At 67.4% G+C, this 57,164-nt stretch carries 55 protein-coding genes and 1 riboswitch (1 of these 56 running past the window's edge); of the genes, 18 read left to right on the forward strand and 37 right to left on the reverse strand.

Features of this window, described 5'->3' with window-relative positions; translation table 11 throughout:
* On the forward strand, positions 1-395 hold a 395-nt coding region (locus tag ABLE94_RS21120), incomplete at its 5' end, for a transposase (protein WP_348809754.1).
* A 556-nt stretch (positions 396-951) separates the two neighbouring features.
* Here ABLE94_RS21120 and ABLE94_RS21125 read toward each other — a convergent pair.
* The 12 genes from ABLE94_RS21125 to ftsH all read right to left on the reverse strand — a co-directional run bounded on the left by ABLE94_RS21125 (position 952) and on the right by ftsH (position 11,755).
* On the reverse strand, positions 952-1,758 hold the full coding sequence (locus ABLE94_RS21125; protein ID WP_348807615.1) for a type III pantothenate kinase: 807 nt from the start codon (positions 1,756-1,758) through the stop codon (positions 952-954).
* A 15-nt stretch (positions 1,759-1,773) separates the two neighbouring features.
* Positions 1,774-2,208 (reverse strand): aspartate 1-decarboxylase, encoded by a 435-nt coding sequence (gene panD, locus ABLE94_RS21130; RefSeq protein WP_348807614.1) that lies wholly within the window; start codon positions 2,206-2,208, stop codon positions 1,774-1,776.
* Between the two features lie 79 nt (positions 2,209-2,287).
* Positions 2,288-3,208 (reverse strand): pantoate--beta-alanine ligase, encoded by a 921-nt coding sequence (gene panC, locus ABLE94_RS21135; RefSeq protein WP_348809755.1) that lies wholly within the window; start codon positions 3,206-3,208, stop codon positions 2,288-2,290.
* A complete protein-coding gene (locus ABLE94_RS21140; protein ID WP_348809756.1) occupies positions 3,205-4,209 on the reverse strand; it encodes a Rossmann-like and DUF2520 domain-containing protein in 1,005 nt (334 codons plus the stop codon). The genes panC and ABLE94_RS21140 overlap by 4 nt, the downstream gene beginning before the upstream one ends.
* Positions 4,210-4,402: 193 nt before the next feature.
* On the reverse strand, positions 4,403-5,617 hold the full coding sequence (locus ABLE94_RS21145; RefSeq protein WP_348809757.1) for a DUF6779 domain-containing protein: 1,215 nt from the start codon (positions 5,615-5,617) through the stop codon (positions 4,403-4,405).
* A 54-nt stretch (positions 5,618-5,671) separates the two neighbouring features.
* Positions 5,672-6,436 (reverse strand): AAA family ATPase, encoded by a 765-nt coding sequence (locus ABLE94_RS21150; protein ID WP_348809758.1) that lies wholly within the window; start codon positions 6,434-6,436, stop codon positions 5,672-5,674.
* Between the two features lie 7 nt (positions 6,437-6,443).
* Entirely contained in the window at positions 6,444-6,971 is a 528-nt protein-coding gene (locus ABLE94_RS21155) for a DUF3180 domain-containing protein (protein WP_348809759.1), read from the reverse strand.
* Complete coding sequence (folK, locus tag ABLE94_RS21160; protein WP_348809760.1) at positions 6,968-7,483, reverse strand: 2-amino-4-hydroxy-6-hydroxymethyldihydropteridine diphosphokinase; 516 nt, start codon at positions 7,481-7,483, stop codon at positions 6,968-6,970. Before folK ends, ABLE94_RS21155 begins: the two co-directional genes overlap by 4 nt.
* On the reverse strand, positions 7,480-7,851 hold the full coding sequence (gene folB / locus ABLE94_RS21165) for a dihydroneopterin aldolase (protein WP_348807608.1): 372 nt from the start codon (positions 7,849-7,851) through the stop codon (positions 7,480-7,482). Before folB ends, folK begins: the two co-directional genes overlap by 4 nt.
* Positions 7,851-8,699 (reverse strand): dihydropteroate synthase, encoded by an 849-nt coding sequence (gene folP, locus ABLE94_RS21170; protein ID WP_348809800.1) that lies wholly within the window; start codon positions 8,697-8,699, stop codon positions 7,851-7,853. Before folP ends, folB begins: the two co-directional genes overlap by 1 nt.
* 29 nt (positions 8,700-8,728) lie before the next feature.
* Positions 8,729-9,304, reverse strand: coding sequence for a GTP cyclohydrolase I FolE (folE, locus tag ABLE94_RS21175; RefSeq protein WP_348807618.1), 576 nt, complete (start codon positions 9,302-9,304; stop codon positions 8,729-8,731).
* Positions 9,305-9,394: 90 nt separating this feature from the next.
* A complete protein-coding gene (gene ftsH, locus ABLE94_RS21180; protein ID WP_348809761.1) occupies positions 9,395-11,755 on the reverse strand; it encodes an ATP-dependent zinc metalloprotease FtsH in 2,361 nt (786 codons plus the stop codon).
* Positions 11,756-12,309: 554 nt separating this feature from the next.
* On the opposite strand from ftsH, the gene ABLE94_RS21185 reads away from it, so the two are divergent.
* Positions 12,310-13,032, forward strand: a complete 723-nt coding sequence (locus ABLE94_RS21185; RefSeq protein ID WP_348809762.1) for a DMP19 family protein — start codon at positions 12,310-12,312, stop codon at positions 13,030-13,032.
* Between the two features lie 280 nt (positions 13,033-13,312).
* Here ABLE94_RS21185 and hpt read toward each other — a convergent pair whose 3' ends face one another.
* Positions 13,313-13,882: a hypoxanthine phosphoribosyltransferase gene (gene hpt / locus ABLE94_RS21190; RefSeq protein ID WP_348807605.1), complete on the reverse strand. Its 570-nt coding sequence runs from the start codon at positions 13,880-13,882 to the stop codon at positions 13,313-13,315.
* 673 nt (positions 13,883-14,555) lie between these two features.
* Here hpt and ABLE94_RS26540 point away from each other — a divergent pair.
* Complete coding sequence (locus tag ABLE94_RS26540; protein ID WP_484494648.1) at positions 14,556-14,738, forward strand: hypothetical protein; 183 nt, start codon at positions 14,556-14,558, stop codon at positions 14,736-14,738.
* 218 nt (positions 14,739-14,956) lie between these two features.
* On the opposite strand, the gene tilS is transcribed toward ABLE94_RS26540, so the two are convergent.
* Genes tilS through dacB form a run of 3 tightly spaced genes read right to left on the reverse strand, consistent with a single transcriptional unit; the run spans position 14,957 to position 18,353 of the window.
* Positions 14,957-15,922 carry a tRNA lysidine(34) synthetase TilS gene (tilS, locus tag ABLE94_RS21200; RefSeq protein ID WP_348809763.1) on the reverse strand — a complete coding sequence of 322 codons (966 nt, stop codon included), beginning with the start codon at positions 15,920-15,922 and terminating at the stop codon, positions 14,957-14,959.
* The gene (locus tag ABLE94_RS21205; RefSeq protein WP_348807602.1) at positions 15,901-16,992 is read right to left on the reverse strand and encodes a zinc-dependent metalloprotease; all 1,092 of its coding nucleotides are present in this window, start codon (positions 16,990-16,992) and stop codon (positions 15,901-15,903) included. Before ABLE94_RS21205 ends, tilS begins: the two co-directional genes overlap by 22 nt.
* Positions 16,983-18,353 carry a D-alanyl-D-alanine carboxypeptidase/D-alanyl-D-alanine endopeptidase gene (gene dacB / locus ABLE94_RS21210; protein WP_348807617.1) on the reverse strand — a complete coding sequence of 457 codons (1,371 nt, stop codon included), beginning with the start codon at positions 18,351-18,353 and terminating at the stop codon, positions 16,983-16,985. The genes ABLE94_RS21205 and dacB overlap by 10 nt, the downstream gene beginning before the upstream one ends.
* Positions 18,354-18,560: 207 nt before the next feature.
* On the opposite strand from dacB, the gene ABLE94_RS21215 reads away from it, so the two are divergent.
* Complete coding sequence (locus ABLE94_RS21215; protein ID WP_348809764.1) at positions 18,561-19,073, forward strand: inorganic diphosphatase; 513 nt, start codon at positions 18,561-18,563, stop codon at positions 19,071-19,073.
* Positions 19,074-19,299: 226 nt separating this feature from the next.
* Here the strand turns inward: ABLE94_RS21215 and ABLE94_RS21220 are convergent, their stop codons facing one another.
* Together ABLE94_RS21220 and ABLE94_RS21225 are read right to left on the reverse strand one after the other, a co-directional pair.
* Positions 19,300-21,024, reverse strand: a complete 1,725-nt coding sequence (locus tag ABLE94_RS21220) for an MDR family MFS transporter (protein WP_348807117.1) — start codon at positions 21,022-21,024, stop codon at positions 19,300-19,302.
* On the reverse strand, positions 21,011-21,535 hold the full coding sequence (locus tag ABLE94_RS21225) for a MarR family winged helix-turn-helix transcriptional regulator (protein ID WP_348807116.1): 525 nt from the start codon (positions 21,533-21,535) through the stop codon (positions 21,011-21,013). Before ABLE94_RS21225 ends, ABLE94_RS21220 begins: the two co-directional genes overlap by 14 nt.
* A 187-nt stretch (positions 21,536-21,722) precedes the next feature.
* On the opposite strand from ABLE94_RS21225, the gene alc reads away from it, so the two are divergent.
* Entirely contained in the window at positions 21,723-22,706 is a 984-nt protein-coding gene (gene alc, locus ABLE94_RS21230) for an allantoicase (protein WP_348809765.1), read from the forward strand.
* Between the two features lie 41 nt (positions 22,707-22,747).
* On the opposite strand, the gene ABLE94_RS21235 is transcribed toward alc, so the two are convergent.
* Together ABLE94_RS21235 and ABLE94_RS21240 are read right to left on the reverse strand one after the other, a co-directional pair.
* Positions 22,748-23,191, reverse strand: coding sequence for a hypothetical protein (locus ABLE94_RS21235; protein WP_348809766.1), 444 nt, complete (start codon positions 23,189-23,191; stop codon positions 22,748-22,750).
* The gene (locus ABLE94_RS21240) at positions 23,188-24,507 is read right to left on the reverse strand and encodes an aminotransferase class V-fold PLP-dependent enzyme (protein ID WP_348809767.1); all 1,320 of its coding nucleotides are present in this window, start codon (positions 24,505-24,507) and stop codon (positions 23,188-23,190) included. Before ABLE94_RS21240 ends, ABLE94_RS21235 begins: the two co-directional genes overlap by 4 nt.
* 16 nt (positions 24,508-24,523) lie before the next feature.
* Positions 24,524-24,637, reverse strand: a riboswitch (SAM riboswitch).
* Between the two features lie 91 nt (positions 24,638-24,728).
* On the opposite strand from ABLE94_RS21240, the gene ABLE94_RS21245 reads away from it, so the two are divergent.
* The gene (locus tag ABLE94_RS21245) at positions 24,729-25,814 is read left to right on the forward strand and encodes an isochorismate synthase (protein ID WP_348809768.1); all 1,086 of its coding nucleotides are present in this window, start codon (positions 24,729-24,731) and stop codon (positions 25,812-25,814) included.
* A gap of 982 nt (positions 25,815-26,796) precedes the next feature.
* On the opposite strand, the gene ABLE94_RS21250 is transcribed toward ABLE94_RS21245, so the two are convergent.
* The 3 genes from ABLE94_RS21250 to ABLE94_RS21260 are packed head-to-tail and all read right to left on the reverse strand — an operon-like array spanning position 26,797 to position 28,968.
* Positions 26,797-27,996, reverse strand: coding sequence for an O-succinylhomoserine sulfhydrylase (locus tag ABLE94_RS21250; RefSeq protein ID WP_348809769.1), 1,200 nt, complete (start codon positions 27,994-27,996; stop codon positions 26,797-26,799).
* A gap of 43 nt (positions 27,997-28,039) precedes the next feature.
* Positions 28,040-28,453 carry a rhodanese-like domain-containing protein gene (locus ABLE94_RS21255; protein ID WP_348809770.1) on the reverse strand — a complete coding sequence of 138 codons (414 nt, stop codon included), beginning with the start codon at positions 28,451-28,453 and terminating at the stop codon, positions 28,040-28,042.
* Complete coding sequence (locus tag ABLE94_RS21260) at positions 28,450-28,968, reverse strand: Rv0361 family membrane protein (RefSeq protein WP_348809771.1); 519 nt, start codon at positions 28,966-28,968, stop codon at positions 28,450-28,452. The genes ABLE94_RS21255 and ABLE94_RS21260 overlap by 4 nt, the downstream gene beginning before the upstream one ends.
* Before the next feature lie 211 nt (positions 28,969-29,179).
* Here ABLE94_RS21260 and ABLE94_RS21265 point away from each other — a divergent pair, with 211 nt between their 5' ends.
* Entirely contained in the window at positions 29,180-30,571 is a 1,392-nt protein-coding gene (locus ABLE94_RS21265; RefSeq protein WP_348809772.1) for an FAD-dependent oxidoreductase, read from the forward strand.
* A 140-nt stretch (positions 30,572-30,711) separates the two neighbouring features.
* Here the strand turns inward: ABLE94_RS21265 and ABLE94_RS21270 are convergent, their stop codons facing one another.
* The gene (locus ABLE94_RS21270) at positions 30,712-31,248 is read right to left on the reverse strand and encodes a hypothetical protein (RefSeq protein WP_348809773.1); all 537 of its coding nucleotides are present in this window, start codon (positions 31,246-31,248) and stop codon (positions 30,712-30,714) included.
* Positions 31,249-31,437: 189 nt separating this feature from the next.
* Here ABLE94_RS21270 and ABLE94_RS21275 point away from each other — a divergent pair, with 189 nt between their 5' ends.
* Genes ABLE94_RS21275 through ABLE94_RS21285 form a run of 3 tightly spaced genes read left to right on the forward strand, consistent with a single transcriptional unit; the run spans position 31,438 to position 34,462 of the window.
* Positions 31,438-32,472, forward strand: a complete 1,035-nt coding sequence (locus ABLE94_RS21275; protein WP_348809774.1) for a FecCD family ABC transporter permease — start codon at positions 31,438-31,440, stop codon at positions 32,470-32,472.
* Positions 32,469-33,581 carry a FecCD family ABC transporter permease gene (locus ABLE94_RS21280; protein WP_348809775.1) on the forward strand — a complete coding sequence of 371 codons (1,113 nt, stop codon included), beginning with the start codon at positions 32,469-32,471 and terminating at the stop codon, positions 33,579-33,581. Before ABLE94_RS21275 ends, ABLE94_RS21280 begins: the two co-directional genes overlap by 4 nt.
* A gap of 56 nt (positions 33,582-33,637) precedes the next feature.
* Entirely contained in the window at positions 33,638-34,462 is an 825-nt protein-coding gene (locus ABLE94_RS21285; protein ID WP_348809801.1) for an ABC transporter ATP-binding protein, read from the forward strand.
* A gap of 7 nt (positions 34,463-34,469) precedes the next feature.
* Here ABLE94_RS21285 and ABLE94_RS21290 read toward each other — a convergent pair whose 3' ends face one another.
* From ABLE94_RS21290 to ABLE94_RS21300, 3 genes are all read right to left on the reverse strand, one after another.
* On the reverse strand, positions 34,470-34,949 hold the full coding sequence (locus ABLE94_RS21290; protein ID WP_348809776.1) for a DUF456 domain-containing protein: 480 nt from the start codon (positions 34,947-34,949) through the stop codon (positions 34,470-34,472).
* A 9-nt stretch (positions 34,950-34,958) separates the two neighbouring features.
* Positions 34,959-36,680, reverse strand: a complete 1,722-nt coding sequence (gene purT / locus ABLE94_RS21295; protein WP_348809802.1) for a formate-dependent phosphoribosylglycinamide formyltransferase — start codon at positions 36,678-36,680, stop codon at positions 34,959-34,961.
* Positions 36,681-37,167: 487 nt separating this feature from the next.
* The gene (locus ABLE94_RS21300) at positions 37,168-37,506 is read right to left on the reverse strand and encodes a UBP-type zinc finger domain-containing protein (protein WP_348809777.1); all 339 of its coding nucleotides are present in this window, start codon (positions 37,504-37,506) and stop codon (positions 37,168-37,170) included.
* A 52-nt stretch (positions 37,507-37,558) separates the two neighbouring features.
* Between ABLE94_RS21300 and ABLE94_RS21305 the strand changes: the two genes are divergently transcribed.
* Entirely contained in the window at positions 37,559-39,154 is a 1,596-nt protein-coding gene (locus ABLE94_RS21305) for a Na+/H+ antiporter (protein WP_348809778.1), read from the forward strand.
* 9 nt (positions 39,155-39,163) lie between these two features.
* Here ABLE94_RS21305 and ABLE94_RS21310 read toward each other — a convergent pair whose 3' ends face one another.
* Positions 39,164-40,780 carry an adenylate/guanylate cyclase domain-containing protein gene (locus ABLE94_RS21310; protein WP_348809779.1) on the reverse strand — a complete coding sequence of 539 codons (1,617 nt, stop codon included), beginning with the start codon at positions 40,778-40,780 and terminating at the stop codon, positions 39,164-39,166.
* Positions 40,781-40,912: 132 nt separating this feature from the next.
* Here ABLE94_RS21310 and ABLE94_RS21315 point away from each other — a divergent pair, with 132 nt between their 5' ends.
* Positions 40,913-42,412 (forward strand): alpha/beta hydrolase, encoded by a 1,500-nt coding sequence (locus ABLE94_RS21315; protein WP_348809780.1) that lies wholly within the window; start codon positions 40,913-40,915, stop codon positions 42,410-42,412.
* Positions 42,413-42,437: 25 nt separating this feature from the next.
* On the opposite strand, the gene ABLE94_RS21320 is transcribed toward ABLE94_RS21315, so the two are convergent.
* Entirely contained in the window at positions 42,438-43,781 is a 1,344-nt protein-coding gene (locus ABLE94_RS21320; protein ID WP_348809781.1) for an NAD-dependent succinate-semialdehyde dehydrogenase, read from the reverse strand.
* Positions 43,782-43,982: 201 nt separating this feature from the next.
* On the reverse strand, positions 43,983-45,269 hold the full coding sequence (locus ABLE94_RS21325) for an adenylosuccinate synthase (protein ID WP_348807094.1): 1,287 nt from the start codon (positions 45,267-45,269) through the stop codon (positions 43,983-43,985).
* A gap of 76 nt (positions 45,270-45,345) precedes the next feature.
* Between ABLE94_RS21325 and ABLE94_RS21330 the strand changes: the two genes are divergently transcribed.
* Both ABLE94_RS21330 and ABLE94_RS21335 read left to right on the forward strand, forming a co-directional pair.
* Complete coding sequence (locus tag ABLE94_RS21330; protein WP_348807093.1) at positions 45,346-46,050, forward strand: hypothetical protein; 705 nt, start codon at positions 45,346-45,348, stop codon at positions 46,048-46,050.
* The gene (locus ABLE94_RS21335; protein WP_348809782.1) at positions 46,047-46,892 is read left to right on the forward strand and encodes a site-2 protease family protein; all 846 of its coding nucleotides are present in this window, start codon (positions 46,047-46,049) and stop codon (positions 46,890-46,892) included. The genes ABLE94_RS21330 and ABLE94_RS21335 overlap by 4 nt, the downstream gene beginning before the upstream one ends.
* A gap of 4 nt (positions 46,893-46,896) precedes the next feature.
* Here ABLE94_RS21335 and ABLE94_RS21340 read toward each other — a convergent pair whose 3' ends face one another.
* The 4 genes from ABLE94_RS21340 to ABLE94_RS21355 all read right to left on the reverse strand — a co-directional run bounded on the left by ABLE94_RS21340 (position 46,897) and on the right by ABLE94_RS21355 (position 50,040).
* The gene (locus ABLE94_RS21340) at positions 46,897-47,259 is read right to left on the reverse strand and encodes a hypothetical protein (RefSeq protein WP_348807091.1); all 363 of its coding nucleotides are present in this window, start codon (positions 47,257-47,259) and stop codon (positions 46,897-46,899) included.
* A 96-nt stretch (positions 47,260-47,355) separates the two neighbouring features.
* Positions 47,356-48,273 carry a cation diffusion facilitator family transporter gene (locus tag ABLE94_RS21345; protein ID WP_348807090.1) on the reverse strand — a complete coding sequence of 306 codons (918 nt, stop codon included), beginning with the start codon at positions 48,271-48,273 and terminating at the stop codon, positions 47,356-47,358.
* A 206-nt stretch (positions 48,274-48,479) separates the two neighbouring features.
* Positions 48,480-49,583, reverse strand: coding sequence for an FUSC family protein (locus ABLE94_RS21350; protein ID WP_348807120.1), 1,104 nt, complete (start codon positions 49,581-49,583; stop codon positions 48,480-48,482).
* Positions 49,584-49,599: 16 nt separating this feature from the next.
* Positions 49,600-50,040 carry a DUF3151 domain-containing protein gene (locus tag ABLE94_RS21355; RefSeq protein WP_348807089.1) on the reverse strand — a complete coding sequence of 147 codons (441 nt, stop codon included), beginning with the start codon at positions 50,038-50,040 and terminating at the stop codon, positions 49,600-49,602.
* Positions 50,041-50,568: 528 nt separating this feature from the next.
* On the opposite strand from ABLE94_RS21355, the gene ABLE94_RS21360 reads away from it, so the two are divergent.
* Both ABLE94_RS21360 and ABLE94_RS21365 read left to right on the forward strand, forming a co-directional pair.
* The gene (locus ABLE94_RS21360; protein ID WP_348809783.1) at positions 50,569-52,698 is read left to right on the forward strand and encodes an Rv0361 family membrane protein; all 2,130 of its coding nucleotides are present in this window, start codon (positions 50,569-50,571) and stop codon (positions 52,696-52,698) included.
* A complete protein-coding gene (locus ABLE94_RS21365; protein WP_348807087.1) occupies positions 52,695-53,453 on the forward strand; it encodes a hypothetical protein in 759 nt (252 codons plus the stop codon). Before ABLE94_RS21360 ends, ABLE94_RS21365 begins: the two co-directional genes overlap by 4 nt.
* Positions 53,454-53,566: 113 nt before the next feature.
* Here ABLE94_RS21365 and fbaA read toward each other — a convergent pair whose 3' ends face one another.
* Positions 53,567-54,601: a class II fructose-bisphosphate aldolase gene (gene fbaA, locus ABLE94_RS21370; RefSeq protein WP_348807086.1), complete on the reverse strand. Its 1,035-nt coding sequence runs from the start codon at positions 54,599-54,601 to the stop codon at positions 53,567-53,569.
* A 157-nt stretch (positions 54,602-54,758) separates the two neighbouring features.
* Here fbaA and ABLE94_RS21375 point away from each other — a divergent pair, with 157 nt between their 5' ends.
* Together ABLE94_RS21375 and ABLE94_RS21380 are read left to right on the forward strand one after the other, a co-directional pair.
* Complete coding sequence (locus ABLE94_RS21375; RefSeq protein ID WP_348807085.1) at positions 54,759-55,493, forward strand: VTT domain-containing protein; 735 nt, start codon at positions 54,759-54,761, stop codon at positions 55,491-55,493.
* Between the two features lie 92 nt (positions 55,494-55,585).
* The gene (locus ABLE94_RS21380; protein ID WP_348807084.1) at positions 55,586-56,323 is read left to right on the forward strand and encodes a DedA family protein; all 738 of its coding nucleotides are present in this window, start codon (positions 55,586-55,588) and stop codon (positions 56,321-56,323) included.
* A gap of 51 nt (positions 56,324-56,374) precedes the next feature.
* Here the strand turns inward: ABLE94_RS21380 and ABLE94_RS21385 are convergent, their stop codons facing one another.
* Together ABLE94_RS21385 and ABLE94_RS21390 are read right to left on the reverse strand one after the other, a co-directional pair.
* Entirely contained in the window at positions 56,375-56,758 is a 384-nt protein-coding gene (locus ABLE94_RS21385; RefSeq protein WP_348807083.1) for a hypothetical protein, read from the reverse strand.
* 119 nt (positions 56,759-56,877) lie between these two features.
* Positions 56,878-57,164, reverse strand: partial view of an FAD-dependent monooxygenase gene (locus ABLE94_RS21390; protein ID WP_348807082.1) — the final stretch only. The gene runs 928 nt beyond the window's last position; only the last 287 of its 1,215 coding nucleotides appear in the window; its start codon lies beyond the right edge, outside the window; the stop codon is at positions 56,878-56,880.

Consider the following 57,164-nt stretch of genomic DNA (forward strand, 5'->3'; position numbering starts at 1 on the left):
CGCACACCGAACCCGAGGACATCCACGCCCAGTGGGATCAGGTCGCCGACACCCTTGAGGCGTCGTTTCCGAAGGTGGCGGCGATGATGCGTGATGCGAAGCCAGATGTGTTGGCGTTCACCGTGTTCCCGAAGGCGCACTGGCAGAAGATCTGGTCCAATAATCCGATCGAGCGTCTCAATAAGGAGATCAAGCGCAGAGCTGATGTCGTGGAGATCTTCCCCAACCCGGCCGCGTTCCTGCGGTTGGCCACAGCGGTGGTGATCGAGGCCCACGACGAATGGCAAGTCACCCGCCGCTACCTCTCCGATGTGTCCATGCTCGAACTCAAGAAGGTGATCACCGCCAAACGACACGCCACCGCAGCGCTGGACCAATCCCACCAAAGCGCTTAGCATTCACCATGACTCGTTGATCACTACGCGTGAGTCCACGCCGATCCAAGTCCACCACTCCACGGGGCACTATCGCCGACAACACCTTCCGAGCAATCACCTGCCGCTCTTGGCGTTGCAGGGAACGGGCCAGAGCGGTGGCCGCCTCGACGGGAAGGTGATCGATCATGGCCGCGTCGTCGGCGGTCATCGACAGTTGCGGTGCGGTAGTCGTGCGAATTGTGGTGTCGGCCATGGTGTTCACCCCCTGCTCGGTCGCTCCAACTGAACTGAGTCAAGTGTAGCGATGACCACCGACAAGTTTTGTCGGCGCGGAATCGGTTGGGGGTGAACGATGTCAGTTTGGGATGCGCTGTGTTCGGTTGGTGGTGGCCCGGTTTCGTCGTCGGGTTGCGGGGGTCTCGACACGGTCCTCCGCTATCGCTCCGGACCGGCTCGACCGGCGGAACAAGAGCCGGCTCGACGGGCGGAACAAGGACCGGCCCGACCGCCGGAATAAGGGCCGGCCCGACCGGCGGAACAAGAGCCGGCTCGACCAACGAGTGGGCGGGGCGACTCAGCGACCCCGACCGCGGGACTGCTGCTTGGCCCGCTCGTGCACCAGACGCAGACCTTCGAGGGTGAGGTGCGGGTGTTGCACAGTGAGAGTGCGGCATTCGTCGAACATCAGCGGAGCGAGGAAGCCGGTGGCCACCACGGCGACGTCGTCGCCGTCGAATCCCGGCACGGTGGATCGGACGCGCTCCACCAATCCGTCGATCTGGCCGGCGAAGCCGAACAGGATGCCCGACTGCAGTGCCTCGACGGTGTTCTTGCCGAGCACACTCCGCGGTGGCATCAGTTCGACCTTGCGGACCGTCACCGTGTGCTCACTCAACGCCTCGACGCCCAGGTTCACCCCGGGAGCGATGGCGCCGCCGAGGAACTCGCCCTTGACCGAGACGGCGTCGACGACGGTGGCGGTTCCGCAGGCCACGACGATCGCCGGTCCGCCGTAGATGTGGTGGGCGGCAAGGCAGTTGGCGACCCGATCGGTGCCGACCTCCTTGGGATTGTCCACCAGCAGTGGAACACCGGTCCGCACACCGGGTTCCAGGATCACGTTGTGCGGATTGTCGAAGTACCGGGCGACCATCACGCGCAGTTCCCGCAGCAGCGATGGCACGATCGACAGCGCCGACACACTGGTGACCTGCTCGATGTCCGCACCCAACAGACCCTTGATCAGCAACGCCAATTCGTCTGCGGTGCGGTCGGGTTCGGTGTGCAGGCGCCAATCGTTCACCAGCGTGGCGTGAGCACCGGTCCCGGCGAACACCCCGATGTGCGTATTGGTGTTGCCGACGTCAATGGTGAGAAGCATACGAGGCGAGAGTCGTCAGGCGTTGGCGTCGACGAGCACGTCGGCATGGCGCGGATCGCGCAGCCCCGAGCCCTCGGGTGCGCGAGCCGGATCGGTGCCCGACTCCAGCACACGATTCGCCTCGTCGACGAAGACGACGTGCGGAGCGTACTCGGCGATCTCGGCCTCGTTGAGGATGCCGTAGGCGATGATGATCACCAGGTCGCCGGGGTGCACGAGATGCGCTGCGGCACCATTGATGCCGATCACACCGGACCCACGCTCACCGGCGATCGCATAGGTCTCCAGGCGTGCGCCATTGGTGATGTCGACGATGGTGACCTGTTCTCCCTCGAGGAGATCGGCGGCATCGAGAAGGTCGGCGTCGATGGTGACCGAACCGACGTAGTGCAGGTCGGCCTGAGTGACGGTGGCGCGGTGGATCTTCGAGGTCATCATGGTGCGGAGCATGTGCGGGTCCTCTGTTCGGTACTTCAGTTCGGATCGGTACTTCAGTGCGGATCGGTGGGATGGCAGAAAGTCGGTGGTCTCATTCGGATCTGGCCTCGCGTTCCTCCAGGCTCAGGCCGATCGCGACGCCGACATTGTCGATGAGGCGGGCCGGGCCGAGCCGAGCCGCGACCAGCAATCGCCCGTGTCCCTTCGCCGGCGGATCTTCCAGAGACCGGCCCCGAAGGGCGAGATAGTCGAGTTCGATCTCCGGTACCGCAGCCAGAACCGATTGCGCCGCAGCGAGAATGGCGTCACCGCCGCCCGGTGCGGCGTGCGATCCGGCGGTCAACGCCGCCGACAGCGCGGTGGCCAGTGCCCGCTGCTCCTCGGAGAGATACCGGTTGCGGGAACTCAGGGCGAGCCCGTCGGGTTCACGGACGGTGGGAACCCCGACGATCTCGACGTCCATGTTGAGGTCGTCGACCATCTGCGAGATCAGCACCAGCTGCTGGTAATCCTTCTCACCGAAGTACGCGGCGTGTGGTGCCGCGATGTGCAGCAGCTTGTTCACCACGGTCAGCATTCCGGCGAAATGTCCTGGGCGCGAAGCACCGTCGAGGATGTCACCGGCCGGGCCGGGATGGATCATGGTGCGACGACCCTGCGGGTACATCCCGACCACGGTGGGGGCGAACACCAACTCGACGCCGAGCGGCTTCAGCAGGGCGAGGTCGGCGTCGAAGGTGCGCGGGTAGGCGTCGAGATCCTCACCCTCGCCGAACTGCAAGGGATTGACGAAGATCGAGACGATGACGATCGTGTTGCCGCGACTCTTCGCGGCCCGCACCAACTCCAGGTGGCCGGCGTGCAGGGCACCCATCGTCGGCACCAGCGCCACCCGCTTACCGGATCCGCGCAGCGCCTTGCTGACTCGCTGCAGGTCGACCGGATCACGGTGCACCGTCAGCGTTCCGGGTGTGTAGAGGTTCGCCTCGCCGGCGATCACATGACTGGTCATCGGGACTCCAGAACGTCGAAAACCGCAGGCGGCGCATCGGATTGGTGAGCGGCCCGACGCGCCAGCATGCGGTAGGACTCGGCAATCGAATCGGTCTCCGCTCCCCCGGGCAATGCGCGCAACGCGGCCAGATGGGCAGCCACCGCCGCTGCGTCACCGCGCGCCACCGGACCGGTCAGGGCACTGGGACCGAGGTCGAGCACGTTCTGCAGCGATGCGGTCACCAGTGGGCCGAGGATGCGTTCGGCCAGGCGGACCGGATCACCGTCCACCGTGGCGGTCGGATGTCCGACGCCGCCCGGCCCGGCGATGGCGTGATTGAGCGCCGTCACCGCATCCGAGATCAATGCGATCAGATGGTTGGCGCCGTGCGCGAGGGCCGCGTGATACAACGTGCGGTCGGCTTCGGCGATCCGCACCGGCTCACCACCCATCTCCAGGACGAGCGCCGACGCGATGGCCTCGCCGACCTCGTCGGCGGCGGTGATACCGAAGCATGCGCGGGCGAGGCGGGCGGTGTCGTCGTCGGTACCGACGAAGGTCATCGCGGGATGGATGGCCAACGGCATCGCACCCCGCCGGGTGAGTAGTTCCAGGATGCCGACACCCTGCGCACCGGCGGTGTGGGCGACCAGCGTGCCCGGACGCAAGCTGCCGGACGCGGCAATATCTGCGATCACCGATTTCAGCTGGGCGTCGGGGACGGCGACGAGGAGCAGTTCGGAACGGGCGAGGACACCGTCGAGGTCGAGGACCGCCGATTCCGGGAGACGTGCCGCCGCCCGACGACGTGACTGCGGGGAACGGGCCAGGACGGCACCGACGACGTGACCGGCACGTTCGAGTGCCGCACCGAGTGCGGTACCGACACGCCCGGAGCCGATGATGCCGACCGTCAGACGGGCCGGCGTGGGGAGATTGGCGATGCCGGGGAATCCCGACGCAGGATCTGCGGGGACACCGGAACGCGCCGCGTAGGCGTCATCATCCGATGAGGTCACCACTGTCCTCCAGGTCGTTCCAGTCCCGTGGGCTGCCGAGAGATTCCGCATCGATGTCGTCGCGGAACGCACCCGGCCGGGTACCAGACGTTGCAGAGCAAGGGTAGGCCGTCAGGTCGCCACGGATCCAATACGTGTGACCGGGCTCACCGAATCAGACGGCACCGATCAGTCGCGACGGCGACGGCATCGATCAGTCGCGACGGCGACGGCGACCCGACCCGCCCTCGGTCTCCCGCAACTGGCGCAGCAACTCCGACACCGGAAGTCCGTTGGAGTGTGCGTTGTCGAAGTCGTCGGCCGCGGCTTCGGCGGCCACCGGCTGCTCCGGCTCATCCTCCCGGCGACGACGACGCCCACCGGTGAACCCGGCTGCGGCACCGACCGTTTCATGCCGTCCACCACCGAGGAAGGGAACCGGACCACCGGTCGGCTGGGCCGGTGCGGTCGGCTCGGCCTGCGCGGCCTGCGTCGCCCACTCGTCGGTGGGCGTTTCGTCGACGTAGGCCGAGACCGGTGCGGCGGCGGGTGGCTCTTCGTCGGCCGACGGGGCCTCCCCGACCCCCGGGCCACCGGCCACACCACCGTCGTCGACGACGTCGGCGATCTCCGCGTCCGCCGCGTCGGCGGTCTCGACGTCGGTCACCTCGTCGGTTTCGGCGAGCACCGACGCGTACTCGGTCTCATACACCGACTCGTAGGGCGCCTCGGCCACGTAGGGACGCGACAGCGGATCGTCGGTGATGACCGGGATGACCTCGGTCATCTCGTTCGGATCGGCGGTGGGCCCGATGTGGCGACCGTCGGCGGCCGACGGTGCGGTCTGCGCGAAGTCGCGGGCGGCGAGAACCCCGTCGTCGTGGGCGTAGGCCTCGGGAGAGTCGTACTGACCGCCGTAGGGATGCGGATCGAGTCCGTGACCACCGAGGCCCGAGGCCAGCTCACGCAGCTTCTCGTTGGGCAACGCCACCTGATCGTCGGGCAGCGACTCGCCGAGCAGTCGCTCCAGGCTCGATCGCAGCGACACGACCTGCTCCTTGAGGGCCGCCAGCTCTGCACCCGATTCGGCCGCCACCTCGCGGCGGATCGTCGACTCGACGTCGAGCTCGTACTGCCGGCGCGCGGCGATCTCCCGCTCCAACTGCAGTTCGTAGACCAGGCGGAGGTCACGACTCTTGGCCTCAGCGGTCTCGGCCTGCTTGCGGAACCGGGTGACGAGGATCGCACCGATCACCGCGGCCCACAACGCCGCGATCACCGCGAGCGAGCCGGTGATCGAGAGGTTGTCGGTGAAGATCATCAGGATGCTGGCCGCGAGGGCAAGGACGATGAGCAGACCCAGCAGCCACTGGCCGACGGAGCGGCCCGTGCGCCGAGTGTCCGAGGAACGGCCGGAGGTGGTCGTCATATCAGTGCAACTTACCCGTTGATCTCTGTGTTATCTCCCAAGCCCGGCGGAGAGTCACGAATCGCGGGTTTGGTAGGGCGCAGCCCCGGGTACCCCGAGGTGCCGCAGATAGCGCGCCGGGTCGGCCAGGAAATCGCGGGTCATCCGCACCGGGAGGGCCTCGTCGTAGCCGACCACGTCGATCTCACCGTCGTCATCGATCTCGTAGATCCTGGCGCCGGGCAGCGCCAGCAGGATCGGCGAATGCGTGGCGATGATCAGCTGGGAACCGTCGGCGACCAGCTCGGCCATCAGCGCCACCACCGCCAGGCACCCCTGCGGGGACAACGCCGCCTCCGGCTCGTCCATCAGGTACAGCCCGCCGGGAAAGAAGCGGTGCCGCATCAGATCGACGAACGATTCACCGTGTGACCGCTCGTGCGGCGAGACCCCGCCCACCGTGTCGACGCCGATCTCCTCGGCCGCGGTCGCGACGTTGTAGAACGACTCCGCACGCAGGAAGAACCTGCTGCGTGGCGTCCGGCCGTCGGTGATCACCGTGACCGCCGACCCGAGCTCCGACTCGGTGGCCCGCGTGCTGAAGCGATGGTTCTGGCTACCGCCCTCGGCGTTGAGTCCGACCGCCACGGCAAGCGCCTCCACCAGCGTCGATTTACCACTACCGTTCTCCCCGACGAGAAACGTCGCACCCGCCGGAAACGAAATTCCACGCGGTTCGAGGATCCGCGAGATCACCGGAAGATCAAAGGGATACCCGTCGCGCAGTGCGTCGCGCGGCAGGTACATGCCACGCACGAAACGTCCCCCGCCCGTCGACATCGCCCGCTCAGGCCGCCCCGGGACTCGACCCGTTGATGGAATCCTCCGGATCGTCGGGCGCCCGGCAGCAGTACTCCAGCCACAACGCGGCAACCGTCAGCAGCACCCCACCGATGAGGCCGACCACCGCGGCGGGCCGATCGCGCTCGGCCGCGGCGATGTCATGCTGGGTCAGCAGGAACACCAGCACCCCGGCCCACAGACCGGTGGCGATGGCACCGAGGATCGCCGAGGCCTTCGCCAGCGCGAGGACGCGGGCCGCGGTGAGCGGATGCAGTTGTCCGCGAGCACGTCCCACGTCGCGACCCTCCACCCGCGCGCGCACGATGAACCCCACGACCACCTCGATGATCGCGAGGAGGTAGAGCACGATGCCGGTCAGTACCGGCAGCGGCGGCACGCTGGAGTAGTTGTAGCGGACCAGGATCCACGCGGTGACACCGACGATGAGGGCGACGACGACGAGGTCGAACGGCTTCGTCGGCCCCATCCGTTCTTTCTCGTCATCGCCGGGCGGCGGGGTGGGTACCGTCATCGCGGCACCGCCCCGACACGACGCACACCCTCGCGGTCGGCGGCCGGCAGCCGATCGACGAGATCGTCGACACGCTGCTCACCGCCATCTGTCCACAACGTCGCGTCGGGATCGATCTCGAGCCACGGCACGAGCACGAAGGCGCGCTGCGCGGCACGCGGATGCGGCAGGATCAGCGCCTCGTCGTCGCTGCGCACCACCCCCGCCGCATCACTGACGGTGATCACATCGACGTCGAGTGTCCTTGGGCCCCAACGCACGTCACGAGTCCGATGTGCACGCTGCTCGAGCTCGGCACCATTGCGCAGCCAGTCGGCGGCACTCCGCTCCCCCTCGACGATCAGCGTGATGTTGAGGAAATCGGCCTGCTCGACACCACCCCACGGTGCGGTGGCGTACACGTCGGACACCGCCACCACATCGGCGCCGAACCCGTCGACCACCGACCGCAGATTCGCCATCGGATCACCGACATTCGATCCGGCCGACAGGACCGCGCGGGTGCGGCTCATCGCTGCGACTTCCGGGAACGTCGGGTCACCACGGCGACGTCGTCGAAGGTCAGTGGGATCGGTGCGGACGGCTTGTGCACCACCACTTCCGCGGCGTGGATGCGTTCATCGCCCATGATGTCGTCGGCGATCTCGGCGCCGACGGTCTCGATCAGGTTCCGCGGGGTTCCGGCGACGACGTCGTGGGCACGTTGCGCCAACGCGCCGTAGTCGACGGTGTCGGCGAGATCGTCGGAAGCCGCGGCGATCCGCAACTCGAGCCACAGGGTGATGTCGATGATGAAGTCCTGGCCGTCGGACCGTTCATGGTCGAAGACGCCGTGATTTCCGCGCACCCGCAGTCCGCGCAACTCGATCCGATCTGCCATCAGTGCCCTCCCTCGATGCGCCCGGAGCCACCCTGTGCCCAGGCCGTCGCCACCGCGACGGCATCGCGACTGCTCGCCACGTCGTGCACCCGGACACCCCACGCACCGCCCGCCGCGGCCAGGGTGCTGACCGCGGCGGTCGCGATGTCACGCCCGGCCGGCGGCCGATCGGTCCCGCCGTCGGCGAGCAGGGTGCCGAGGAAACGTTTGCGCGACGCCCCGATGAGCACCGGGAAACCGAGTCCGACGAAGGTCGGCAAGGCATGCAGCAGAGCCCAATTGTGGGTGGCGGTCTTGGCGAAGCCGAGACCGGGATCGAGGATGACGCGATCGGGATCGACGCCGGCGCTCACCGCGGCATCGACCTGCCCGAGCAGTTCACGGCTCACCTCGGCCACCACGTCGTGGTAACCGCCGGTGTCGTCGACGCGATGCGTGAAACGGCGACCGGCGTCGGAATCCTCCCCGGCGGGGCGCCAATGCATCAGAATCCACGGCAGACCCGAATCGGCCAGAACCCGCGCCATGTCCGGGTCGGCACGACCACCGGAGACGTCGTTGACGATCGCGGCACCCGCCTCGATCGCGGCCGCCGCCACCGAAGCACGCATGGTGTCGACGGACACGGTGACGCCGCCGGCGGCGAGTGCCGAGATCACCGGTATGACCCGGGCGATCTCGATGTCGGAGTCGACGCGGATCGCGCCGGGCCGGGTCGATTCGCCGCCCACGTCGATGCAGTCGGCCCCGTCGTCGAGCAGGCGCCGCGCATGCGCGAGTGCGGCATCGACATCGAGGTACCGGCCACCGTCGGAGAAGGAATCGGCGGTGACGTTGATGATGCCCATGATCTGCGTGCGGGCATCGGGATCGCCGGTCAACGTGTGATGAGGTCGAGCGCTTCGCCGCGTGAGACCGCGCTGGTCTTGAACAGGCCACGGACCGCCGACGTGGTGGTGCGGGCACCGGGTTTGCGGATGCCGCGCATCGCCATGCACAGGTGCTCGGCCTCGATCACCACGATCGCGCCCCGTGGTTTCAGCCGGGCCACCAACGCGTCGGCGATCTGACTGGTCAGTCGCTCCTGCACCTGCGGCCGCTTGGCGTAGAGATCCACCAGCCGCGCCAACTTCGACAGGCCGGTCACCTCGCCGCTCTCACCCGGGATATAGCCGACGTGGGCGACCCCGTGGAACGACACCAGATGATGCTCACAGGTGGAGTACATCGGGATGTCCTTGACGAGCACCAACTCGTCGTGGTCCTCGTCGAAGGTCGTCGCGAGCACCGCCGACGGATCGGTGTACAACCCCGCGAACATCTCCCGATAGGCATTCGCCACACGAGTTGGCGTGCGCTGCAACCCTTCTCGGTCGGGATCCTCCCCGACCGCGATGAGCAGCTCGCGCACCGCCGCCTCCGCGCGCGCCTGATCGAAGTGACGTCCGGACATGACCGACGCCGGAGAATCCACGGAATCGTCACCGATCAGGGCAGCGACGTCCGGGTGGTGACCATTGCTGATCGTCATCGAGGTGACCCTTCAGGCGCCGTTGCCGTTCACACCATTGCCATGCTGACCGGTCCCATTCGGGCCGGGCCCATGCTGACCGTTCGCGCCGTTCGGGGCGGAGCCGCCGTTGACACCCGGCCCCTCCTCACGGGGCGGCCAGCCCGGCGCCGACCAGTCGCGCGGAGCGCCATAGTCGGGCCACGTGGCACCACCACCCGGCGGTGCGGCCGGCGGCGGCGGATAGCCACCCGGCTGCGACTGCTGCGGCGGGTAACCACCCTGCGGCGGATACGGATTCTGCTGCGGCGGATACGGATGCTGCTGCGCGGGCGGATACCCACCCGGAGCGGCCTGCGGCGGATACGCCGGTGCCGCACCCGCAGGCTGACCGAAACCGCCCGGCTGGCCACCGGCCGCACCGACCGGCTCCGGAACCTTCGCAGGCTCCGGCGGCGGCCACGGCTCACCGCGCTCGATGGCGAGCTCACCGGGAGTCTTCACCGGCGGCTTGTCACTCGGGGTGCGATCACCGAAATCGTTGAACGTCGTGATCCGCGGGCGCTTCTCGACCTGGCCGAAGATCTTCTCCAGATCCTTACGCGTCAACGTCTCCTTCTCGAGGAGTTCGCTGGCCAACACGTCAAGGGTGTCGCGATACTCCGACAGGATCGCCCACGCCTCGGTGTGCGCGGCCTCGATGAGACGACGCACCTCCTCGTCGATCTCATTCGCGACCTCGGCGGAGTAGTCGGTCTGATTGCCCATCGAACGACCCAGGAACGGATCGCCCTGCTCCTGGCCATACCGCACCGCACCCAGGCGGGCACTCATGCCGTACTCGGTGACCATCGCACGAGCGATCTTCGTCGCCTGATCGATATCCGACGACGCACCCGTCGTGGGCTCGTGGAAGACGAGTTCCTCGGCGGCACGACCACCCATCGCCATCACCAGCCGGGCGATCATCTCCGAGCGGGTCATCAGATCCTTGTCCTGCTCCGGCACCGCCAGGGCGTGACCACCGGTCCGACCACGCGCCAGGATCGTGACCTTGTAGATCGGATCGAGATCGGGCATCGCCCACGCGGCCAGGGTGTGACCACCCTCGTGGTAGGCGACGACCTTCTTCTCGTGCTCACTGATGATGCGGCTCTTACGACGCGGCCCACCGATCACCCGGTCGACGGCCTCCTCGAGCATCTCCGCGGTGATCGTCTGCTTGTTCTCACGCGCGGCCAGCAACGCGGCCTCGTTCACGACATTCGCCAGATCCGCACCCGACATACCCGGGGTGCGCTTGGCCAGACCGTCGAGATCGGCGTCGGCGTCGATCGGCTTGCCCTTGGCATGCACACGCAGAATCGCGCGACGACCCGCCATATCCGGATTGCCGACCGGGATCTGCCGGTCGAAACGGCCCGGACGCAACAACGCCGGATCCAGGATGTCGGGTCGGTTGGTGGCCGCGATCAGGATGATGCCCTGACGGTCACCGAAACCGTCCATCTCGACGAGCAACTGGTTGAGGGTCTGTTCGCGCTCGTCATGACCACCGCCGAGTCCCGCACCACGCTGGCGACCCACGGCGTCGATCTCGTCGACGAAGATGATGCACGGGCTGTTGTTCTTGGCCTGCTCGAACAGGTCACGCACACGCGAGGCACCGACACCGACGAACATCTCGACGAAATCCGAACCGGAGATCGTGAAGAACGGCACCCCGGCCTCACCGGCCACCGCCCGCGCCAGCAACGTCTTACCGGTACCGGGCGGGCCGTACAGCAACACGCCCTTCGGGATCTTCGCGCCCAACGCCTGGTAGCGCGCCGGATTCTGCAGGAAATCCTTGATCTCGTACAGCTCCTCGACGGCCTCGTCGGCACCCGCCACATCGGAGAACGTCGTCTTCGGCATGTCCTTGGTGAGCTGCTTGGCGCGCGATTTGCCGAAGCCCATCACGCCACCACGACCACCACCCTGCATGCGGCTCATCACGAAGAAGAACAAACCGAACAGCAAGATCATCGGCAGGATGAACAGCATGATCTGCCAGAACACCGACTGTTCGTTGACATTCGTCTGATACGGAGCGCCGGTGGCCTTGACGTCGTTGAAGATCTCTTCACTCGCCGCCGCCGGATACTTCGTGCTGATCTTGGTCAGCTCATCGTCACCGACCTTGACCGGCGTATCGGTCTCGATGCGGAGCTGCTGCTCACGATCATCGATCTGAATCGATTTGGTGTTCTTGACATTGAGCTGCGTCAACGCGACCGAGGTGTCCACGGCCGTGTACTCGCGATCATTGTCACGCCACACGCTCCAGCCCCAGAAGGCGAGCACGATGACCGCCACGATGGCGAGGTTACGAAAGACTGTCTTGCGGTTCATGCGAATTGGTGGAGGGCCGGCGGGCCGGTGGAGACGGCGCCGTTCCCAATCGTCCTTCCCATCGATTCGAGAGCGCGGCGAACAGACCAGCAACCGCGCTCGTTGTGATAAGGCTACCGGTCAACGATCACGCAGGTGAAACCGTTCCCTGCTTTTGGCGATCGCTCCGCGATCGCGCGTGTGTGCGCCCACCTGCACCGCTCTTCGTCGTCAGCGACGCCGCTCGCTTCGCTCGCTGGTCGCCTCCTCCTGCATCGCGGCGCGGCGCACACACGGGTCGGTGAGCAGGAAGCATGGGCCATCCCAGCGTCTGGCCCCCCGCCGGTCGAGGTGCGAGGAGCCCCCCGGGCGACGAGCCTCGAGACCACCCGCACCGACGCTGCAACCCCACCCCGCCCCCGCCGCACCCGCTGGCCCACCCCCGCCGGTCGATGTCGGTCGATGTGCGAGGAGCCCCCCGGGCCTTGCGTTGAGCTCCGTCGAAACGACGAGCCTCGAGACCACCCGCACCGACGCTGCAACCCCACCCCACACCCCGCCGTAGGGTCATCGTCGTGAATCCCGACGAGCGATACACCGCATCGGCCATCGTCATCTCCCGAAAGGCGTTCGACAAGGACGATCCGATCCGCATCATCGGTTCGCTGATCGACGTCACCTACCGATTGTCGGCAGCATTCATCGGGTCCGACCAGGTCAATCCCGCCATCGCGAGACACATTGCCGTCGGCTACTACGTCGGTCAGGTCCGCAACGGTGGACACGCGCAATTCCTGAGCAACGCCGCCGAACTCGACGACGACGTCATTGCCGATGCCCACGCGGGTCTCGTCGCCATCGGTCACACTGCCGCACTCGAAATCTGGGGCGACCTGATGACCGCGGACACGATCTCGTCACTGAAGTCACTCGACGACCGGCTCTACGCCATCGCCGACGACCTCGAGCGCGCCAACGTCGACCTCCTGTGCAACCGTCCCGAACTCCTCGTCCTCGACGATGCCGAGATCGACGACTACATCGCGGCCCGCAAACGGGCCACGGGTTACGACGCCAGGTCGGCGGCGATGAAGCGTGAGAATCCGTCGCCGGAGGCCGCCGCGATGTCACGATGCCGCGAGGTCGGAGTCGAATTCCAGGGAATCGAGAGCGAGCGCCCCATCACGATCGCGGGCGAATCGGGTGTCGAGTGCTTCTATCGCGTCGGCGGACGCCCCGACATCGGCGGCAGTCGCCGACTCGTCTGGTTCGAGAACGGTCGCGTCGAGCACAACTGAGTTCGGGGCAGTCTCGCTGAGGTGAGGTTCCAGCGTCGGTGCGGGCGGTCTCGAGGCTCGTCGCCCGCGGGGCTCCTCGCACCTCGACCGGCGGGAGCAAGGTGTGGGTGGTCTCGAGGCTCATCGTTTCGACGGAGCTCAACGCAAGGCCCGCGGGGCTCCTCGCACCTCGACCGGCGGGAGCAAGGTGTGGGTGGTCTCGAGGCTCGTCGTTTCGACGGAGCTCAACGCAAGGCCCTGGGGGCTACTCGCACCTCGACCAGCCGGAGTGAGGGTGCGGTCAGTGCTCGTACACGCTCGAGCGCAGCCGGCCGATGAACGGCAGGTCGCGGTACCGCTCGGCGTAATCGAGGCCGTAACCGACGACGAACTCGTTGGGGATGTCGAAGCCGACGTCGGCCACCGACACCGGTGAGCGCACCGCCTCCGGCTTCCGCAGCAGCGTGCACACCTCCAGCGACCGCGGGTTGCGCGTCGCGAGGTTCTTCATCAGCCACGACAACGTCAGGCCCGAGTCGATGATGTCCTCGACGATGAGGACGTCACGGCCCTCGATGTCGCGGTCGAGGTCCTTGAGGATGCGCACCACACCCGACGACGACGTCGACGACCCGTAGCTCGACACCGCCATGAACTCCATCTGCGATGGGATGGGTAGCGCGCGGGCGAAGTCGGTCATGAACATGATCGCGCCCTTGAGGACTCCGACGAGCACGAGATCCTGGTCGAGCTCGCGATACCGCGCGGCCACCGACTCGGCCAGCTCGGCGGTGCGCACCTTGATCTGCTCCTCGGTGATCAGCACCGCTTCGATGTCGTCGCCGTAGTGATGTTGGGTCTCGTTCGCCACGGACTCAAGCTTGACACGTCCACGAGGCGGCGCAGCACGCACGGGCAGAATTCGCCCGCCGTCGACATCGACCATCGGCCGGTGATCGGCCGACCTACCGCCATGAGTGCCCGACGTCGTACACCGTCGGTCGGCACCGGCGTCACGGTGCGATCACAACACGCCACATCAGTCACGGCAGCGTTTATTCGTTAATTCTCACGGTCGTAGATCAAATATCCACAGGAAATTCCGGGTCATTCCCAACATTCCGCCCCGAGCCACCGCACCATTTGATTGCCGAAAAAAATGAATAACGGGACCACAGAACAGAGCCCGGTCGACCACCGCCGGGCGGATTCGACTCCGGGGCACCGGACCCGACACCATCGAAATGACCCACCATGTCGACCACCGCACCACCTCGACCTTCCGCCGCGTCTTACCGACAAGCCCGACCGTTCGGGATCCGACTGCGTCACCTCACCATTGCCGTGCCGTATTGCCTTGCACTGCTATCTTTTTCGGTGATCGCTCCGGCCTGTGCCGCCCCACCGAGAATCGTCGGCCACACCGTGTCGTTCGACGACACCTCGGTGTCACTCACCCTGACCGACGGGACGTTCCGGCACCGCGGCACCTCCCTGTCGATCGACGCCGACGCGACGCCGACGTCGACGTCGAGGTGTTCCGGATGCCGCTGGTTTATCGTCTCGACGATCGCCGATTCCCGATCGGCGCGCATGTCACCGATACCGCTGCAACCCTCATGCCCACAAATGATCTTGCGCATTCCGTCGCCGTCGATCCGAAGCAGGTGGCACCATTTCGGGCCGCCGCATGCAATCGGCTCCCGGCCGGTCCGACTGCCAACTAGGAACGTGACGATGCGGCACTGGCACGGTTCAACCAGACGGTCAGTGCCCGGCATGACGATCTCGACTCTCGTCGGGACCGTCATCGGCGCCGTTGGTGGGCGGAATCGCAGGAGGACTGCTCGCCGGGTCGACCGTCTGCATCCTCGGCGGCGGTGGCAGCCTGGTGGTCGCCGACTTCCGGTACATCGAGACGATCAACTCGCCGTTCCGTCGCACCTCAGCGACGTGGACTCTCCTGCACGACGATGGCGTCACCGCACCTGGCCGCGCTGCGTCGTACATCCGCATCCCCACCGATGGCGACGCCACCCTGACCACGCCAATCGGTGATCAGCGCATCGATACCGACGATCACCCGGGACGTCGGCTCGGTGGCACCGGCGTCGTGCAGCCACAACCGGATCACCCGCCGACGAATCGCCGGCACGGTCGCGGCCAGTGATGCGATCAGTAGTTCCGGCGCCGGATCACCGGTGCGGACGGCCTCGCGGTACAGCGTGTCCGCAAAACCGTCGAGCGCATCGTTGTCCTCGCGCAGGGAACCGGCGGTGCGTGACAGCGCCTCCACCGCACCCCCGTGCAGCACGTCCTCGAGCAGCGGAATGACCTCGGACCGTAGACGCACGCGGGTGAACCTCGGGTCCCGGTTGTGCGGGTCGGAGTGCGGCGCCAATCCCCTTTCGGCGCAGGCCGCCAGGGTCTGGGCGCGGCGGATTCCGAGAAGAGGGCGGGCCCACGGCGCCGACCACGGGCGCATCCCGGCGATCGACCGGGCACCCGATCCGCGGGCCAGACCCAGCAGCACGGTCTCGGCCTGGTCATCCATGGTGTGTCCCAACAGGACGGGCAGCCCCTCCCGGGCATGCTCGAGCGCGTCGTAGCGGGCCGTACGGGCCGCGGCCTCCATCCCGCCGTCGTGCCCGACGCTGACCTCGATGACGTCGGCGCGGGCACCAAGCGCCGTCGCGGCGCGCGCGGCGGAGTCGGCGACGTGGGCCGATCCGCGTTGCAACCGATGGTCGACGATGAGCGCCCGCACGGCCAGGCCGCTGTCGAGGGCGGCGGCGGTCAGGGCGAGAGAGTCGGGGCCGCCGGACAATCCGACGCACACCTCGCGGGCACCGTCGAGGTGTGCGGCCGCGAAGTCCGCGACCGCACGTCTCAGAGCACCCGCGTGATCCACTTCGACGGCTCGTCGATCTCGTCTGGAAGCGGCATGGTCTCCGGCGAGGTCCAGATGGTGTTGAACCGCTCCATGCCGACCGTCGTCACCACCTCGTCGACGAAGGCCTTGCCCCGAATATATTGGGCCAGTTTGGCATCCATTCCGATGAGTGCACGGATGATGCGCTGCACCGGATTTCGCGGTCCGGTGCGGCGTTTGTCGAAGGCCGCCCGGATGGAGGCGACGGTGGGCACCTGTGCGGGCCCGACCGCATCCATCACATGGTCGGCGTGACCTTCGAGCAGGGTGCCGAGCATCAGCATCCGGTTGAACGCGTCGTACTGTTCGGGCGTCTGCAGCAGCTGCATCGCTCCGATGATCCCCTTCTCCCTGGGCTTTCCGCCCTTGAGTGCACCGGTGATCCGCGCGGCGACGTCGGCCACCGATTCCCCGGCATCGGAGGTCAGCACCTCGATGTTGTCCGACATATATTGGCGCAGCCAGGGGTTCGCGGAGAACTGGACCCGGTGGGTGACCTCGTGCAGACACACCCACAACCGGAAGTCGCTGGGGGACACCTTCAGTGACCGTTCCACCCCGACGATGTTGGGCAGCACCAGCATCAGCACGCCCGGATCGTCGGCGCCGGCCGGTCCCGGCGAGAACGGATCGTACTGGCCGAGGATCGCGGTGGACAGAAACGCGAGCAACCCCGATGCCTGCAGTCCGCCGATGCGGCCGGAAATGCCCGGCGACTCGTCGAGGGTCTCACCGTCGCCGGAGAGCATCGACCGCATCGACAGGGCCGCGGCGTCGATCCACTCGTCACGTTCGAGGACCCGCGCGGCCGGCACGGCCAGACCGTCGGCGAGTCCGGTGACCTCACGGACCGGACCCTCGGCGCGCGTGGCGGCGTCGGCGAGTTCGGCCCGCGCCGCGTCGCGTGTGTAGGTCGTCATCTTCGGTCCGGGTCGGGACAGTTTCTTGCCCACCCCCGCGGCCAGACCCCAGTCGATCTTGGCGCCGACCGGATCGAGCAACCCACTGCGGGCCGCGACCTCGTTCTCACTGCTCTGGCTCACCGACATCCGCACTCCCTCAAGTCGCCGGGGATGGCATCGAGTGCGGGCCGCGCATCGACCGGGGATGTTCCCCCCGACATCAACGCGAACGACAGCACCCGCCCATCGACGGTTTGAACTATCCCGGTCAACGAACTGACCCCGGTCAGTGTTCCGGTCTTGGCGCGCACCCATCCGGCGCCCGGATTGGTGCGCGGGTCGAAGCGGTCGGCCAGGGTTCCGGTCCCGGCGGCCACCGGCAGCCCGTCGAGCATCGGTCGCATCTTGATGTCCCGGTCCCGGGTGGTGCTCGACGCGTCGCCGTCCGACGCCGACGCGCCGGCCTCGGTGTCGCCGCTGGCCGCCGACATCACCTCGTCGAGCAGCGACGCGGGCACCTTGTTGCCGTAGGACAAGCCCGACGAATCGGTCAACGTCGCCCCGGAAACATCGAAACCGTTCTGCGACAAGGTCTTCAGCACGGCCTGCGCACCACCGGCCAGTGTCGCCGGCCCGCCCTGGGAGGTGGAGAGTTCGATGGACAATGCCTCGGCGAGTACGTTGTCGGAGAACCGGAGCATGTCGTTGACGCGGGTGACCAGCGGCGCCGACTGCACCGTCGCGATGGTCTGGGCACCGGCGGGTGCGCTCGCCTCGGTCACGTCGGTGGAGACGCCGAGCGCACTCGCCAGCGCCTTCCCGGCGGCGATGCCGGGTTGCTCCTCGCGCGGCGAATACTCGTCGAGCGGCTTGATCCGCGCGCCGTCGACCATCAGTGATTCCATCGGCGCGATGTCACCGCCGGCGATGTCGTCCCGAGACCAGGTGCGGTCCATGGTCGGGCCGGAATACGCGGACAGGTCCACCGCCACCGAGGTGACGTCGACGCCCGATTTGACGATCTGGTTGGCGAGGTCGGAGATCCGCGCCGGGTTGGTGTAGAAGGTGTCGGTACCGGGGGCCTGCGCGGTCAGCGTCGGATCGCCGGCGCCGCGCAGGATCACCTGTCCGTCGGGTCCGGCGAGCACGGTCGTGGTGACCCGTTGATCGTGCGGCAGGGCCAGCAGAGCGGCGGCCGCGGTGAGGACCTTCGCGTTCGAGGCCGGCGTCCGGGGCGTACTGGCACCTTCCGACCACAGCACGGCGCCGGTCAGCGAATCACTGATCTGCCCGGTCAACGTGCCCAGTTGAGGCGCCTTGACGGAGTCGGCGATCGCGGCGGTGACCCCCGCCGAGGTGGGTTCGGGCGCGGTGGCGGCGACCGGGTCGATCTGCGGGTCGGCCGCGATCGCCGCAGGTCGCGCCGGGATGCCGGCGGGCAGCGGATCGGGCTTGGTCAGCTGCAGGTAGGTGAATCCGGCGCCGACCGCAATCACCGCCACCAGCATGACCGAGAGCAGCGATCGAACGATCCAGCGGCGTCGTCGCGGTCCGCTCACGTCCGCCGCTGGAGTACTGTGCACCGCATGACCTCCGGGTCTCGACATTCTCTTGGTGGCGTCCTAACAGTATCGTTGAGGCGATTCGCGTAGCCGACTCCGCAGTTGGGGCGGCCGCCATCACCCCAACGACAGTGCCACGATCAAGGAGGACGCGTGGAATTCGATGTGACCATCGAGATCCCGAAGGGTAGCCGCAACAAGTACGAGGTCGATCACGAGACCGGCAAGATCTATCTCGATCGCTACCTGTACACGGCGTTCGGCTATCCCGCCGACTACGGCTACATCGACAACACGCTGGGCGACGACGGCGATCCGCTCGACGCGCTCGTGCTGCTCCCGGAGTCGGTGTACCCGGGCGTCATCGTCAAGGCCCGCGTCGTCGGCATGTACACCATGACCGACGAGGCCGGCGGCGACGACAAGCTCCTGTGCGTCCCGGCCAACGACATCCGCTGGAACCACATCCAGGACATCGGTGACGTCTCCGAGTACGAGACCAGCGCCATCTCGCACTTCTTCGAGCACTACAAGGATCTCGAGCCGGGCAAGGAGGTCACGCCGGGCGGATGGGTCGGCAAGGCCGAGGCCGAGAAGGTCGCCGAAGCGGCGATCGCACGCCTGGCCGAGCATCCCGGCGAGGCCAACGAGTCCTCACGCGGCTGACGCCATGTCGCTGACAGCGCTCTTTCTGACGTTGACAGCGCTCTGATTCTCGTTGACAGCGCTCTACATGACGCCGAGCGCGCCCGCGATCTGATCCGCGGGCGCGCTCGGCTGTTGTCTGGGCGCTGTCAGTGTGGTGGCGAGCGCTGTCAGTGTGGTGACGAGCGCTGTCAACGTTCAGGAGAGCGCTGTCAACGTTCAGGAGAGCGCCGTCAGTGGGGCTCGGTCAGGACTTCTGCGGCTCCCCACTCGGTGCGTCCTTGGGCGCACCGATCGGGCGCCCCGACCGCAGCGGCAGTTCCTTCCAGGTGACGGTGCCGATGATGGCGAGCAGCGACACGATCGACACGGTCAGGAACACCCGGTCCATCGAGTTGGCGAAGCCGGTCATGATGGGTTCCGACAGCGAGTCGGGCAGCTTCGCGATGATCGACGTGTCATTCATGACACTGTCGGAGGATCCGGAACCGGCCGCGCCGGGATTGGCCTGGCTCGCGATCAGCGACTGACCGAATTCACGCACCTGCGGATCGCTGCTCTGGGCCGCCTCCATCACCCCGGCAGAGAATCCCGGCTGCGTCGACGCGGCGGTCATCTCGTCCTTGATGTTGGGTCCCATCAGTGAGAACAGCAGTGAGAAGAACACGGCCACACCGAGGGTCGCACCGATCTGCCGGAAGAACGTGGCGGTTCCGGTCGACAGTCCCATATCCTTGGGCGGCAGGATGTTCTGCATCGCGAGGGTGATCGGCTGCATCAGATTGCCCAGGCCGAAGCCGAGCAGTGCGGCATAGAGCATAACCACCCACACCGGCGTGGTGATGCTGACGTAGTGCAGCAGGAATGTCGCGACCGTGATCAGTACCGACCCGAGGATCGTGAAGACCTTGTATTTGCCGGTGCGCGAGATCAATTGACCCGACGCCACCGATCCGGACATCAGTCCGAGCACCATCGGCAGCATCTGCAGTCCGGCCACCATCGGGCTCGAACCGCGCAGCACCTGGTAATACTGCGGCAGCATCGAGATGCCGCCGAACATCACCGCGCCGACGACCATCGATACGACGATGCCCTGCGCGAAGACCCGATTCTTGAACACCCGCAGCGGGATCAGGGCGTCGTCGCCCATCTTGTTCTCAATCCAGATGAACGCAGCCAGCCCGACGACGGCAATGGCGTAACACACGATCGACTTCGTCGACCACCATCCCCACACGCGGCCCTGCTCGGCCACCACCAGGATCGGCGCCACTGTCACCGCGAGTGCCGTCGCGCCCCAGTAGTCGGTGCGGGTTCCGGTGCCCTTGTTCTGGTCATAGTTGAGGACGGCGTAGACGACGAACAGCGCGATGATGCCGATCGGCACGTTCACCAGGAACACCCAGCGCCACCCGGAGATCCACAGGATCGACGACTGGCCGGCGAAGAAGCCGCCGAGGACCGGGCCGAGCACGCTCGAGGTGCCGAACACCGCCAGGAAGTAGCCCTGGTACTTGGCTCGTTCCCGGGGCGGGACGATGTCGCCGATGGTGGTCAGTGCGAGGGTGAACAGACCACCGGCACCGAGCCCCTGGAGCGCTCGGAAGCCGGCCAGCATGTACATCGACGTGGCCATCGAACACAGCAGTGACCCGATGACGAAGATCGAGATGGCCAGCAGGAAGAACGGTTTGCGGCCGTAGATGTCGGAGAGCTTGCCGTAGAGCGGGGTGACGATCGTGGAGGTCACCAGGTAGGCGGTGGTGACCCAGGCCTGCAGGTCGTAGCCCTGCAGGTCGTCGGCGATGGTGCGGATCGCCGTCGAGACGATGGTCTGGTCGAGGGCGGCGAGGAACATGCCGATCATCAGTCCGGCCATCACTGTGAGGATCTGGCGATGCGTCAGACCGGCACCCGCGTGTTCTACGGGTGAGGCCGACGAGGCGGCCGCCGCGTCATGGTTGGTCATCGGGGTCCTTTCGATCGGGCTGGGATTCGTCGTTGGCGTGCTTCCCGGATGGGGGTCTCGCGCAGTCGGGAACCATGAAGGTCTCGGTGGCGTCGACGAATCGGTTGAGCAAGCTCACCAAGGTGGAGAGTTCGTCGGCGGTCCAGTCCGACATGGCGTCGTTCATCGCCGCGCGCCGAGCCGAGCGCATGGCCTCGACCTGGGCGTCTCCGGCTTCGGTGATCACCAGCAAAGTCGCCCGTCCGTCGTGCGGGTCGGCCTCCCGACGCACCAGCCCCTTGTCGACGAGTTGGGCGACCTGTCGGCTGACCGTGGACGGATCGGAGTTGAGCGCGCCCGCGAGTTCGCGGGAACGCATCGGTCGGCGCTGCAGATGGAAGAGTCCCTTGAACGCCGCGATCTCGACGTCGCCGTCCGGTGTGCGCAGGGTCGTGTGCACGGCTCGGTCACGTACCCGCAGGTAGCGGGACAGCGCGTCGAAGAGGCGGTCGACCTCGACCGGATCGAGCATGGCGGATCCCCCCGGATGAGTCGGAGCATTTCTTCGGTGCGCGAATCAATCAGTTGCAATGTGCACCTAGTTGGACTGCGCAAGTATGCGCTCGAATGTGCCGCGATCGCAAACGCCATTAGGATCGGTGGCCGTGACCCCTTCGCCCCCACCCACCGCGTCCGGAACCCGCCCTCACTTCACTTCGATGCCTGACCTGGCATTACGGGATCTCGGCGGTGCCGTCGTGTGGTCGAATGACGACCTGTTCGCGGAGGCGCAGAACCTCATCTCGACGCCGCCCGCGGAGTACCGGCCCGCGACGTTCGGTCACAAGGGCCAGATCTATGACGGCTGGGAAACACGGCGTCGTCGTCGCGATGGGGTCGACCAGGCGATCATCCGCCTCGGCGCTCCGGGCGTGATCTACGGCGTCGTCGTCGACACCGCCTGGTTCAAGGGCAATTACCCACCGTTCATCTCGGTGGAGGCCGCCGCCAAGGAGGGTGTGGTCTCCGTCGACGAACTGGTCAACGACACCGAGTGGATCACCATCGTCGACAAGAGTCCGGTCGACGGGGACACCCGCAATCCGTTCCGGGTGGATGCCAAGGACCGTTTCACCCATGTGCGTCTGACGATGCACCCCGACGGCGGCATCGCCCGCTTCCGGGTGCACGGCCGAGGCGTGCCCAACCCGCACTTCTTCCGGTACGGCCACTTCGACCTGGCCGCGCTGGAGAACGGCGGCCTGATCACGGCCTGCTCCAACATGTTCTACAGCTCACCGAACAACCTGCTGATGCCCGGCCGGGCCCGCCACATGGGTGAGGGCTGGGAGACCTCCCGACGCCGCGACGACGGCAACGACTGGGTGCAGGTGCGCCTGGCCGGCCAGGGGCGGGTCAGTCTGATCGAGCTCGACACGAGCTACTTCCTGGGCAATGCACCAGGCGCCGCCACGGTCCGCGGCCGTGACGGCGACGACGGCGAGTGGTTCGAGGTCCTGCCCCGCACCGAGCTGCAGCCCGACACCCGGCATCGGTTCGTCATCGACCTGGACCGGCCGATGACCGAGGCACGGCTGGACATCTACCCCGACGGGGGCATGGCCCGGTTCAAGCTGTACGGACTGCTCACCGAGGAGTCCTACGCCGGGCTCATCGAGCAGTGGGAGCGCGGCGAGGCCTGAGGTCGAGTCTGTGCACTCCGGACCGGTGCGAGATCTGCGGATCAGGCGACGCCTCGGGCGGCACCGGTGAACGCCGGCAGCACGAGCTGACGGACCCGGTTCTCGGTCGCCGACCCATCCAACGACACCAGGATCACCGCGTCGGCGACCTCGGCGGCGTAGATGTCGCGGATGAGGGTGACCAGCCCGCCGGGTGTGCCGATGTAGCGAACGGTGCCGCCGTCGAGCTCGTCGGGGATACCCGCGACCGCCGCCCGTGCCGACGCGGCATTCGGGGCGATGGCCACCTCGACCTCCAGTGCCACACTGAAATTCGCGGTGTCCCGGGTGCCGGATCGCAGCACCGACCGCGCCCGCTGCGCGTCGCGAAGGGTCGGTCGACGCACCACGATCGGCGCGTCGATGGCCGACACGTCCCCGGCCAGTGCCACGCGCAGACCGGGGCGGCCGATGCTGATGCGGACGTCGGAGAGTTCGGCGGTCATGGGTGTGCCTTTCCGGGAGCAATGCGGGTGAGTTCGGTGAGTGCGGTGACGAGCCGGTCGACGTCGGCGGAATCGGTACCGAGGCCGAAGCTCGCGCGGACCGCCCCGTCGGTGTGTCCGAGTCGGGCCAGCAGCGGATGCGCGCAGAACTTGCCGTCGCGCACGCCGATTCCGTGATGATCGCTGAGGTACTCGGCGACGGCGCGCGGCGTGTGTCCGTCGACGGAGAAGCCGGCGATGCCGACGCGATCGAGGTCGTCGGAGAAGATCCGCAGCGGCGTCACGTCGGCGACGCCGGCCAGCCCGGCGTCCAGACGGGCGCGCAGTTCTGCCTCATGCAGGCCGATCAGTTCGAATCCGAGATCGACGATGGCCTCGCAGGCGGCGGCAATGGCGATGGCGCCCAACACATTCGGTGAGCCGGCCTCATGCCGCGCGGCGCCCGAGTGCCAGGCGGTGGAGGCGCAGTTCTCGTCGGGTCCGTCGACGAGGCTCACCTGCGCCGACGCCCCGCCGCCGGCAAGGTACGGGTCAGCGGCGTCGAGCCAGTCGCTGCGACCGATGAGGACTCCGGATCCAAAGGGTGCGTAGAGCTTGTGGCCGGAAAAGACGAGGTAATCGATGCCGTGACTGACGATCGACACCGGTCGGTGTGCCACCAGTTGCGCGGCGTCGACGAGGATGCGGGCACCGTGGCGGTGGGCGATCGAGGCCAGCCGTGAGATGGGCAGCACCTCGCCGGTGACGTTGGATGCCGCGGTGACGGCGAGCAGGGCGGCCGGCGCCGCGGCGAGTTCGGCGTCGAGCGCGGCCAGGGTGTCCTCGAGGGTGTCGCACGCCGAGACGATGCGCGCGGACCCGTTGTCGCGGGACACCCACGGCAGCAGGTTCGCGTGGTGCTCGATGTCGAGAACGACGACGTCACCGGGGGTGCAGTGGGCGGCCAGGTTGATCGCGTCGGTGGTGTTGCGGGTGAAGACGACGGTGTCGTCGGTGCGGCCACGCACGAAACGTCGGACCGTGTCCCGGCACTGCTCGTAGCGGCGGGTGGTGACCTGCGACAGGTGGCCGGCGCCGCGGTGGACGCTGGCGTACTGACTCACCGACGCCGCGACGGCGTCGGCGACGGCGGTGAGGGCGGGCGCGCTGGCCGCGTAGTCGAAGTTGGCGTAGCGGATCTGATCACCGCTGGTCAGCGGGACGAGTTCGGCGGCACCGACGACCGAGGTCAGCGGTCCGATGGTCGACAGGTCGGCGGCATCGGACTGCACCGCGCAGTCGTTGCGGCAATCAGTGGTGGTGGCGACAGCAGTCATCGCAAAGGCTCCTTGGAATCCACGCTTGCCGTGCCCGGTCGGTACACGGCCAGGTCGTCACCCGGAGCACCCCACCGCGGAGGAGGGTTGCCGGCCAGCTAGCCGGGGCTTGTCGCTGGCACTCATGACCTGCACCAAGGGTGGCCTACGGCGCGCAAGGGTGTCAATTTTCACTCAGCGTGAGCGAAAGGCCGCGGCCCGTCGTCGCCTAAGTTGGTTGGGTGCCCGTCTCCGATACCCACGCCGCGTCACCGTTCGTCCTGTCGCGGCCGCACGGGACGGTGCGAGCGCGCGGCGTGCGGACGCGATTCGCCGACGCCGACGACGCCGCGACCCGGCTGCGCAGCGGCGCCGTCGATGCGGTCGTCGGGGCGGTGGCCTTCGATCCCTCGGCCCCGTCGGCGCTGTTCGAGCCGGTGACGCTGTCCCATGAACCGACTCCGCTCGCCGGGAGCCGACCACCGCGCCGGACGCTGATTTCGTCGGAGCAGATTCCCGATTCGGCCACCCATCGTGATCGGGTGCGTGCCGCGTTGTCGGCGATCGCCTCCGGCGCATTGGCGAAGGTCGTCCTCGCCAGAATGATTCGGGCTCAACTGGATTCGCCGGTCACGGTCGACGGGCTGCTGGCCGCACTCGCCGGCGGCAACAGCGAACACAACGCCTTTGCCGTCGACACCGGCACCTCGTGGCTGCTCGGCGCGAGCCCGGAACTGTTGCTGCGCAAGGACGGTCGCGAGGTGACGTGCCGGCCATACGCCGGTTCGGCGCCGCGCTCGGCCGATCCGGAGGCCGACCGGGAGTCCCGCGAGAAGCTCGCGGCGTCGGAGAAAGATCACCGCGAGCACGCGTTCGTCGTCGAGCACCTCCGGGATCGCCTGGCACCGTTGTGCCGCGAACTCGCGATCCCCGATGAGCCGCAGTTGTTGTCGACCGGCGAGATGTGGCATCTGGCGACCCCGATCCGGGCGATACTCGACGACGACGCCGTCGGCGCCCTGGATCTTGCGATCACGCTGAGTCCGACACCGGCGGTCGGCGGCACACCGAGCGAGGTGGCCACGGAATTCATTCGCGCACACGAGGAACCGCGCGGGTTGTACGCCGGTGCGGTCGGGTGGGCCGACGCGGCCGGCAACGGCGAATGGATGGTGACCATCCGGTGCCTGGAACTCGAGCCCGACCTCCGTTCCTTCCGCAGCTGGGCGGGTGGCGGCATCGTCGCCGACTCCGACCCCGATGCCGAACTCGCCGAGACCACCGCGAAACTCCTAACGGTATTGCGGGCGTTGGGTATCGAGGACTGACTCGCCGCGTCGAGTGGGCGCCCTTTCCCGTCGAGTGGGCGCCCTTTCCCGTCGAGTGGGTGCCCTTTCCCGTCGAGTGGGCGCCCTTTCCCGCCTTGCATCGCGAGTTCTCGGGACACCCCGACGCGGCAGGTGAACTCCCGATTGTCGAGGGCGCGCACCGAGTCGGCATCGATGACGCCGTACCCGTCGAGATAGCCGGGTTCGTCATCCTCAGCGTCGAGGGTGGATTGGTCGGCGACCACGAAGATCGATGCGCGGGCGGCGGCACAGGTAGCGGCGGTGGGGCGCGGTGTTCGGGACCAGTACACAAACAGCTTGCTGCGGACCCCGACTGGGCGGAACCCGGCTGGGCGGAGGCCAACTCTGTGCCGGCGACCACAGGTGCGTCGACTGGGATCGCAGGATCTGCTGGATCCTCGCCCATGCCATCGTCAGTGCGAGCACCGCCAGGAACCACGTCGGAATCGCGTTGCTCCTCACACACCGGAGACCGACCGCCAATCGGTCCTGCCCCTGGTCAACGCGATCAACGCATCGGCACGACGCTGCTCCAGCCGGTTTGGGGCCATCGACCGCGAATCCGCTGACTGCGGCGAAGCCCTGGCTCGACGCCCGCCGGATACACCCGGAAGAGCACAGACGAGTTCACCTGAGCCAGAACCACTTTCACGCACCTCGGCCCCACCCGGAACTCCCGGGTGGGGCCGTTGCATATCGACCGAGGCCAGCCGATCAGATCCACATCCACAGCCACTGACGGCTGCGCGGGTCGTAGCGACGCACGCGGCGACGACGCTGGACGCGGACGGGATTGTTGTTGCGGCGAGGTGCGGGCATGATGAACTCCTGTGTTCATAGACGTGAGATCCGCTGTGTGCGTTTCTCTCTGACGTCTTCCACGATGCCGGTCCACCCTTGCGGTGCCGTGCACACGACCTGCCAGATTGCTGCGCGACCGCAAACCGCGGCCACACATCGGTCAGCCCAGTGCCTGATCCAGGTCGCCGAGGAGGTCGTCAATGCCCTCGAGGCCCACCGACAGCCGAACCACCGAGTCACCCAACCCGATCGCCGCCCGACCCTCGGGTCCCATCGCCCGATGGGTGGTGGTCGCGGGGTGGGTGATCAGTGACTTGGAGTCGCCCAGGTTGTTCGAGATGTCGATGACGCGGAGTGCGTTGAGCACGTCGAAGGCGCGTTTCTTGCCCTTGACACCGCCCATTTCGGCCAACTCGAAGGTGACGACGGTGCCGCCACCGGACATCTGCTCCTTGGCGAGCTCGTACTGCGGATGTGATTGCAGGAACGGGTATTTGACCCACCCCACCCGCGGATCGTCCTCCAGGAACTGCGCGATTCGCAGTGCCGAGGCGACCGACGCGTCGACGCGCAGGCGTAGGGTCTCCAGACCCTTCACCAGCGTCCACGCGTTGAACGGGCTCAACGCAGGACCGGTGTGACGCATCAGCGTCTGCACCGGGCCGTCGATGTACTCCTTGGTGCCGAGCACCGCACCACCCATCACGCGGCCCTGCCCGTCGATATGCTTGGTGCCCGAGTAGACGATGACGTCGGCCCCGAGTTCGAGACCACGCTGCAGCAACGGGGTGGCGAACACGTTGTCCAACACCACCTTTGCACCCGCGGCATGCGCCAGCTCGGACACCCGCGCCACGTCGACGAGGGTCTGCATCGGATTCGACGGGGTTTCGAAGAACACTGCGTCGGCAGGCGTGGACAACGCCTTCTCCCACTGGGAGAGATCCTCACCGTCGACGAATTCCGTTGTCACACCCCAGCGCGGCAGGATCTCGTTGGCCACCACGAAGCACGAACCGAACAGGCTGCGTGCCGCTACCAGCCGGTCCCCGGCCTTCAGCAGCGCACCGAGAGAGACGAAGACTGCGGCCATTCCACTCGCGGTGGCGAAACACGCCTCGGCGCCCTCGAGTAGCCGCAGCCGCTCCTGGAACATCTCGACGGTCGGATTTCCGTAGCGGGAGTAGACGAATCGCTCGTCCTCACCGGTGAAGGCACGCTCGGCGGCCTCGGCGGAGTCGTAGACGTACCCGCTCGTCAGGTACAGGGCCTCCGACGTCTCGAAGAAACCGGATCGATCCAGTCCGCCGCGGACCGAGATGGTCTCCGGCGAAACACCAGGTGGCAGTTCGCGACTCACGACTGCCTCCACTCTGTACGGTCGGCCGGCTCGCTCGTTTCGCTCACGACTGTCTCCACGGAAGATCCTGGGCCCGCCAACCGGTGGAACCACGATGATCGAATTCGTCGAGCGCACCCTCGAATCCGTCGAGCACGTTGTAGGCGAGGGAGACCCCGTCGGCGGTGGCCGCCTCGGCCGCACCGATCGACCGGTGACCCGAACGGCAAATGAAGATGACCTCGTCGTCATCGGCGATGCCCGCGTCACGCAGTTCGGCAACGAACGCCTCGTTGGGGGTCCCGGCGGGGAAGGTGGTCCACTCGACGAAAATGGTCTGCTTCTCCAGGACCTCCAGGTCGGGCACACCCACGAACGACCACTCGGCGCGCGTGCGACAGTCCACCAACTTCGCCTTGGGGTTGTTCTCGAGCTTCTCCCAGGCCTGCTGCGGGGTCAGATCTCCGGCATAAGTCATGCCTTGCACACCTTCCAGTTCCCGTTCTCCCGAAGCACCACGACGTTCGTCGTCTGCTTCTCGTCGGATTTCTTGTCGAATTGCCAATGTACTGTCGCCGTCGCGCGGTCACCGGAGACGCTGACATCGCTGATCTCCGGAATGACGATCCGCCCGTTGGCCTCCAACGACTTCTGGTTCTCGGCGGTGAACTCCGCCTCAGACGGAAAGTCACTCGCATTCAGGTCGGCGGCGCAGGTGTGATCGCGGAATTCCGCGTAATCAAGGTTGTTGCGCGCGGTGTAGAAATCGTTGATCGCGTACTGGACCTGCGCCGGTTCACTGGCCCGTTCTTCGGCCGGCCGGATCAGGTACGACAGCAAGATCCCGACCACCGCCACGACCACAACGATCAACGCCAGCAGGAAAGGCCAGACCTTGCGCCACGAGGGCGCCGCGTCGGCACCCGGGTCGTCGGCACCGAGATCGTCACCGACGATCTCGGGTGCGGACTTGCGAGGTGCGCGTTTGGCCATGGAGGCGAGTGTATCGCCGCAGTTCTCGCCGGTTTCGAGGGCCTTGTCGCCGGATGCGATCGATCACACGTCGCCGCCGCGAGTGAGGCCACCCTAACCCGAGATTTTGGGTACGGCCCACCAACGCCTACCGTAGAGGGGATAAGCGTCGACGCATCGCTGACCTCCCGCGCGCGTCGAAGACAGACGAGAACGAGGTAGACGACACCTTATGACCGATCAGAGCCGCCCGCTGCGCGTTGCCATCATCGGGGCCGGTCCCGCCGGGATCTACGCCGCCGATGCGCTGATGAAGTCCGACACCGCCAAGGATCGCGGTGTCAGCATCGACCTCTATGAGCGGATGCCCGCGCCGTTCGGCCTGATTCGCTACGGCGTCGCACCCGATCATCCCCGCATCAAGGGCATCATCACCGCCCTGCACAAGGTACTCGACAAGCCGCAGGTCCGCCTGCTCGGCAACATCGACTACGGCACCGAGATCACCCTCGACGAACTGAAGTCGCTGTACGACGCGGTGATCTTCTCCACCGGCGCCACCGACGACCGCGGACTGCAGATCCCCGGCGTCGACCTCGATCGTTCCTACGGCGCCGCGCAGTTCGTCGCCTGGTATGACGGCCACCCCGACTTCCCCCGCGAATGGCCGCTGGACCAGGAGAAGGTCGCCGTCATCGGAGTCGGCAACGTCGCACTCGACGTCGCGCGCGTGCTCGCCAAGACCGGCGACGAACTGCTCCCGACCGAGATCCCGGACAACGTCTACCAGGGACTCAAAGCCAACAAGGCCGTCGAGGTGCACGTCTTCGGACGACGCGGACCGGCGCAGGCCAAGTTCACCCCGCTCGAACTCAAGGAACTCGACCACTCGCCGAACATCGAGGTCATCGTCGACCCCGAGGACATCGACTACGACGAGGGTTCGGCCGTGGCCCGTCGCGGATCGAAGATCACCGACCAGGTCGCCACGATCATCGAGAACTACGCGATGCGCGAGCCCAAGCAGGGCGCCATCCACAAGCTGTTCCTGCACTTTTTCGAAAGCCCCATCGAGATCCTCGGCGAGGACGGCAAGGTCGTCGGTCTACGCACCGAGCGCACCCAACTCGACGGCACCGGCAACGTCAAGCCCACCGGCAAGCACACCGACTGGGACGTCACCGCGATCTACCGCGCCGTCGGCTACCTGTCCGACAACCTGCCGGAGATCCCGTTCGACACCCAGGCCGGCGTCATCCCCAACGAGGCCGGACGCATCTTCGACGAGGGCACCCACCTCGTCGGCCTGTACACCACCGGTTGGGTCAAGCGCGGTCCCGTCGGCCTGATCGGCCACACCAAGGGCGACGCCAACGAGACCGTCGAATGCATCATCGAGGACATGACCAACGGCGAGCTGAACACGCCGTCGAGTCCGTCCGAGGACGCCGTCATCGAACTGCTCGAGTCCAAGAGCATCCCGTTCACCACCTGGGACGGCTGGTACCGCCTCGACGAGCACGAGCGGTCCCTCGGCGCCGAACAGGGCCGCGAGCGCATCAAAGTCGTCGAGCGTGAGGACATGCTCGCCGCGTCCGAGCCCGGCAAGGTCCAGAAGGCCTGACGCACGGGGCACAAACAAATACGAAAAGTGGCGGAAGAATCTTCTTCCGCCACTTTCTGTTTCGCGCCCCAGGGACTCTTAGCCGGGGAACACAAAACCCGCGGAAGAAGGTTCTTCCGCGGGTTTTGGTGTGAGAGAGATCAGTTCGTCGCCGTCGACGGCGTGTTGACCGTTCCCGGAGTTCCCTGCTGCTGCTCGACGTTGGCCCAGAAGCCGAAGTTGGGCTTGTCAAAGACGTTCTCGGTCTGCTGACCAATGGTGTAGCCGGAGATCGATGACGGGAAGCACGCGCGCCACGTGGTATCGAAGCCAGTGTATGCCTGGCCCGGGAGGAGTTCGCCGACCTTGGTGGCGCGCGGATTGATGGCTCCAGCGGCCTTGGCATCAGCTGCGCTACGTGCCGGCACATACTTCGTCGCACCGTTGATCTCGGTGATTGAAACGTTTGTCATGACTGACCCGCCGAAGTTCTTCACACCCATCCAGCGATGCATACGCCAGCCGGGAAGGTTGTCCCAGGTGGGGCCCCATCCCTTCCAGTAGCAGTTCACACCACCGTAGAGGCCGAGATCACCTGGCGTCGCGGCCTGTGCCTCGCCTGCGGCGAGCATCGATCCGCTCGCGATACCCGCCGCGACGGCCACTCCGGCAACAGCGCGCTTCAGCGTCTTCTTCATGTCGACTCCTTCTTCGTCGATATGACCCGAAGGTCGTGAACTGGCGGCGCGCTGGGCGCCGAATCGGTTACGTCCAGGTTTATCGCAACCTCACAGGTAACCGTTACGTGCGTCTCAGAATTGTGTCCGGTCGGTGGCCGGTCCGTCACCCGATTCGCCGAAATCGACTGTCAGGTAAGGTGACCCTTCGTGCGACGACTGACGGGGCTGCTGACCATTGTGGCCATCCTGATCCTCGCAGTTATCGGCTCGGTCCTGATCGGTACGCGTGACATCCCGTTCGCCACCACCTGGGACAGCCTGACCAGCGGGTCGGCCCAGATCTGGCAGGGCCTGATCCACTTCACCACCCCGCACATCGACACCTCCACCGACACCGCCGGCATCGTCTGGGACCTGCGCGTGCCGCGGACCCTGCTGGGTTTGGTCGTCGGCCTGGCGATCGGCGCGGCCGGCGCGATCACCCAGGGTCACACCCGCAATCCGATCGCCGACCCGGGCATGCTTGGCGTCAACGCCGGCGCAGCCTGCGCGGTGGTGACGGGGGTCTACATCTTCGGCATCTCCTCGCCGCTGGCATACATGGGGTTCGGACTGCTCGGCGCGATCATCGCCTCGGCCGCCGTCTTCGGTGTCGCCGCGCTCACCGGTACCGGTCCGGTGACCCTCGTGCTGGCCGGCACCGGCCTGTCGGCGATGCTGGTGGCCATCACGTCGGCGATCGTCCTCACCGACACCCAATCGCTGGATGCCTGGCGCTTCTGGAGTGTGGGTTCGACGTCCGGCCGTTCCATCGACGTGTTCTGGGCGAGCCTGCCGTTCATCGTGATCGGTCTGGTCTTGGCGATGGCCAGCGGCTTCTTCCTCAACCTGCTGTCGCTGGGCGACGACATGACCAAGGCACTCGGATCACGGGTGCTGCTGATCCGCGGCGTCGGCATCCTGGGCATCACCCTGCTGATCGGCGCGGCCACCGCCGCCTGCGGCCCGATCGTCTTCCTCGGACTGGTCGTCCCACACATCGCGCGCGCGATCACCGGACCCGACTACCGCTGGATCATCCCGTACTCGGCACTCATCGGCGCGGCACTGCTGCTGGTCTGCGACATCATCGGACGCGTCATCGCACGTCCCGGCGAGGTGCAGGTCGGCGTGGTGCTGGCCTTCGTCGGTGCCCCGTTCCTGATCGCCATGGTTCGACGGACGAAGTTGACGAGCGTATGAGCACCGACACCACGCCCCACCCCGCCACCGCCGACGCGCCGTCCACGCGCGCCGCGCGTCGTATCGTCCGGTTCGGCCCGACGTCGTGGGTGATCCGGCCCCGGGTGCTGATCACCGTGACCTGCTCGCTGGTGATCGCCGTCGTGCTGTTCCTGCTCAGCGTCACCATCAGCGAATACCCGGTCACCCCGATCGACGTGATGCGCATCCTGCTCGGCGGTGGCACCCGCATCGAGAACGTCGTCATCCTCGACGACGCGGTGCCACGGGCCGCGGTGTCGGTGCTCGTCGGGTTCGCTCTCGGGATGTCGGGGTCACTGACCCAGCTGATCGCACAGAATCCGCTCGCCACCCCGGACATGCTCGGCATCACCGCCGGCGCCGGCGCCGCAGCGGTCGCCGCGATCGCCTTCGGGACCAGCTGGGGAGCCTGGTTCGCCGAACTCGGCGTGCCGCTGGCCGCACTCGTCGGCGGTCTGGGAACCGCAACGCTGATGTATCTGCTCGCCTGGCCCGGCCGAAAGGCCAACCACGCCATCAACCCGCTGCGGCTGGTGCTGATCGGTGTCGGCATCACCTGGGTCCTGCAGGCCGGCACCTCCTACCTGCTGACCCGCGCGGAGATCCGCGACGTCGCACGCGCCCAGACGTGGCTGGTCGGCTCGGTGGCCAACACCTCATGGTCGAGTGTGTGGCCGGTGGCGATCGCCGTCGTGCTGGCCATCGTCGGCGTCGGGGTCCTCGCCCGGCAGGTCGACGCGATGAGCCTCGGTAACGATCTCGCGCGATCCCTCGGTGTCCGGACGCTGGCCGTGTCGTCGGCGATCCTGCTCATCGCCGTGATCGTGGCCGCCCTCGCGGTGTCGGCGGCCGGACCCATCGCCTTCGTCGCACTGCTCGCCCCGCAGATCGCGATGCGCATCACCGGCAGCGCCATCCCCACCCCCGTCGCGTCGGGTGCGATCGGCGCCATCCTCGTCGTCGCCGGCGACATCGCGTGCCGCACCCTGCTGCCCTCCGGCCTGCCGGTCGGCATCGTCACCGCCGCGATCGGCGGTCCGTTCCTCATCTATCTGATGGTCACGATCTCCCGAAAGGCCACCGTATGACCAGGCCCCGCGTGCACGATCGCACCACCACCGCCCCACCGATGGGCGGCGCGGACATGACCCGCCTGTCCGCACGCGACCTCGTCGTCGGCTATGACGAACGGGTCATCATCGACGGACTCGACATCGACGTCCCCGACGCCGCGATCACCACCATCATCGGCCCCAACGGGTGCGGTAAATCGACGCTGCTGCGGTGCCTCGCGCGTCTGTTGCCGGCCCGATCCGGCACGGTGTTTCTCGACGGCGCCGACATCACCACCATCAAACCGAAGACCGTCGCCCGCACCCTGGGCATCCTGCCGCAGAATCCCGTTGCGCCCGAAGGACTCACAGTCGAGGATCTGGTCGCGCGGGGTCGTCATCCCTATCAGAAGTGGTATCAGCAGGCCTCCGCCGAGGACGAGCGGGCCGTCGCCGAGGCGCTGGAGCTGACCGCCACCGCCGACCTCGCCGACCGCACCCTCGACGCCCTGTCCGGTGGGCAGCGCCAACGGGTCTGGATAGCCCTCGCCCTCGCGCAGGGCACCGACCTGCTACTGCTCGACGAACCGACCACCTACCTCGATCTGGCACACTCCCTCGAGGTGCTCGATCTCGTCCACTCCCTCAAGACCGACCACGGCAAGACCATCGTGATGGTCTTGCACGACCTCAACCTTGCTGTGCGATACAGCGATTCACTGTTCGTGATGAAGGACGGCGGACTGGTGCACCACGGTGTGCCCGACGAGGTGATCACCACCGACCTCCTCGAGGACGCCTTCGGCCTGCGCGCGCAGGTCGTCACCGATCCGGTGTTCGGCGGCCCGATGATCGTGCCGATCGGAACACACAGCGCCCGTGGGGTTCCCGGCTTGCGCAAGATTCCCAGCGCCTGAGGAGTGCTCAGACCGCGATCGCGCCCGCCAGCCACACCCCGGACGCCAGCAACGCGCCGAGCAACTCGATCCCGATGGTGACCGCCGACGCCTTGGTGGCGCCGACGGTGCCGCGCCACGCGGCCGCGGTGCTGCGGGTGCGGATCAACTCCGAAACCATTGCGCCGGCGATGAATCCGATGAACAGTCCGATCACCGGGACGACGAAGAACCCGACGATACCCACCACGGCGCCGACGAGGACGGTGCGGTTGGGTATCTCGTGGCGCCGCATGACCCGGCCGGCCAGTACGTACTTGATGACCTCACTGGTGGCGATCAGGACCGCGGCGATCCCGAAGATCAACCATGCCCAACCGCCGGCGACGATGGCCCACACCAGAATCGACACGACCACCACCAGGGTGCCGGGCAGCACCGGCACAACGATGCCGAGCAGACCGATCAGGATGCAGACACCGACGATGACGTCGCCGTAAAGCGGCATGATGAGGCGTCAGTCGACCTGCGCGGGAGACGATTCGGCACCCTGAGGGGCCGGCGCGGGCGCCGGTGGACGCGCAGCGGGCGGACCACCCGGACCCGCGGACGGACGAGGAGCCATCGGCGGACGGGGACCACCCGGCGGCGGGCCGACGCGGGGGCCACCGGCGTGCGGTCCAGCACCCTGCGGAGCACCGCCCGGCCCCGGCCCCTGCGGACCACGCGGCGCCGGACCACCGGGACCACCCGGGCCTCCCGGACCGACCGGCGGTCGCCCGGCCTGCGGCGCCATCTGCTGCGGCACCGGTCGCGGCGGTGCACTCGGCGGACCCGCAGGCCCACGCGACGGTCCACCGGCGGGCGCGGCCGGCGGCATCGGCGCGGGTGCGCCGTGACGAGCCGGTCGACCGGGAACGGGCGTGACGATCGACGCGGCCTGCACGGCACGTTCGCGGGCGGTGGCCACGTCGTCGGCGGTTGCGGTGATCACGCCGACGCGGCGCCGGTGGAAACTCTCCGGCTTGCCGAACAGCCGGATGTCGGTTTCGGGCACGGCCAGCGCCCGCGCGACGTTCTCGAAGCCGATGGCCTTGTCGTCGAGCTGGCCGTAGATGACCGCGGATGCGCCCGGGGAGGCCAGCGTGACGTCGACGGGCAGACCGAGGATGGCCCGCGCATGCATCTCGAACTCGCTCAGCCGCTGCGTCGCCATCGTCACCAGGCCGGTGTCGTGCGGGCGCGGACTGACCTCGGAAAAGTACACGTCGTCACCCTTGACGAACATCTCGACACCGAAAATGCCTCGGCCACCGAGCTTTCCGTCACCGAGGGCGGTGGCGATGCGGGCCGCGATGGAGGTGGCCGCCCCCAGCGCGTCGGGCGTCATGTCGTGGGGCTGCCAGCTCTCGACGTAATCACCGTTGACCTGCTTGTGACCGATCGGGGCACAGAAGTGCGACATCAGTTTTCCGGTGGCCGGATCGATGGCCCGGACCGTCAGCAGGGTGATCTCGAAGTCGAATTCGACCCATCCCTCGACGATGACCCGCTCCCCGGCGACGCGGCCGCCGGTGGTGGCACGTTCCCAGGCCGAGTCGATGTCGGCGGCACTCTTGAGGATGGTCTGACCTTTGCCCGACGACGACATGACCGGCTTGACCACGCACGGGAACCCGATCTGCTTGACCGCGACCGCCATCTCGTCATGCGAGCCGGCGAACAGGTACGGCGAGGTCGGCAGCCCGAGATCCTCATCGGCCAGCCGGCGGATGCCTTCCCGGTTCATCGTCGCCACCACCGCCGACGCCGTCGGGATGACCTCGGCCAGCTTGCGATCCTCGATCGATTTCAGCGCGTCGGTGGCGATCGCCTCGATCTCGGGAACGACGTAATGCGGGCGGTACTTCTGTACCAGCGCGTGAATGGCGTCGCCGTCGGTCATGTCGACGACCTCGGCGTGATGGGCCACCTGATGCCCGGGCGCCCCCTCGTAACGGTCGACGGCGATCACCTCGACGCCGAGCCGCTGGAACGCGATGACGAGTTCCTTGCCGAGTTCACCCGCGCCGAGCACCATGACGCGCGTCGCCGTCGGCGACAGCGGGGTACCCAGGATGTCGGGCGGCCCGACGGGTGATTCCTTCGGCGCGGACACCGCCTGCACCTGCGTCGGCGCCTGCGATGCCGCGACCTCGGCGGCGTCGGCTGCGGCCGGTACCGCAGGCTCCTTGTCCATCGACGCAGACTCCTCTCCCATTGCCGCCGGCTCCTTGCTCATTGCCGCCGGCTCCGTGCCCCTCGACGCAGGCTCCTTGCCCATTGCCGCCGGCTCCTTGGCCATCGTCACCGGCTCCGGTGTCGACTCCGCGACCACCGGCTGCGCCGCGGGTGCGGATTCCGCCTCGGGTCCCGACTCCGCCGCGGGGGCGGATTCGGTCACCGACAGCGGCGTGTCGATACCCGGTCCCGAGGGCACCGCTGCGGCGTCCGGTGAATCCGTCGACGGTTGCGGCACCTGCACGACGGGCGCCTGGGCCGGCGGGGCACTCGGCGCGGCGGCCTCGGTGCGCTGCGGCTCCTGAGGCGATGCACCACTCTCGGTGTTCGAGGTCATTCCCGGATTCTACGTGGCGTCACGCAGCGCGGTCATCGACACCACACTCGGTGAACCGGGAGTCGATATGGGGCTGTGACCTGCAGGGACGCCGGACCATCACGGCCGGTCAGCCCATCACCTGGTGGACGTAGCACCAACGCCACACTTCTCCGGGTTCCGCCGAACGCATGACGGGGTGGCCCGACGCCGCGAAATGCGCGGTCGCGTGCTTACGTGGCGACGAGTCACAGCAGGCGATATGCCCGCATTCCAGGCACTCACGCAGATGCGACCAGTGCTGCTCACCGAGTTCGACACAGTCCTGGCATTGGTCGCTACGGCCGTTCTCCGGCGGCGGGTCGCCGGCCGGATCGGCACCGTAGCGGGCGAGTTCCGGGCAACGGTCGCCCGTCGCCCCGGCGCCCGCCGCGTCGTCGCTGCGGTTTCCACGTCCAAACAATCGCATTCATCCATTATCGCCACTGTGACGCGGCCACACCGGTGCTACGTTCGTCCGAGTGAGCGCCTCACTCCTGCTCGTCGCGGCGGTGTCGCTCGCGATCGCCGCGCTGTGTCGTCATTTCGGTCTGTCCGCTCCGCTGGTACTCGTCGCGGTCGGTCTGGCCCTCGGATGGATCCCGGGTCTGCCCGAGGTGACCCTGGAACCCGATTTCGTGCTGTTCGTCATCCTGCCGCCGCTGCTGTACTCGGCCGCGCAGGACAGTTCGTATCAGGAGATACGGGCCAATCGCCGATCCATCGGTCTGCTGGCCGTCGGCCTGCCGCTGTTCTCGACGGTGCTGGTCGGGCTGGTCGCCTGGTGGAGCATCCCGCACGTGCCACTGGCCGCCGCCCTGGTGCTCGGTGCGATCGTGGCGCCGCCGGACGCGGTGTCGGCGCAGGCGATCGGGCGCAAGGTGGGCCTGCCGCGGCGCATCATGACGTTGCTGGGGGGCGAGAGCCTGCTCAACGACGCGACGGCGCTCACCGCGTTGCGCGTCGCCGTCGCCGCGGCCGTCGGGATGACCACGACCGTGTGGAACGGCATCTCGACGTTCCTGCTGGCCGCCATCGGCGGACTCCTCGTCGGCCTGGCGATCGGCTACCTCACTTCGTGGGTGCGCGGCTGGCTCACCGACCCGACCATGGAGACCGCGATCGGCATCATGGTGCCGTTCGGCACCTACTTCGTCGCCGAGGAGTTCGGAGCGTCCGGGGTGATCGCGGTGGTCACCGCGGGCCTGCTACTCGGACAACGATCGGTCCGCGAGGGCTATCAGACGCGCCTACAGGACGAGGCGGTGCGCAAATCCATCGACGCCGTCCTCGAGGCATTCGTCTTCCTGCTCATCGGCCTGCAACTGCCCGACCTGGTCGACGGACTACACGGTGAGTCGTGGGCCCAGATCGCCATCGACGCCGTCGTGGTACTCCTCGCGGTGATCGTGGTGCGCTTCATCTGGGTGTATCCGGCGACCTATCTGCCTCGGCTGCTGTCACGCACCATCCGGGAACGCGAGCCGTTCCCGAAGCCGAGTTGGGTATTCATCGTCGGCTGGGCCGGAATGCGTGGGGTGGTGTCGCTCGCGGCGGCGTTCGCGATCCCGCTGACCACCAACTCCGATGCCCCGTTCCCGGCGCGGGCGGAGATCATCTTCCTCACCTTCGTCGTGGTGGTGGGCACGCTGCTGATCCAGGGCACCACGCTGCCGTGGATCATCCGACGTCTCGGTGTCGCCGGCGACGACGCCGCCACCGAACGCCTGGCCTATGCCGGCGCACAGGACCGGGCCTCGCGCGAATCCGAGGCGCTGCTCGATCAGATCGAGGCGCAGATGGCACCCGACGACGTCCGTCGGCATCAGATCGGGATGCAGCGCAAATGGGTGACCACGCAACGGAATACGGCGTGGGAGGAGCTCGGCCGGGGACCCGATGCCATCGGCGAGAGCCCCACCGCGGCCGGCAACCGCATCCGCGGCAAGATCCTCGCGGTGCAACGCAAGGTGTTCATCGAGGAACGCGACGCCGGCCGCATCGACGACGAGGTTCTCCGGATGGCGTTGCGGCGGTTGGACTTCGCCGAGGGATACACCGACCGCAGCGACAGCTGAGCGGCCGGGTCACGCCTCGTCGGAGCCGACGCGGTCCCCGATCTCGTCGATGTGCTCGACACCCTCGGAGTCGTCGGTGTCGTCGACGTCGTCGAGTTCGTAAACCACCGTCTCCTGGGTCCGGCCCCGCAGCGTGACGGTTTCCGCACGGCGCCAATGCCGACCCTCGTCGCCCTTCACCGCATCCATTGCACGACCGGATGCCAAGGGGCGCAATGGGTCACGCTTGGCCAGCTCCGAGAGCCGGGCGCTCTCGTTGACCGGATCACCGATCACCGTGTACTCGAATCGTTCGATGGCACCGACGTTTCCGGCGACCACCGGTCCGTGGCTGATCCCGATGCCGGCGGATAGTTCCGGCACCTCCAAGCGCAGCCGCATCGAGATGTGCCGGCCCGCGGCCAACGCCGCCCCGGCCGCATCCGGAAGGGCCAGCGGCGCACCGAAGATCGCCAGCACCGCGTCGCCCTCGAACTTGTTGACCAAGCCCTTCTGTTCCTCCACCGCCGCCACGATGACCGCGAAGAAGCGGTTCAGGATCTCCACCACCTCCACCGGGGAACGTTGCGCCGCAAGGGTTGTCGAACCGATCACGTCGACGAAGACAGCGGCCACCACCCGTTCGACACCGCCGAGTTCCGGGTCCGATGACAACGCCGCCGCGGCCACCTCGCGTCCGACATGCCGACCGAATATGTCCCGCATGTGCTCTCGTTCACGCAGCCCGCCGACCATCGAGTTGAATCCGGCCTGCAGATCGCCGAGTTCGGTGCCGTCGTAGACGACGAGGTCGGCGTCATCGAGCCGGCCCGCCTGGACCCGTTCCATCGCCGAGCGGACACTGCGGATCGGCCCGATGACGGACAGACTGGACAGCAGGGTCAGGATCAGACCGGTGGCCAGCGCGGTGAGCGCGAGCACCATCACCCCGACGAACAGGTCGAGTTTGGTCGTCTCGGCGCGGAACGCGCCGAACATCACCACCAGCAGGATGCCGACGATGGGGATGGCCGATCCGACCATCCAGGAGGTCACCGATCGGCTGCGGACGCCGCTGCGTTTGCGTCGGCCGTAGCCGGCGCTGATGAGCTCCGCGGCCACCGGACGCAGGGAGAACTCGATCAGCAGCGACGAGATCGCGACGACCACCACCCCGCTGAGCCCGACGACGAAGAACATCTTGGGGATGAGGTCGGGGTCGGTTATCCCATAGGCGAGGGTGAAGAAGACCACCGCACCGGCCCACAGGGCTGCCTGGAGGCCGAGCAGACGTATCGGGGCGCGTCGGGCGCGGCGCGCGTCCTTCTTGGTGGGTTCCCGATCCTGGATGGCCCAGCGCAGATCGCGGACCACGACGACGGTACCGACGACGATCCCGATGACGAAGGCGAACACCACATATACCGGGAGCGCGAGGAAGTTGACCCACCACAGGTTGCTCCGGAACACCGACGGTTCGGGAATCCCCACCGAGGTGAGGGTGATCGCCATGATCGCACCCACCAGGTTCGCGAACACGATCGACGACGTCAGCAGCGTCTGGATGCGGACGCGCTGTTTGACCCCGCTCTCCTTCGACGAGCCGAGCAGGATCGATCCGTAGTCACGTCTACCCGTCCTCGCCACCCGATCACCTTCTCACGAACCGCCCGACGTGGCGCCGATCCGGGCGTCCGGACGTGTAACACCCGAGCCGGTCATTCGCGATGCAAACAATATTGGCGCGATCTCGTCTCTGCGCCACCGATAGGAGTGTCGATGTCCGGTTCCCATGACGCCCACGCCGCCCCGGATGCGGCCGGATCGCCGATCGCGTCCGGATGGACCATTCACCCGCAGCAGCAGCACTCCGGCCGATCACCCCGTCGTCGGCTGCCGGTTCGGCGCCTGGTCATCCCGGGCATCGCCGCCGTGGTGACGCTGCTCCTCTACGTGCTCAGCGGCCTGATCACCGGCGGGAACACCGCCTCGGCGCTCGTCGGTCACCCCGAGGTGCTGCGCCCGGGCTGCACCTGGGATTCCTCGGGCAATTACGTGCAGAACTGCAAGGTGTGGTCGGCGTCGATGAACAAGTACGTCGTCGTGCAGATCCGCGCCTCCAACGGCAGCGACAAGGGCATCTACCTGCTCGACGGTATGCGTGCGGTGGACACCCATTCGGCGTGGACGAGCGATGTGCAGGCCGCCAAGGTGTATGACTCGTCGACCGACACCACACTCGTGATGCCGGCCGGCGGGGCGTCGTCGTTCTACACCGACTGGAACGGCCCGGCCGGGGCGAACACGACGATCAAGCAGGAGACCTTCCTGACCCAGGAACTGCCCGACTATCTGTCGCAGAACTTCGGCGTCAGCAAGTCCGGCAACGCGATCGTCGGGCTGTCGATGTCGGCGGGTCCGGCGGTGACCCTCGCCGAGAAGCATCCCGAGCAGTTCAAGGTGGTGCAGGCGATGTCGGGGTACTACCAGCTCGACAACCCGATCGGCGCGCTCGGGGTGCTGGCGTCGCAGACGATCGTCTCCAACTACACCAACGGCATCGTCAATATGTGGGGTACGCCGGGCAGCGCACAGTGGGCGGCCAACGATCCGTCCCGCAACGTCGACAAACTGAAGGAGAACGGTCAGGTGCTGATCATCTCCTCCGGCAACGGATTCCTCACCACCTCGGAGATGGCGAAGCTCTCGCAGCAGGATCAGATCAGTGCGATGGCCCTGGAGATGCTGTCGGCGGTGTCGACGGTGCTGATGCAGTTGCAACTCGCCCAGTCCGGGGCGTCGGTGATCTCGCTACCCAACTACGGCGGTCACACCTGGACGACCTGGGACCGCAGTCTCACCGACGGCCGGGACGACCTCCTGGCCGCGCTGCGGGCGAACCCGCCGGTGACCACCAAGGCACAGGTCGTCAGCGCTGGCGGTGCCACCAACACCGCAGGTGTCGCGGCCGCCACCGCTGCCGCACGGAAGGCGGCAAGCACCACCGTCGCGTTGCCCACAGTGCTTGCGGCACAGGCGGAGTCGTCGTCGGGTGCGTCGTCCGCGGAGGCGGCATCCTCGGACGATCCGTCGTCGGGTTCGGTCGATCCGTCGGCCCCCTCGTCGGACTCGAACGATCCGTCGAGCTCGTTGCCCGCCGGCACGACCACCGCGGCCGATCCCAGCGCAATCGAAAGCCTCTCGCCGGCAAGCGAATCGCCGAGCTTCGGGGTTCCCGCCGAGGGTTCGGCACTGACCACCACCACCCCGGTGCGCTGACGCACCGGGGTGGTGGTCGTGCGCATCAGCTGATGCGGATCATCTTCTTGTTGACGAATTCGTCGATGCCGAAGCGGCCGAGTTCGCGTCCGAATCCGGAGCGCTTCACGCCGCCGAAGGGCAGTTCGGCACCCTCGGCGCCGACGGCGTTGACGAAGACCATGCCGGCCTCGATCTTGTCGGCCACCCGCAGCGCCTGATCCGCGTCGGTGGTGAACACATACGATCCGAGCCCGAACGGGATGTCGTTGGCCAGCGCGACGGCCTCGTCCTCGCCGGACACCTTGTAGACGGTGGCCACCGGCCCGAAGAGTTCCTCCTTGGCGACCGGGGATTCCGGATCGATGCCGGTGAGCACCCCGGGCGGGAAGTGCGCGCCGGAGCGCTCACCCGCGGAATCCAGTGTGGCGCCGGACTTCACGGCGGTGTTCACCTGATCTTCGAGACGTTCGGCGGCGGCCAGCGACGACAGCGGGGCGAGGCCCTGCGCGGTCGCCTTGACCTTGTCGGTGAACTTGGTGATGAAGTCGTCGTAGATGCTCTCGTCGACGATGAAGCGTTTGGCGGCATTGCAGGCCTGACCGGTGTTCTCGAAACGCCCGTCGACCGCGGCGGAGATGGTCGCGTCGAGATCGTCGGTGGACAGCAGGATGAACGGATCGGATCCACCGAGTTCGAGGACCACCTTCTTCAGGTTGCGCCCGGCCACCTCGGCGACGGCGGCACCGGCCCGCTCCGAACCGGTCAGCGAGACACCCTGGACACGCGGATCGGCGATGGCCGCAGCGATCTGATCGTTGGTCGCATAGATGTTGACGTAGGCGCCGGGCGGATAGCCGGCGTCGAGGAAGATCTGCTGCAGCGCGGCCGCCGACTCCGGGCATTGCGGCGCATGCTTGAGCACAATCGTGTTGCCCAGCACCAGGTTCGGGCCGGCGAACCGGGCGACCTGGTAGTATGGGTAGTTCCACGGCATGATGCCGAGGAGCACCCCGACGGCACTGCGCCGGACGAATGCCGAGCCCTCGCCCTCGAGCAGGGTGATCGGTTCGTCGGCGAGGAACTTCTCTGCGTTGTCGGCGTAGTACTCGTAGATCGCGGCGCTGAACTCGACCTCGCCCACCGACTGATCGAGCGGCTTGCCCATCTCCCGCTGGATGATGGCGGCGAGCTCGTCCTTGCGTTCGGTGTGCAGCGCCGCCACCTTGCGGATCAACTCGGCCCGCTGCGCCACCGTCGAGGTCTTGGACCAGCTCGCGAATGCGTCGGCGGCCGACGCGATCGCGGCGGTGACCTGATCGTCGGTGGCGGTCGGGTATTCCTTGACGACCTCACCGGTCGCGGGATCGGTGACGGCGTACAGGCCCATCGGACACTCTCCTCGTTTGCGGGGTGGCCGGGGCGCCACCTCCTGCTTCCACGAGGCTAACCAACATCACGCGGACATGCTGCCGATACCGCCGTATTGAGACACATCGGCAGCGGTTATCCGCGCTTGCACGTCCGGTCTTCTACGAATTTCGAAGCCGATAGGACGGCCGACAACGGTATCCGCAATTCTCGCCCGCTTTCAGACGATGTCGCGGCGCACGATCGTCTGTTCGCGTCCCGGGCCGACGCCGATGCACGAGATATGCGCACCGGAGAGTTCCTCGAGACGCAGGATGTAGTCCTGCGCGTTCTTGGGGAGATCGTCGAAGGTCTTGGCCTCGCTGATGTCCTCCCACCAGCCCGGCATCTCCTCGTAGATGGGCTTGGCGTGATGGAAACCGGTCTGCGTCATCGGCATGTCCTCGACCCGCTCACCGTCGACCTCGTAGGCCACGCAGATGGGCACGGTCTCCAGGCTGGAGAGCACGTCGAGCTTGGTCAGGAAGTAGTCGGTGATGCCGTTGACGCGCGTCGCGTAGCGGGCGATGACGGCGTCGAACCAGCCGCAGCGCCGGGCCCGGCCGGTGGTCACGCCGACCTCGCCGCCGGTCTTGGCCAGGTACGCACCCCACTCGTCGAACAGTTCGGTCGGGAACGGGCCCGAGCCGACGCGCGTGGTGTAGGCCTTGAGGATGCCGAGCACGGTGGTGATGCGATTGGGTCCGATACCCGCACCCACCGCCGCGCCGCCGGCGGTCGGATTCGACGACGTCACATACGGATAGGTGCCGTGGTCGACGTCGAGCAGCGTGCCCTGCGAACCCTCGAGCAGGACGGTCTCACCGCGTTCGAGGGCCTGGTTGAGCAGCAGCCGGGTGTCGGCGATGCGGTGCTTGAAGCCCTCGGCCTGGGTGAGCACCTCGTCGACGACCTGCTGAGGATCGAGCGCGCGGCGGTTGTAGATCTTCACCAGGATCTGATTCTTCAACTCGAGTGCCGCCTCGACCTTCTGGGCGAGGATCGACTCGTCGAGGACGTCGGCGACGCGCACACCGACGCGGGCGATCTTGTCCTGATAGCAGGGTCCGATACCGCGACCGGTGGTGCCGATCTTCCTGTTGCCCAGGAAGCGTTCGGTCACCTTGTCGATGGCCACGTGATACGGCATCAGCAGGTGGGCGTCGGCGGAGATCATCAGGCCGGTGGTGTCGACGTCGCGGTCCTCGAGGCCGCCGAGTTCGGTGAGCAGCACACCCGGGTCGACGACGACACCGTTGCCGATGACGTTGTTCACGCCCGGGGTCAGGATGCCCGACGGGATCAGATGCAGGGCGAAGGTCTCGCCGTTGGGCAGCACCACCGTGTGACCGGCGTTGTTGCCGCCCTGGTAGCGGACCACCCATTGCAGCTTGCCGCCGAGGAGATCGGTGGCCTTACCTTTGCCCTCGTCACCCCATTGGGCGCCGATAAGCACGATCGCGGCCATGGTCTGTTCACCCTTCAGTTGCGTTCGTCGAACCGGGACAACCCTACTGGTTCGGCCTGCTCGATACGCTATTCCCATGTCGTTCGCCCTCATCACGTCCGTCCAGGCACCGTCGGTGGGCACCTCTCGCCGGGCCCTGCGCGACGCCGTGTCGGCGCGGATCGCCGAACCCGGGGTGTCGCGCCTGATCGTCGAACCCGACGCGGACGGTCCCGGTGACGCTTCCGCCGCCGACGCGGCCGCCGCCTCCGACCGCTATCTCGCGCAGGTCATCGCCGCCCTGATGCTGATCGAACGTCTCGACGTCGAGGTCGCCTACGTCGCCGCCCGGCCGACGCCGGCGACCCGCGTCTACGGCCTCCCGCACGGCGACGCGGCGCGCGACCTCGCCCGCACCGGACGGGCACGGGATCTGCCGCTGATCCGCGACGACGCCGCGACGGTGCTCGTCGGCGTCGCCCGGCACCTCGGCGCCGACGGCGGTCCGCTGCACGGCGAGAGTTACGCCGACGATCATCGGCTCTTCCGCGGCGAGGTGCCCGGGATCCGGATCGAGCCGACGCCGGGCGAACCGGGACTGCGAGCCCGCCTCGAGCCGTCCGGAATACGCCGCGTACTGGGTCGACAGCGGTGGTATCCGGGTCGGGCGGTGCAGACCGGTGGGACGAACATCGTCGTGGAACGCGAGGGTGAGCTCACCGAGCGGGTGGTCAAGCGCTCGACGTACTACCGTCACCACGTGGATCTGAAACTGGTGCTGCCGTCCGGAGAATCGTCATGACCGGTCAGGGCTTTGAGCGGCGACGCACGCCGACGATCACCGAGATCGGCCGGGCGGTCCAGCCCGGGGCGATCTTCCTCGGCCTGATCGCCGTGGCCGTCGTCGGCGGATGGTTGTGTGCCACAGCAGGATTCGATCGCGCGTCAGGACGGGCCACCGCGGGCATCCTGCTGCTGGTGCTGTCCGGCTGGGTGATCTCGCTGTGTCTGCACGAATTCGGCCACGCGGTCACCGCCTACCGTTTCGGCGATCGGGACGCCGAACTGCGCGGCTATCTGACTCTCAACCCGCTGCGCTACACCCACCCCGGCCTGTCACTGGGATTGCCGCTGTTGATCATCCTGATGGGCGGCATCGGATTCCCCGGCGGCGCGGTGTATCTGAACGAGCGCGGCTTCACCCGTGCCCAGCGCACCCTCGAGTCGCTGGCCGGACCGGCGATGAACATCGTGCTGGCGATCATCCTGCTGGCGGTGATCAGGGTGTTCGCGCCGCTCACCGACAGCCCGTTCGGGGTCATCATCACCGACCCGTCCACCATCAACCTATGGACCGGCCTGGCCATGCTGGCGTTCCTGCAGATCACCGCGGCGGTCCTCAACCTCATCCCGATGCCGGGATTCGACGGGTACGGGGCCATCGAGCCGTACCTGTCGCCGCAGACGCGGCAGTCGGCGGCCAAGATCGCGCCGTACGGTTTCCTGATCGTCTTCGCTCTGCTGTTCATCCCGGCCCTCAACAACGTCTTCTTCGACGTCATCTTCTGGCTGTTCGAGCTGTCGGGTGTGCCCTCGCAGCTCGCCGGATGGGGCTGGGAAACCTTCCTGTTCTGGCGGCGGTGATCGATCAGACCGGGCGCACCCACGACCGGGTGTTGACGCCGGAGCCGATGTAGCTGCCCTGACCGCAGTCGGCGGCGGTGAATCCACTGCGATCGGTCACCCCGCTGGTGCGGTGATAGAAGACCCGGACGCCGGTGGTCTCGCCGGTGTTGCGACCCAGACCCACGCAGTCGAGTTCGAGGACGGCCCGGACATCGGCCGGGCAGTTGATGGACGCGCCCGCCCAGTAGTTGTAGATCGAGCAGTCGCGTACCGTCGCGGCCTGACCGTCGCCGGCGCCCAGGGTGGCGGCCGCACCCAGCGCCATCCCCGCGATGGCCGTGGTGGTGCAGAGTCGTCGGATGATGCTCGTGTGGATGATGCTCATGCGGTGGTGCCTCTTCTCCGGATCGGGTGGTGAACTCCTACCGGGGGATTCGCGACATACGCGACATTCGTTACCTCAGCAAACAAAACCGCGGCCCTACCACCGCAGTTCGTCGTGGCACTTGTGCTGCTGATCCTCGGGATCCACCTGCACCGTCGCATGCTCGAGACCATGACGGGTGAGCACCTGCCGGGCGGCCGAGAGCACCTCGGCGCCCTCCCGCGAGCTGCCGAGATGCACCGTGGCGACGTCCATCCCGGTGGTCAGCGACCACACGTGCAGATCGTGGACGTCGTCGACGCCGGGAATGGCCGCGAGTTCGGACCGCAGCGCATCGACGTCGATGTGCGACGGAGCCTGCTGGTTGAGGATGCGCAACGCGTCGATGGCCAGCCGCAGTGCGCGCGGCACCACCCAGAGGGCGATGCCCACGGCGACGATGATGTCGGCGTAGCCCCACCCCGTCGTCAGTGCGACGATGCCGGCGACGAGCACGCCCACGCTGCCGACGGCGTCGGCGAGGACCTCGAGGTAGGCACCGCGCACCGCGATGGAATCGCGGGAATCGTCCCGCAGCAGCAGCATGACCGCGAGGTTCACCGCGAGCCCGATCAGCGCGACGACGATCAGCGTCAGACCGGGGACCTGCGGGTCGGAGCCGATCCGCTCGATGGCCTCGTAGAGCACGAACGCCGCGACCCCGATGAGCAATACCGCGTTGGCGACCGCGGTGAACACCTCGGCCCGGTGCCAGCCGAAGGTCCGGGTGTCGGTGGTCTTGCCGTGCCGCGCGAGCAGTAGTGCGGTCAGTCCCATGAGCAACGCGACGACGTCGGTCAGCATGTGCCCGGCGTCGGCGATGAGGGCCAGGGAGTCGACGGCGATGCCGACGGTGAGCTCCACGACGAAGTAGGTGCCGATCAGACCGACGGCCACGGCCATCGGCCAGATCCGTCGATGCGCGGCCGAGGCGGCGTCGACGTGACCGTGCGAGTGCGAGTGTGAGTGTCCCATGACCCAGCCAATATATGCATGAGTTCGCATATATGACAAGAGTTAGGGTCGGCTAAGCGTCTTGGCGCGGTCACTCCTCACCCGTGCGGCACGCCCATCGTCACGCGTCAGTGCAATGACCGCGCGAGCGTGCGGACTCCGCGTCGAGCAGCAACGACCGCGCCGACTCCGATGCCCGCCGGAACCGACGCCCGACCGCGCGGATCTCAGCGCAGCGTCGCCACCGCCGACGACCGTCGCAGTCCCGCCACCATCAGCAGGTCGACCAGCAGCGACCGGATCTCGGCCAGCAACGCCGTCTCGGCCATGCCACGCTCCTCGGCCAGTTCCATTCGCGCCTTGCGGGCGATGGTGCGCAGCACCCGTGCGGCATCGGCGGCATCGGGAGATTCGCCGGGATCGGCGAGCATCATCTCGCGCAGGATCTCGAACGCATCCGCGAGGTCGCCGACGATCTCGATGAGTTCGGGACGCAGTGGTTCACCCCGCTGCGTGATGCCCAGCGCACGCCGGGCGATGATGCGGAAGTTGCGGACCCCGTTGTCGATCGGGTCCGCGGTGGCCGAGATCTTCTGGAGTCGCATCCGCGAGCCCCAGTACAGCGGCGAGAGCGTGCTGATCTCCCGGCCACCGCTCATGTCCTGCCGCATCGTGTTGATCGCGCCCTGCGTACCGCGGCCCTTTTCCAGCGCGGCGAGCACCAGGTCCTGGTCGCCGTCGCGAAGTCCGTCGGCGAGCTGGCGGGCGGCATCGCGGACCGTGGCGAGCACCCCGGCCGCGTCGCGCCGCGCGCGGGCCGCCGGGTTGGCCGGCAGCAACGCCCCGACGAGGATGCCGATCAACCCACCGGTGAGCGCGTCGATCGCGCGGTGGAATCCGCCGATCCCCCCGGGCGGCAGCAGCGTGGCGACCAGGACCGCCGACGACGCCGCCTGCAGCGGGATCAGCGGCCCGTCGTCGAGGAACACGGCGACCGCCATGGCCAGGGCCACCACGACGACGATTTGCCAACCGCCACTTCCTATTTCGACGATCAGCAGGTCGCCGACGAGGATGCCGATGGTGACCCCGGCGACCAGTTCGACCGATCGCCGCCACCGGCGGCCCAGCGACAGACCGAGCGAGATGACCGCAGCGATCGGCGCGAAGAAGGGTTGTGGGTGACCCAGGACGTCGAGAGCGAACCACCACGCCACCCCGGCCGCGATCGAACACTGCAGGATCGGTACCGCCGACAGGTAGAGCCGGCGGATACGCACCCGCAGGAGCCGCGGCAGCGCCTCGTATCCGCCCCGCACCCGCGACGTCAGCGACGTCACCGACGGGTCAGTTCAGCCCGAGGTGATCGACGGCCCTCGGGTCGCTGTCGTTGAGCAGATCGAGGCACCGGAGGTATTCGTCCTCTTCTCCGATCGCCTGCGCGGCCCGGGCGAGTGCACCCACACACCGCAGGAATCCCTGATTCGGTTCGTGACTCCACGGCACCGGGCCGAAGCCCTTCCAGCCGTGGCGTCGCAGTTGGTCGAGCCCACGGTGATATCCGGTTCGGGCGTAGGCGTAGGCCTCGATCACCTTGATGGTCTCGGGTTTCTGTGCGCCCTGGGTGGCCAGTGCACGTTCGGCGAGGTATGCCCACGCGATCGACGCGGTCGGATGCGTTGCCGCCACCTCGGCGGGTTCGGCACCGTTGCGCAGGTCGGATTCGGCATCGTCATCACCGGTCAGGAGCGTGGGTTGCGGTCCGAGGAGGTCTCCGAAGGAAGTCACCCCACCATTCAATCACCGGACCTCTCGGCGGGACGTCCGGTCGTCTCGATGGCACAATGCCCCGAAGGTCTCCGATGGGCGTTTCTCGCCGCGTCGATCGCGGTCTCCCCAGCGGAGAGATGGCAGATCGATTCGCTAGTGTGAATGGCGCACTTCGTCGAGTCGGGATGTGCTGCGTCGCTCCACTCGGGGCGACGTGAGTCTTTGTGGGTATGTCGAGCCTCGTGTTCGAAGAAGGTGTGGTGATGTCCGATGGCGCAGTCTGACGATCAGAAGTCGGCTGTCACCAGGGCTTTTTCAAAGCTGCGGAAACTGCGTGAGCGTGGCGGCGAAGCTGCCGGATCGAGCAGCGCAGCACCGACGCCACCGCGCCCGGCAGGTCCGGCGGGACCCGCACCTCGACCTCAGCAGGGACCCCAGCAGGCCGTTCCGCCCCGTCCGCAGGGCGGCCCCGCGCGCCCCCAGGGTGGTCCGGCGCGAGGACCGCAGCCCGGCCGCCCGGCCGGCGGCAGTCCCACAACGGCGCCGATGCAGGCCACGACCGCACCGTTGCCGACAGCCGGAGCGGGGCGCACGCCGTCGTCGGATCAGGAGACCGTGCAGCACCCGAAGCCGGAGGCGGCCTCTTCCGCCGAGAGCACTCATCCCAAGCCCCTCGGCGGACGCGGTATCGATTCGGCGACCAAGGTGATCTCACGCGCCAGCCTCCCCGACACCACGGACCTCGACGACCTCGAGGATGTCGAGGTCTACGGCAGTGGTCCGGAGTCGGTGGATGCGACCGACGCGGCCGCGGCCGATTCGACCGACACCGTCGAGACGGAGAGCAGCACCGAGACCGCGGACACCGCTGAATCGGAGGGCACCGCCGAAACCGCGAGTGACGCCGAATCCGCGGTTCAGGAAGAAGCAGAGACCGACGACACCGGATCGGACGCGGTCGACGAAACCACCGAACCCGAGTCGGACACCGCCGCCGATGCCCAGGCGGACGAACCAGAGGCCACGGAGACCGACGACACCGTCGTCGCCGAGAACGCGGACGACGCAGAATCTGCCGATGCCGATGCCGCCTCGGATGACGACACCGCGGATGACGACGGTTCCGGTCACGGCACGGCCGTCGCCGCGGGTGTCGCCGCGGCCGCCGCTGCGGGCACCGCAGCCGCAGTCGTCGCCACCTCGGATGACGACGATGCGACCGAGACCGACACCACCGATGAATCGGCCCAGGACGCGCCCGCCGAGGACGCCCCGCAGGGCGACGACGTCGCCGAGGCACCGGAACAGGAATCCGAGGAACCTGCCGCCGAGGTCGAGAGCGACGACACCACCCCACCCGACACCGAAACCGCCACCACCGAACCGGGTGAGGCGGAGCAGGGTGAGACGGAGCCGGGTGAGACGGAGCCGGGTGAGACGGAGCAGGGCGAGGCGGAACAGGCCGCGCCGGCGTCGGCAGACACCGCAACCGATGCGGATGCGCCCGCCGTTGCCGAGACCGAGGCCGGCGACGCCGATACCGTGGACTCCGACGCCGGGGCAGATGCGGCAGCGGAGACGGAATCGGAGACCGCAGAGCCCGAGACCGCAGAGCCCGAGACCGCAGAGCCCGAGAGCGCAGAGTCCGAGAGCGCAGACACCTCGGATGAGGCCGACACCGAGACAGACTCGGCGGTAGCGGAAGATGCTGTCGCGGAGGCGGATTCCGACACAGCGGACGACACCGTCACCGAAACCGATTCCGCCACAGCGGAAGATGCGGTCGCCGATACCGACATTCCCGAGACCGACATCCCCGACACCGACGCGGCCGAGGCCGCCGTCGCCGAGGCCGCCGAGGATGAGGCGGAGGTAGACGAGCGGGTCGCCGACGAGGTTGATGCGGCAGACGTCGCAGACGTCGCCGAGACCGACACCGCCGACACGGATGTCGACACCGAAACCACCGACACCGCAGACGATGTCGCGGGCGACGATGCCGACACCGTCATCCTCACCAAGCAGGCACCGCAGCAATCCGAGGCCCCGCAGCAGGATGAGCAGTCGGCCACCCCGGGCGCCGGTGCAGCGGTCGCCGGTGCAGCCGTGGCCGGGGGTGCCGTGGCCGCAGGTGCGGCCGCCGCCAAGGCCTCGGCCGGATCGGCGACTGCGGGCTGGTCGACGACAGCCCATCAGCCGCAGGTCATTCCGGGCACGCACGAACCCAAGAAGGCCACGTCCCGGAAGGGTCGCGGTGCACTGCTCGGCGTTCTCGGGATCATCATCGCGCTCGTGGTGATCGCCGGGGGTATCTTTGCCTACCTCCAATTGCGGCCCGCCGCACCGGAAGACGAGGCGGCCGACACCGCCACGACCTACACCACGGCTCTCTACGAGGGTGACCTCGCGACCCTTCGGGACGTCACGTGCGGTGCGAAGTTGGCGTACTACACCAACATGAACGACGCGGACTGGACGAAGATCTTCCAGACCCAGAAGTCCAAGAACGAGCTGACCAAGGTCGAGTCGGTCAATGCGGTGCGCATCGACAACGGCGGCAACAGTGCGGTCGTCGAGGTCACCGCGCTGAACACGAGCACCCCGGATCAGGCTCAGCGATTCGCCATCAATCTGCAGAAGCAGGGCGATGACTGGAAGGTCTGCGATCCGCAGTGACCGGTGATCGCGCCGCGGGCGATCCGTCCGCGGCAGACCCCGGTCACGAGGCCGTCGAGACGCGCGCCATCGACGGTCGCGGGCGCCACCAGCGGCCCATCCCGCCCCCGGACCGCCCCCCGCTGCCGATGGGGACGCGTCCGGCCGCACCCGATGTCCGCGGCCCGATGCCCGGCGCGCATCATGCCGACGCTCCCCAGCGTCCGGTTCCGGGACCACGTGCCGACGCCGCCGTTCCTCCCGGGCCTCCACCTGGCCCACCCGGGGCTCCACCGATCCCATCCGCGGCTCCGCCCGTCCCGCCCGGGGCCCAGCCCGTTGCACCCGAGGCCCCAGCGGCCCCGCCGCAGGGCTTCCCCGTCCCGGCGGCGGTCATCGCCGGATCCGACGATCCCACCCCGCGACTGCCGCAGCCCAGTGAACCCGCAGCCGCCGCGTTCCGCGGGCCGCGTGCGCCGGGCTCCCCACAGGCCGCTGCGCCCGCGCCGCAGATCGCCGAACCACGCCCGGCCGGTCCGCCCGCCGCAGGCCCCCATCCCATCGATCCCCGAGCCGCCGCCGATCCCCGAGGCACCGATCCCCGCCGCCCGGTCCGCGGGCCGCACGACCCGGCCGGTCGCCCGTTGGCGTCCAGGGCCACCTCTCCGTCGCCCGGCCACACCCGCAAGCACCGACCGGATCTGTTGATCATCACGGCGGCCACCGTGATGGTGCTGCTGGCCATCGGGGTCCTGGTCGGGTTGCTCGCCCTCTGAGGCCGAGCAACAACCCATCCCGGTTTCACACCCCCAGACACGAAGGCGGCGCCCCGGAATATCATCCGGGACGCCGCCGTCGGTCTGTGTCGGGTCCTCTCGGACCCGTCAGGTCATGCGCTGATCGACTTGCCCACCGACTTGAGGTCGGTGCAGGCCTCGACGACGCGCTCACTCATGTTCGCCTCGGCCTTCTTGCTCCACACGCGCGGGTCGTAGGTCTTCTTGTTGCCGACCTCGCCGTCGACCTTGAGCACACCATCGTAGTTCTCGAACATGTGCCCGGCGATGGGTCGCGTGTAGGCGTACTGGGTGTCGGTGTCGACGTTCATCTTGACGACGCCGTAGCTCAGCGCCTCCTCGATCTCGCTCTTGAGCGATCCCGATCCGCCGTGGAAGACGAAGTCGAACGGCTTGGATCCCTCGGCGAGGCCCAGCTTCTTGACGACGACCTCCTGACCGGTCTTGAGCACGTCGGGACGCAGCTTCACGTTGCCCGGCTTGTAGACGCCGTGGACGTTGCCGAAGGTGGCGGCGAGCAGGTAGTGACCCTTCTCACCGGTTCCCAGGGCGTCAACGGTCTTCTCGAAATCCTCGGGGGTGGTGAACAGCTTGTCGTTGATCTCCGCCTCGACGCCGTCCTCTTCACCACCGACCACACCGATCTCGCATTCGAGGATGATCTTGGCCGCGGCCGCTTTGGCCAGAAGTTCCTGCGCGATCTCGAGGTTCTCGTCGATCGGCACGGCCGAGCCGTCCCACATGTGCGACTGGAACAGCGGGTTCTTGCCGGCGTCGACGCGTTCCTGGCTGATCGCCAGCAGCGGCCGCACGTAGGTGTCGAGTTTGTCCTTCGGACAGTGGTCGGTGTGCAACGCGATCGTCACGCCGTACTTCGCGGCGACGACGTGCGCGAACTCGGCGAGCGCCACCGCGCCGGTCACCATGTCCTTGACGCCGAGCCCGGAGCCGAACTCCGCGCCACCGGTCGAGAACTGGATGATGCCGTCGCTACCGGCATCGGCGAAGCCCTTGATGGCCGAGTTGATCGTCGACGACGACGTGCAGTTGATCGCCGGGAACGCGTAGCCACCCTCCTTCGCCTTGGCGAACATCTCGGCGTACTGCTCTGGGGTTGCTATGGGCATGTCACGTCCTCCAACCGGGTAGGCGTCTTCTCACCGTGTGAGCGGGTCCACTCGGATTCAGTATGTCAAGGTCGGGCCACCGGCGCGCAGCGGCCCGGGATGTCGGCCCACGACGGATTCAGCAGACACTCATATCCACCCGGTACCCTGAATTTCCGTGACGAACTTCGCGTTGGCCGCAAACACGACAAATCTGGCACTGCTCCCCGGTTTCCTGGATCCCGTCAACCTGCTGAACTCGTTCGGCACGTGGATTCTCGCCGGGCTCCTCCTCGTCGTGTTCATCGAGTCGGGCCTGCTGTTTCCGCTGCTTCCGGGCGACTCGCTGCTGTTCACCGCGGGCCTGATCGTGGCCGCCAAGTCCGCCGACATCGAACCGTTCGCGCCGCTGTGGGTGCTGTTGGTCACCATTCCGATCGCGGCGTTCCTCGGCGATCAGGTCGGCTATCTCATCGGCAACCGGCTCGGGTACTCCCTGTTCAAGCCGAACGCGCGGGTGCTGAAGGAGAAGTACATCATCGAGGCGCACGAATTCTTCGAGAAGCACGGGCCGATCACCATCGTGCTGGCCCGGTTCGTGCCGATCGTGCGCACCTACGCCCCGCTCGTCGCCGGGGCCGCCAAGATGCGCTACTCGATCTTCCTCACCTACAACATCGTCGGTGCCATCGCGTGGGGCGCCGGAGTGACGCTGCTGGGTTACTTCCTCGGCCAGATCGCCTTCATCCGCGACAACGTCGACTACATCTTCCTGCTCATCGTCTTCGTCTCGGTGCTGCCGATCATCTCCGAGGTCGGCAAACGCCTACTCCGCTCCCGGCGTGCGATCGTCGAGGAACCCGTCGACCGTCGTGAGCCGGAGCCGTCGCAGGTCCCTCCCGCAGCATCCTGAGGAAACAGCATCCTGAGGAAACGACCCGTCTGCCAGGCACCCTGCAGCAGGCTTTGGCCGTCTCACAGGCCGACCAAGTAGCCTGGTGACCTGTGATCGACTCCGCTCTTGCCCAGGCCACGACCACCGCGGTCGCACTGCCCGGCATCCTCGACCCCATCAACGTGCTCAGCTGGTTCGGCGCCTGGGCGTTTTGGGGCCTGCTCCTGGTGATTCTCATCGAGTCCGGGGTGCTGTTCCCGGTGTTGCCCGGTGACTCGCTGCTGTTCGTGGCGGGCATGGTCGTCGCGGCCGGCGGCAAGGACGGCATCGACAAGTTCGCCTCGCTGTGGCAACTGCTGATCTTCGTACCCGTCGCCGCCATCATCGGCGGCCAGATCGGCTACTGGATCGGCCGTTTCGTCGGAACCGAGATGTTCCGGCCCGACGCCCGATTCCTCAAGGAGCGCTACCTCGTCGAGGCGCACGAGTTCTTCGAGAAGCACGGCCCGATCACCATCTTCCTGGCCCGGTTCGTGCCGATCGTGCGCACCCTGGCCCCGATCGTGGCGGGTGCGGCCCGGATGAAGTGGGTGGTGTTCGCCGTCTACAACGTCGTCGGCGCCATCGTGTGGGGTGCCGGCATCGTGCTGCTCGGCTACTGGCTGGGTGGCTTCGGGATCGTGCAGAAACTCATCGAACCGATCTTCATCCTCATCGTGGTGATCTCGGTGGCCCCGATGCTCATCGAGTGGTACCGCCGGCGTCGCGCCGCCAAGAAGGCGGTCGTCGACGAGGACGTCACGGCCACACCCACGTCGGTCGAGGATCGCGGCACCGGCTCGGTCTGATCGGCGATCCCGATCCACCCACGGCCCTGATCGACCGTCGACGCCGACGAGCTATCGCGGGCCCTGAAATCCCATACCGAGTCCACTGGTGTGCGGGATGTCCGGCGACGGCACGCCATGAGTCGGACCGACCGGATCGTTGGGCCGTAGTCCGACGGTGTCGTTGCGCCGTACGAAACCTGCCTCGGCACGACGCAGACCCACGATGCGCGGGTGGTCACGCCAGGCCGGCATCTGCGCCATGAAGTGCTTGGCCTGCTCCCGGGCCTCGTGGTAGGTCAGATGCGGATGCTCGACCTCCCACTCCGCGACGATGGACTCCAGCCGCATGTCGAAGGACTGGAGGTTGCCGTACTCGTCGGTGCAGTGCGCGCAGTACCGGTAGGAATGCACCGGCAGACCGCAGCTCTCACAACGTGTGGACGCAATGCCCATTGACCCGCCCCTTCCTCGAAATCCCTATTCGTTTCAGACTGCGCCGGTCGACGCGGTCGGCGAAAGGGTCCGCCGACCGCATCGACCGGTGTCCTAGGTCCTATGTAGGGTCCGGCAACTCAGACGGTCAGCGCGCCCGCGGGGGTACGGTCGCTCGAGTATGCCCACAGCCAGTCGGTGTACTTGTAGCTCGAGGTGTCCCGGGTCTGGAACAGTTCGTTGCGGGCGATGCGACCCACCCCGTCGAGGTGCCACAGCTCACCCCACATCCGGCCGGTGGTCAGGATGCGGTTGCACCGGGGCGCCCGTTCGCCGTTGACAGCGGCCAGGGTGCGGTCCCACGCATCCGAACCACCAAGGGCCAGTTCCTCTTCGGCGTAGTCGGCGATGCACTTGGCGTCCTCGA

It is taken from the genome of Gordonia sp. VNK1 (assembly GCF_040049135.1).
Classification (GTDB): domain Bacteria; phylum Actinomycetota; class Actinomycetes; order Mycobacteriales; family Mycobacteriaceae; genus Gordonia; species Gordonia oleivorans.

Coding starts and splice junctions, on each gene's coding strand:
- ABLE94_RS21125 (WP_348807615.1), bottom strand. CDS start 1,758: ATGCTTCTCACCATTGACGTCGGCAACACCAATACGCACATCGGGGTG.
- panD (WP_348807614.1), bottom strand. CDS start 2,208: ATGCTCCGCACCATGATGACCTCGAAGATCCACCGCGCCACCGTCACT.
- panC (WP_348809755.1), bottom strand. CDS start 3,208: ATGACCAGTCATGTGATCGCCGGCGAGGCGAACCTCTACACACCCGGA.
- ABLE94_RS21145 (WP_348809757.1), bottom strand. CDS start 5,617: ATGACGACCACCTCCGGCCGTTCCTCGGACACTCGGCGCACGGGCCGC.
- ABLE94_RS21150 (WP_348809758.1), bottom strand. CDS start 6,436: ATGTCGACGGGCGGGGGACGTTTCGTGCGTGGCATGTACCTGCCGCGC.
- ABLE94_RS21155 (WP_348809759.1), bottom strand. CDS start 6,971: ATGACGGTACCCACCCCGCCGCCCGGCGATGACGAGAAAGAACGGATG.
- folK (WP_348809760.1), bottom strand. CDS start 7,483: ATGAGCCGCACCCGCGCGGTCCTGTCGGCCGGATCGAATGTCGGTGAT.
- folB (WP_348807608.1), bottom strand. CDS start 7,851: ATGGCAGATCGGATCGAGTTGCGCGGACTGCGGGTGCGCGGAAATCAC.
- folP (WP_348809800.1), bottom strand. CDS start 8,699: ATGGGCATCATCAACGTCACCGCCGATTCCTTCTCCGACGGTGGCCGG.
- folE (WP_348807618.1), bottom strand. CDS start 9,304: ATGTCCGGACGTCACTTCGATCAGGCGCGCGCGGAGGCGGCGGTGCGC.
- ftsH (WP_348809761.1), bottom strand. CDS start 11,755: ATGAACCGCAAGACAGTCTTTCGTAACCTCGCCATCGTGGCGGTCATC.
- ABLE94_RS26540 (WP_484494648.1), top strand. CDS start 14,556: ATGCCGCTGGTTTATCGTCTCGACGATCGCCGATTCCCGATCGGCGCG.
- ABLE94_RS21205 (WP_348807602.1), bottom strand. CDS start 16,992: ATGTCGGTGAGCCAGAGCAGTGAGAACGAGGTCGCGGCCCGCAGTGGG.
- dacB (WP_348807617.1), bottom strand. CDS start 18,353: ATGCTGGTGGCGGTGATTGCGGTCGGCGCCGGATTCACCTACCTGCAG.
- ABLE94_RS21220 (WP_348807117.1), bottom strand. CDS start 21,024: ATGACCAACCATGACGCGGCGGCCGCCTCGTCGGCCTCACCCGTAGAA.
- ABLE94_RS21225 (WP_348807116.1), bottom strand. CDS start 21,535: ATGCTCGATCCGGTCGAGGTCGACCGCCTCTTCGACGCGCTGTCCCGC.
- alc (WP_348809765.1), top strand. CDS start 21,723: ATGCCTGACCTGGCATTACGGGATCTCGGCGGTGCCGTCGTGTGGTCG.
- ABLE94_RS21235 (WP_348809766.1), bottom strand. CDS start 23,191: ATGACCGCCGAACTCTCCGACGTCCGCATCAGCATCGGCCGCCCCGGT.
- ABLE94_RS21240 (WP_348809767.1), bottom strand. CDS start 24,507: ATGACTGCTGTCGCCACCACCACTGATTGCCGCAACGACTGCGCGGTG.
- ABLE94_RS21255 (WP_348809770.1), bottom strand. CDS start 28,453: ATGACTTATGCCGGAGATCTGACCCCGCAGCAGGCCTGGGAGAAGCTC.
- ABLE94_RS21260 (WP_348809771.1), bottom strand. CDS start 28,968: ATGGCCAAACGCGCACCTCGCAAGTCCGCACCCGAGATCGTCGGTGAC.
- ABLE94_RS21265 (WP_348809772.1), top strand. CDS start 29,180: ATGACCGATCAGAGCCGCCCGCTGCGCGTTGCCATCATCGGGGCCGGT.
- ABLE94_RS21270 (WP_348809773.1), bottom strand. CDS start 31,248: ATGAAGAAGACGCTGAAGCGCGCTGTTGCCGGAGTGGCCGTCGCGGCG.
- ABLE94_RS21280 (WP_348809775.1), top strand. CDS start 32,469: ATGAGCACCGACACCACGCCCCACCCCGCCACCGCCGACGCGCCGTCC.
- ABLE94_RS21285 (WP_348809801.1), top strand. CDS start 33,638: ATGACCCGCCTGTCCGCACGCGACCTCGTCGTCGGCTATGACGAACGG.
- ABLE94_RS21290 (WP_348809776.1), bottom strand. CDS start 34,949: ATGCCGCTTTACGGCGACGTCATCGTCGGTGTCTGCATCCTGATCGGT.
- purT (WP_348809802.1), bottom strand. CDS start 36,680: ATGGACAAGGAGCCTGCGGTACCGGCCGCAGCCGACGCCGCCGAGGTC.
- ABLE94_RS21300 (WP_348809777.1), bottom strand. CDS start 37,506: ATGCGATTGTTTGGACGTGGAAACCGCAGCGACGACGCGGCGGGCGCC.
- ABLE94_RS21315 (WP_348809780.1), top strand. CDS start 40,913: ATGTCCGGTTCCCATGACGCCCACGCCGCCCCGGATGCGGCCGGATCG.
- ABLE94_RS21320 (WP_348809781.1), bottom strand. CDS start 43,781: ATGGGCCTGTACGCCGTCACCGATCCCGCGACCGGTGAGGTCGTCAAG.
- ABLE94_RS21325 (WP_348807094.1), bottom strand. CDS start 45,269: ATGGCCGCGATCGTGCTTATCGGCGCCCAATGGGGTGACGAGGGCAAA.
- ABLE94_RS21330 (WP_348807093.1), top strand. CDS start 45,346: ATGTCGTTCGCCCTCATCACGTCCGTCCAGGCACCGTCGGTGGGCACC.
- ABLE94_RS21335 (WP_348809782.1), top strand. CDS start 46,047: ATGACCGGTCAGGGCTTTGAGCGGCGACGCACGCCGACGATCACCGAG.
- ABLE94_RS21340 (WP_348807091.1), bottom strand. CDS start 47,259: ATGAGCATCATCCACACGAGCATCATCCGACGACTCTGCACCACCACG.
- ABLE94_RS21345 (WP_348807090.1), bottom strand. CDS start 48,273: ATGGGACACTCACACTCGCACTCGCACGGTCACGTCGACGCCGCCTCG.
- ABLE94_RS21360 (WP_348809783.1), top strand. CDS start 50,569: ATGCAGGCCACGACCGCACCGTTGCCGACAGCCGGAGCGGGGCGCACG.
- fbaA (WP_348807086.1), bottom strand. CDS start 54,601: ATGCCCATAGCAACCCCAGAGCAGTACGCCGAGATGTTCGCCAAGGCG.
- ABLE94_RS21385 (WP_348807083.1), bottom strand. CDS start 56,758: ATGGGCATTGCGTCCACACGTTGTGAGAGCTGCGGTCTGCCGGTGCAT.